The following is a 57,671-nucleotide window of genomic DNA, read 5'->3' on the forward strand; positions in this document are numbered from 1 at the left end:
CTGGCCATGGCGAAAGCGATGCGGAATGCGCCCGGCCAGTAGGTGAAGACCGCAGTCAGGATCAGCATCGGCAGCGACGAACCGAACACCGCGACAATCATCAGCGACAGCACTTTGCCCGGCAGCACCAGCAGCGCATCGTTGACCCGTCCCAGCAGCTCCTCCAGCCAGCGGCCAGCTACCGCCGCCAGCAGCGCCAGCAGCGTACCAATCAGGCTGGCCAGCAGCGCGGCGCTGAGTGCCAGACCGATGGAGAACTTCGCGCCATACAGAATGCGGCTCAGCATGTCGCGCCCGAGGTAGTCGGTGCCCAGCAGGTTATCCGGCGTCAGGCCGCCCATCAGCGGTCCACCGCCGATATCATCAATGTTGTGCGGTGCCAGCTGAGTACCGAATGCCGCCATCAGCAGCCAGAACAGTGACATCAGCAGTCCCAGTCGTCCCGACCAGGAGAGCGACTGAAAAAAACGCACCGGAAGCAGGAGTGTATTCATGCGCTTCTCCATTTTGGGTTAAATGCGATGGTCAGAACATCAGCCGCCAGCAGCAGCACCAGATAACAGGCAGCAAACAGCATGACGCAGAGCTGCACCACCGGCAGATCGCGGTTGCTGACCGCGTCTACCAGCTGACTGGCGAGGCCGGGATAGCTGAAGATGGTTTCGATAATGATTACGCCGCCAAACAGATAGGAGAGACTGAGTGAAATGGCGTTGGCAATTGGCCCGACCGCATTGGGCAGTGCGTGACGGAGCACCGCCCGCAGTGGCGATACGCCCTTCAGCAGCGCCATCTCCAGATAGGGACTGTCGAGCTGATTGATGATTGCCGCCCGCGTCATGCGCGCCATCTGCGCCACCAGCACGCAGCACAAGGTCAGCACCGGCAGTGCGTAAGCTTTGAGGTAGCTCAGCAGATCGCTATCCGGGCTGCCGAACGACATCGCCGACACCCAGTGCAGCTTGACGGCAAAAATCAGTACCGCCACCGTCGCCACCAGAAACTCCGGCACTGCGACCGTCGCCATGGTGCCGATCACCAGCACCCGATCGAGCCGTGAACCACGGTTCATCGCCGCGATGATGCCGATAATCAACGCCAGCGGCACGCAGATCAGGGTGGTGATGGCCGCCAGTTCAAAAGTGGCCGGAATACGCTGCGCCACCAGCTGCGAGACCGGCAGATGGCTGGCAAACGAGGTGCCGAAGTCACCCTGCAGCATCCCAGCCAGCCAGCTGAAGTAGCGCATCAGCAGCGGCTGATCTAAGCCCAGTTGCTGACGTAACGCTGCGACCGTTTCTGGCGTGGCGTTCTGCCCAAGGATCATTTGCGCCGCATCGCCCGGCAGCAGGCTGGTGATAAAAAACACCACCGCCGAGACGATAAGTAAAGTCAGGATGCCGGCCCCCACGCGCCGGGCAATCAGCAGCATCATGTATCGGTTCATCGGCGTACTCCTTATGAAGAGCCTGGCCCACCAGGCGTAATTGTTGCTGGCAGTCCGGACACGGACTGCGCGGAACAACCGGAACGTACACGTAGTACGTGTGGATTGTGAGCACTGCCCAGCTTCAGACTGACAAATAAAATCGCCTGACTGGATAGGCGCTAAGCCAGGATCAGGCGGTCAGCCAGGCAAACTCATGGAAGCGATAACCCATCATCATGCCCGACGGCCAGGCCTCCACACCTTTCACCTTTTTGTTGTAACCGTCAGTCGAGCTGATAAAGGTCGGGATAATGGTGCCGCAATGGTCATAAATCAGCGCCTGCATATCGCCATACATCTGCTTGCGCTTCGCCTGATCGCGCTCGCCACGTGCAGCAATCACCAGCTGATCGAACTGTGCGTTCTTCCAGCCTGATTCGTTATTCGGTGCGCTAGAGAGATAAAACTGTGAGAACAGCATGTCGAGCGTCGGACGCGGGTTTATCGAGCCGTATCCCACCGGATCTTTGGTCCAGTGCGAAGACCAGTAACCATCATACGGCACGCGTCGCACTTTGAAGTTGATACCCGCCCCTCGCGCCACCTGCTGAATCAGCTGGCCGCCTTCGTTGGCGCCTTCAATATTCGGGGTGGTAATGATCTCCACCGTCGAACCGGTCATGCCGGCTTTTTTGATGTGGAATTTCGCCTTTTCGACGTCGAGTGGCCGCGGTTTGAGATCGGCGTTGTAGAGCGGGTGCCACGGCGGAACCGGCGTGTCATTGCTGACGTCGCCGTAGCCCTGCAGCACGGTTTTGACCAGCATTTCACGCGGCTGCAGGTATTTCATTGCCAGCACGAAATCTTCGTTGCTGCCCGGCTTGACGTCGGTGCGCACAATCAGGTTGGTGTACATGCCCGATTTACTCTCCAGCACGCCGAAGTCAGCGGTGGCCTTGATGCGTTTGCAATCGGCTGCCGACAGGGTGGAGACAATATGCAGATCGCCCGACATCAGCGCATTGACCCGCGCCGCATTGTCGGTAACACCAATCAGCTCAACCTCATCCAGATGCGGTAAGCCGGGCTTGTAGTAGTTGGGGTTTTTGCTGCCAATCGAGCGCACGCCCGGCATAAAGGCTTTGCAGATGAACGGGCCGGTACCGATGCCCTTGCTGAAATCTTTGGTGCCATCCTGCACGATCAGAAACGGCGGCGTCGCCAGCATGTAAGGCACATCGAAGTTGGCGCTATTCAGCTCCAGCAGCACCTCATGATCGCCAACTGCGCTGATGGTTTTGAACTGATCGGCCAGCTTGAAAGCGTTGGAGGCGACGGCCGGATCTTTATGGCGGCTGAGCGAGTAGACCACATCTTTGGCGGTAAAGGGTTTGCCGTCGTGGAAGGTAACGCCCTGCCGCAGTTTGATATGCCAGCTGATGCCGTCACTGGACTCCAGCGATTCAGCCAGCGCCGGCTGCGCCATCAGGCTTTTATCCAGCTCGGTCAGGCCGCTGTAAAACATGTACTGGCGGGTGTAGTCGCCGCTGTTGTTACTTTTTGCCGGATCAAGGGTGTCCGTGGCGGAGGCGTTCGACATCGCCGCCCGCAGCTTGCCGCCTTTGACCGGCTTATCATCGGCCAGTGCCGCGCCGGAGAAACCGATCAGGCCGCTGCTCATCACTGCGCCGGCTGAAAGAATTTTCATCAGGCTACGGCGTGACAGCGATCCTTCAGTGATCATTCGCGTCAGTGCCGGATTGACCGCGTCAGGATCTTTATTATCAAATTTGCTCATCTGTACACCCTCAATAAACCATCAAGCGAACGTGAAGTGACTCTTCCGGTGGCCGGAGGTGGCCTGAACCCGGCGGGAATTTATGACAGGCGATCCTTTGCTTTGTAATAGAGCCCGGCGAGGGGCAAAAACCATGGCTTGCCGTGATAACCGGGCAGCGCTGGCCATGACGCGCGCTGCCAGGGATTTTCAGTCTGTTTTTCGGCCAGCAGATCGGCCATCACCCGGCCCATCCACACCGACATCTGGGTGCCGTGGCCGCTGTAACCCAGCGAATAGAACAGGCCATCCTGCTCACCGGCATGCGGCAAACGATCGGCCGTCATATCGACCATGCCGCCCCAGCAGTAGGCCAGTGACGTATTGCTGAGCTGAGGAAACATCTGCGTCATGGCCCGACGCAGGATCTCGCCGCTGCGCGAATCGGAGGTCGGGTTGCTGACCGCAAAACGCGCCCGGCCGCCGAACACCAACCGACGATCGGCGGTGCTGCGAAAATAGTTACCGATGTTGAGTGACGTGACGTAGGTGCGATCGTGAGGCAACACCTGGCGCAGCAAGTCTTCATCCAGCGTCTCGGTCACCACGATAAAGCTGCCGACCGGCACGATGCGGCGCTGAAACCACGGAAAAGGCCCGACGTTGGAGCAGCCTGTTGCCATCAGTACTTTGTCGGCCAGAATCACGCCCTGATCGGTATGCACCCGATGCTGATAACCACTGAGTCGCTCCAGCCGGGTCACCGGATGATGCGGGTAAATTTTTGCTCCGCTTCGGGCGGCGGCGTTGGCCAGTCCGACGCCAAACTTGCCCATGTGCATCTGTCCGCCGCGTTTTTGCAGCAGGCCACCGTGAAAATCATCGCTGCCGATCTCCTGCCGGACGGCCGCTTTGTCGAGCAGCTCAATCTCCGGGTCCACCGTGCGACGCATCAGCTCGGCGGCTTCACGCAGCCCGGCGAGGTGGGTCGCTTTGCTGGCCAGCTTGAGCTTGCCGCACAGGCGAAAATCGCAGTCGATCCGTTCGTCCCGCACCAGCTGTTCGACGTAGCTGACCGCGTCATCAAAAGCCCGATAGAAGCGACTGGCCTGTTCCAGCCCCTGACTCGCCACCAGCGCGGCAAAGTTATGCGCCACCCCGGTATTGCAGTGCCCGCCGTTACGCGACGAGGCCTGACTCATCACCTCGCCACTCTCCAGCAGCACCACGCTGAGGCCGCTGCGCGCCAGGCTGAGCGCCGCCGAGACGCCGGTAAAACCACCTCCAATCACCACCACATCCGCCTGTGATGGCAGCGGGTCGCTGGCGGCCCCGCTAAAGGCCGGCGCGGTGGCTTGCCAGAACGATTCCAGTTTCATGGCGCTATCCTCAGAGTCCAACGACGCCTGGCAGGCCGCCGATGTCTTTAATTTCGGTGTACTGGTAGTACGGATTGGCCGGCTCGTGACCGCGGTTGACCCACACTTTGTTTTTGATGCCGAGATCGTGCGCGGTCATCAGGTCGTAGCGGAAACTGGAAGAGACATGGAGGATCTCATCCGGGCGACAGTCGAGCTTCTCCAGCATGTACTCGAAGCCTTTCATCTGCGGCTTATAAGCCCCCGCCTCTTCTGCGGTGATGGTCATATGGATCGGCGCACCGAGACGCGGCACGTGATGCGGGATCAGGTCGTTCATCGAGTTAGTCAGCAGCACCAGCGGAAACGCCTCCGCTACTTTTGCCAGCCCGGCCGGCACGTCGGGATGCGGTCCCCAGCTGGCACAGTCGGTATAAATAAAGTCGCTGTCGGCTTTGTCCCAGCTGACACCCCACTTTTTACAGGTGCGCTGCAGGGCGTTGCTGACCACGTCGTAATAGGGTTTCCAGGCGCCCAGGACCTCATCCAGCCGATAGCTGGAGAAATCGGTAGTGAACGCGTGCATCTGCTGCGGGGCGATGCGGTCGCTGAAGCGACGCTGCGCGGCACCGGCCATGTCGAACAGAATCAGCGTGCCGTAACAGTCGAACGTGATGTATTTCGGTTTAAACAGTGCCATGTAACAACCTCGTCATTGTCAGTTGCGCTTAGAAATCGATGAGTACGCTTTTCTGGCGCTGGCAGGCCTGAAATGCCTGACGCCCTAAATCTTTCCCGATGCCCGATCCCAGGAAGCCACCGGTTGGAATAATGAAATCGCCGGAGCGGCCATAGCGGTTGATCCAGACGGTGCCGGCGTCGATGGCGCGCATCGCCCGCATCGCACGTGGCAGGCTGAGGGTGTGAACCCCCGCGCACAGGCCGTAAGTGTCGTGTGCCGCCAGCGCCAGACCCTGCTCTTCATCGTCGAACGGCTGGATGGTCAGCACCGGACCAAAAATTTCCTGCTGCACTGCCGGATTGTCCTGGCTGACGTGGCTTAGCAAGGTGGGTTGCCAGAACCAGCCGCCGTCGGTATCCGCGAAGCGTTCACCGCCCACCAGCACCTCGGCACCCTGCGCTTTGGCGGCTTCAATCACTGAACAGACCTTGTTGCCCTGACGTTCATCGATCAGCGGCGCATAGCGACTGCCTTCGTGCCAGGTCACGCCCGGAGTCACTTCACGGCACAGCCGCGCCAGCCGTTCAGTCAGTGCATCGGCAATGCCGCGCTGGACGATTAAGCGGGTGCCCGCCACGCAGGCCTGGCCGCCGTTGGCGGTGAAACCCCGCAGAATGCGCTGCGCCAGGATGTCCGGGTCACCGGCATCATCAAACACCAGCTGTGGACTTTTACCGCCAAGTTCCAGCGTGACCGGTTTCATGCCGAACTGCGCCGCATCGCTCATGATGCGCGCGCCGGTCAGGGTGGAGCCGGTGAAGGAGACTTTGCGCACCAGAGGATGTTTCACCAGCGCACTGCCGGTCACCGCACCACTGCCCTGCACGATGTTGAGGATCCCGGCCGGTAAGCCAGCCTGAATCGCCAGCTCGGCCATTCGCACGGTGGAAAACGGGGTCAGTTCAGAAGGTTTGAGCACCACGGCATTACCGGCTGCCAGCGCCGGTCCGCATTTCCATGACGCCATCGACAGCGGGAAATTCCACGGGGTGATGGCCCCAATCACGCCATAGGGTTCGGCCACCAGCATACCGAGACTGCTGTCGCGGGTCGGAAACAGGTCGCCGCTGTATTTGTCGGCGCATTCGGCATAAAAGCGAATCGCTTCGGCGGTGAACGGAATTTCGTGCAGTACCACATCACTGATTGGCCGGGTCGACCCGAGCGCTTCGAGCTGAGCCAGCAGCGGGTCCTGCTCGATCAGATCGGCCCAGCGCCGTAATACCCGACCGCGCTCACGCGGCGCACAGCCGGACCAGCCGCTGGTTTTCAGCGCCTGATGAGCCACGGTCACGGCATGGTCGACATCCTGTGGCGTGGCGTCATGCAGCGTGGCGTATACCTTGCCGTCGGAGGGACGCTTCACCGCAAAGGGCGCGCCCTGGCTCTGAAGATGCTGGCCGCCAATATAATGACCAACCGGAAGGGAAACTTTTTCAGGGTCGAAACTTAACATGGAAGAATCCTTATTTGTTACACCCGTCATTCGCTGGCTTATTAGCGTTTTAAACGTCACTTAGTTATCGCGTTAATAAGCTAATGCAGAAAGTATGCCAGCCGGGCAAAAAATAAAAATGCGTTTAAAACAGCGCAAAAAAATTTTCTGCCGTATTGGCGGAGGAATTTTTGCGGAATTGCCGAACAATTAAACAGATGATTTACTTCACAAAATTTATGCACTCTGCGGGTGCAACGCGCACGGAAATTGCACCATTACGGGTATCGCTGAGTCAGCGTTGCACCCGACGACAGAATTTCGCCTTCAATTTATCGACACAGTTCACATCATTGATAAATTTCCAGCTTTTTCAGAGTGCAGATAAATCAGAGCGCAGATAAATAAGTCAGCCGGTGAGAAAAGATTCAGCAAAAAAAACGCCAGCCCGAAATGCAGGCTGACGCATTTTTATTCACTGCTTATTCAGAGGCTGCCGATATGAAATGTTTTTTGTTCCAGGTACTCATCAATTCCATATCGCGAACCTTCCCGGCCAATGCCGGATAATTTCACCCCGCCAAACGGTGCCACTTCTAATGAAATTGCCCCGGTATTGAAGCCGACCATGCCGAACTCCAGCGCTTCCGCCACCCGCCACGCCCGGCGGATATTTTCAGTGAAGAAGTAGGCTCCCAGCCCATACGGCGTGTCATTAGCCATCGCAATTGCCTGCTCTTCATCATCAAAAATAAACAGCGGCGCGACCGGGCCGAAGGTTTCTTCATGGGCGATACGCATGCTACTGGTCACGTTACCCAGCACCGTCGGTTCAACAAAGGTACCGTTGTTGCGGCTGATCCCGCCGGTCAGCAGCGTGGCACCCTGACTCAGAGCATCGTCGATGTGTCCGTTCACTTTCTCTACTGCCCGGTTGTTAATCAGCGGGCCAATGGTGGTGCCCGGCGTAAAGCCATCGCCGACTTTCAGGGTGGCGACCGCCTCCAGCAGTCTGGCGCTAAAGCGTGGATAGATGTCGCGCTGCACCAGAATCCGGTTGGCGCAGACGCAGGTCTGGCCGGCATTGCGGAACTTGCTGACCATCACCCCGGCCACCGCTATCTCAATATCGGCATCGTCAAATACGATCAACGGGGCATTGCCGCCCAGCTCAAGGCTCAGGCGTTTGATGCTGTCAGCGCTTTGCTGCATCAGCAGTTGTCCGACCCGGGTAGAGCCGGTAAAGGAGATTTTGCGCACCGTGCGGCTGGCAGTCAGCGCTTCACCGATTTCGGTCGGCAGACCGGTAAGCACCTGCAGCACGCCAGACGGGAAGCCGGCACGCTCCGCCAGTACCGCCAGCGCCAGCGCTGAGAGCGGCGTCAGTTCAGACGGTTTGACTATGATCGGGCAGCCAGCGGCCAGCGCGGGGGCGACTTTGCGGGTGATCATCGCAATCGGGAAATTCCACGGCGTAATGGCGGCTGCCACGCCGACCGGCTGTTTCAGCACCAGAATACGGCGGTCATCGCTGGGGGCCGGAATGGTGTCGCCATAGATGCGGCGCGCCTCTTCAGCGAACCATTTAACAAAGCTGGCACCGTACAGCACCTCACCTTTGGCTTCTGCCAGCGGTTTGCCCTGCTCGGCGGTCATGATAATCGCCAGATCGTCGGCATGATCAATAATCAGCTGGTGCCATTTTTCCAGCAGCGCCGCACGCGTGGCATTGGGCGTCTTTCCCCAGGCAACGCGGACCGATTCGGCATGCGCAATCGCCTGCTCAGTCTCGGTTTTTCCCAGCGCTGGAATAGTGGCGATGGTTTCGCCAGTGGCAGGATCGGTAACCGGCAGTGTGACGCCCTGCTGTGCGCCCTGCCAGCGTCCGGCGAACAACGCCTGCTGGCGCAGTAGATCGCTATCTTTCAGTTGTAGTCGCGACATAACATCCCCTTGTGATCGGCTGATTCCACTTTATCGCGGCGGGTCAGCGCAGGATGTTGTTGTCAGAGAGGAGAAAGTGCCGGAAAGGAATTTTTCGCCGCGAAAAGAAATTTTATGCCGTGCGGCGAAATGCGCACCCCAGCGGATGCGCATCAGCGTTAAATCTGGAAGTCGATTACCGGTTCATCTTCATTACCGTAGGAGAGTGCCTGACGTTTGATCTCTTCCAGTGACAGGTTAGCGTTGCACAATTCAAGGAATTGCCAGACATAGTTACGCTGTAGCTGCCCGCGCTTGAGGCCGAGCCAGACGGTGCTGGCATCGAACAGGTGCGTCGCCTCGACCCGGACCAGGTCATCGTTCTCTTCGGTTTCGCATGCCTGATCGGCCAGTATCCCGACGCCTAAACCGAGTTTAACGTAGGTTTTCACCACGTCGGAGTCCTGTGCGCTGAGCACAATATCGGGTTTCAGTCCGGCCGACTGGAAAGCCCGATCGACGCGTGACCGTCCGGTGATCCCCTGACGATAGGTGATCAGCGGATAGCGGCTGAGGGTGCTGAGCGATACCGGCTGATTCTGCACCAGCTCATGCTCTTTCGGCACCAGTAAAGCGTGGTGCCAGCTGAACCACGGGAACGCCGCCAGGCTGCTGTTATTGACCAGCATTTCACTGGCAATGCCGATATCCGCCTCACCCGCCAGCAGCATGCTGACAATTTCCTGCGGCGAACCCTGATTCAGTTCCAGCCGGACGTTGGGATAGAGCTGACGGAACGCCTTAATGATTTTCGGCAGGCTGTAGCGCGCCTGGGTGTGGGTGGTAGCGATAGTCAGTATGCCGCTGGTTTCATTGGTAAAAACATCGGCCAGCCGACGCACTTTGCCGGCCTCATCGAGAATGCGCTCGGCGATGGTCAGTAATGCTTTTCCTGGCTCCGTCATGCCCAGCAGGCGTTTGCCACGCCGGATAAAAATTTCGACGCCCAGTTCATCTTCAAGGTCACGAATATGCCTGCTCACACCCGACTGGGACGTAAATAGCGTATTGGCGACTTCCGTTAAATTAAATTCACAGCGTGCCGCCTCGCGGATGATTTTAAGTTGTTGGAAATTCACGGTATTTACCTCCCTTTACGTAATCTGATTTGTTGATGGTAAGAACTATTATTGATAACAGGAAATACTAAAAAAGTTACTTATATGACAATAGGGAATAAAGGGGTGGGATTGAGGGGGGCGTGTTCGCTGCGCGAACGGGGCTGCAGAGGGTTTCGTTTGCCGGCTGGCAGCGGGTATGCACTGAGCGGGTTTCGCCCGCCTGGCCCTGGGTTCGCTGCGCGAACGGGCTATGAGCAGGTTTCGTTCGCCGGCTGGCTGCGGCAGTTTCAGTTTCGCCGCTGCCGGCGACCGACAAGGGGGCGCCAGTCGCCGCGCCCCCTTGACCCCGGGCTCCGGCCTGCTTCACCGCCGCTTCGCGGTCCCTTCGCCTCTTCCGGATTTCTCACGGACCGTCGGGACGCGCCATCCCTGGCACGACCCCGACTCTTCGCGACCTCCCTGTCGCTCGTCCTGAAATCCCTCATCGGCTCAGCGCTTCAGATGGCCTCCCTAACCCCTCGCTGTGATTTTTATGTTTCTTTATGGGTGCTTCGTTGCTGTGATGAGTGAACACTATAAGTGTCAATGTTTCTTTCACGTTAAGAGGCGTTAACCGTCAGGAAAAAGAAAGTATCCATACAGCCACCAGATGTAATCCCTGCCACCAGCCACCAGGCAAAACCAGTCCATATACAAGACAGAGAGATTACAGACGGGGATTTACCAGAGGCGTCCGCAGCGCTGAGGAACAACCGGGGGCCAGGAGAGCCGACAGGAGGTCGGCGAAAGGACGGATCGTGCCAGGGATGGCGCGTCCGGCCGGTCCGTCGGCCGCAGGGCGTGACGAAGGAACCGCGCGCAGCGTGGCGCGCAGGCCGCCGGACGCCGGGATTGTTAAGGGGCGGGCGTCCGCCCCTTGACGCGTCCGCCTGCTCAGGCAACCTGAAACTCCCCATCGCCTGGCGGGCGAAACCTCACTCAATGTCAGACCGCAGCAGGTCTAACTAACCCACCAGACACCAGGCAAAACCAGTCCATATACAAGTCAGAGAGATTACAGACGAGGATTTTACCAGAGGCGTCCGCAGCGCTGAGAAGTGAACGGAGGCCAGGAGAGCCGACAGGAGGTCGGCGAAAGGACGGATCGTGCCACGGATGGCGCGTCCGGCCGGTCCGTCGGCCGCAGGGAGTGACGAAGGCACCGCGCGCAGCGTGGCGCGCAGGCCGCCGGACGCCGGGATTGTTAAGGGGCGGGCGTCCGCCCCTTGACGCGACCGCCTGCTCAGGCAATCTGAAACTCCCCATCGCCTGGCGGGCGAAACCTCACTCAATGTCAGACCGCAGCAGGTCTAACTAACCCACCAGACACCAGCCAAAACCAGTCCATATACAAGTCAGAGAGATTACAGACGAGGATTTACCAGAGGCGTCCGCAGCGCTGAGGAACAACCGGAGGCCAGGAGAGCCGACAGGAGGTCGGCGAAAGGACGGATCGTGCCAGGGATGGCGCGTCCGGCCGGTCCGTCGGCCGCAGGGAGTGACGAAGGCACCGCGCGCAGCGGGGCGCGCAGGCCGCCGGACGCCGGGATTGTTAAGGGGCGGGCGTCCGCCCCTTGACGCGACCGCCTGCTCAGGCAACCTGAAACTCCCCATCGCCTGGCGGGCGAAACCTGCTCAGTGTCAGCCTGCTGCAAAGCGAAACCTTATCAATCTTTCCCCGCTTTCAGCGGCCTGAACCCAGCCAGTCAGGGCTAAAAACTCACCGGCAGGATTTTACCAGAGGCGTCCGCAGCGCTGAGAAGTGAACGGAGGCCAGGAGAGCCGACAGGAGGTCGGCGAAAGGACGGATCGTGCCAGGGATGGCGCGTCCGGCCGGTCCGTCGGCCGCAGGGAGTGACGAAGGCACCGCGCGCAGCGTGGCGCGCAGGCCGCCGGACGCCGGGATTGTTAAGGGGCGGGCGTCCGCCCCTTGACGCGTCCGCCTGCTCAGGCAACCTGAAACTCCCCACCGCCCGGCGGGCGAAACCCGCTCAGTGTCAGACCGCAGCAAACGCAACATTACTCAATGTCAGTCCGCACCAAGCGAAACCCGCTCAATATCAGACCGCAGCAAGCGTAACCTGCCCCATTAACTCACCAACATCAACTCACGCTCTTCGCTCATCGGCTTATTCAGCAGCGACAGCAGAATATTTTTTACTGCCTGCGCCGACGGCGACAACGGTAAACGGGCGGAGATATTCAGCGACAGCGGCAGGCTGAGTGACGGACTGTTGATCCGTGCCATCCAGGCATTGGTTGAGCCAACCAGCGAACGTGCGGCGGATTCCGGCAACACCGTGACGCCCATACCGCTGGAGATTGCCGCCGTCAACGTAGAGATCGATTCGATTTCGCCGATGATACGTGCACTCAGGCGACGCAGTGAAAACGCCTCATCGACACGTTTGCGCACTGCACTGTAGTCGCGCGGCAGGAACAGGCTCATCTGTGCCACATCAGCCAGATCGACACTGGCACCCGGACAGTCGGTGGCACCGACCAGATACAGCTCCTCTTTCATCAGCGGCATGCTGTTAATTCCGGCGGTCGGCGCACGATCGTACAACACCGCCATATCCAGCTGACCGTTCATCACTTTCTCATTCAGCGAGCTGCCGCTGTTTTCATGCAGATAAACCAGCACTTCCGGGAACTGATCGCGTACCGTCTGCAACAGCGGCATGGTCAGCGATGACGCCGCCGTACCCGGAGCCAGCCCAATCGAAACCTGACCGCTTAACACCTGGCCAGCATTGATCACCGCGGTTTGTGCCTGCTCACACTGGCGCAGGATGGTCCGTGCATGCGAGTAAAGAATCTTACCGGCTTCGGTCGGTGTGACGCCGCGCTTGGTGCGAATCAACAGTTGTTGATCCAGTTCGTTCTCCAGCGTCGCAACCTGCTGACTCAGCGCAGGCTGGGCGATGTGCAGCACTTCTGCCGCCTGAGTCAGACTGCCGATATCGACGATTTTAACAAAGTACTTCAGTCGTCTTAAATTCATCTTGCCTCCGTCACTAACCCCGAATAGCTAAATTGGTCTGAGCCAACCGCGTTGTTGCTAAGGAAATTGCAAGATGCAGGCCAGGTTTCATCCGGGCAGCCATCAGCCCAACCAGAATTTTCCTAACGCGCCGGAAAATAAGCGTTTCTGATTACCTCATAAGAGTTAATAAGCGGCGGCGATAGGCTGTCCGGCGACGAAACGGCCAGTCACGCACCGCGATAGTGCAGACGCTGCGAGTCAGGCGTGCATAAAAGTGATGACCTGCAGATCCGTTTTAGTGCAGCGGTAAGCGGATAAGGCACGCACAGCCTGGCTTCAGGCGCTGGCGTGGCGGCTCAGCGTGTAAACGTTATCAGTGGGATTTCTTATCGTTGGCGGGAATTCGCCGGGATCGGACTGAACATTGCCCTCTCTGCCAGGCAGCAGAGAGAGCAATGCATGCGCCAGGGTCCGGCGGCGCAGTACCGGTGGCAAATCAGCGTTTTTTACGGTTGCGATGCATATCAATCGAGACCGCAGCGACAATGATGATCCCTTTGATGATGTCCTGAATATAGGCATCGACACCGACAAAGGTGAATCCGCTTTTAATCAGGCCGAGGATCACTGCACCGATCAGCGTACCGGTGATGCGGCCGACGCCGCCCATCAGGCTGCTGCCACCGATTACGGCTGCGGCAATCGCATCCAGCTCATAGGACATCCCCATGCTCGACTGTCCGCTGCTGACACGGGCCGCCAGCACCACACCGGCCAGGCCAGAGAGCGCACCGGCAATGGTATAGACGATGATCAGGTACTTATTAACCTTGATACCCGAGACTTTGGCGGAGGTCATGTTACCGCCGATGGCGTAAACATATTTACCGTAGCGGGTATGCTTCAGGGCGATATGAAACAGCAGCGCCACCACCAGGAAAATCACCACCGGCATCGCGCCCTGGCCGATAGAGGTAAAGCCATCGGAGAGGAAGCTGATCGGGTTACCCTGAGTGTAATACTGTGCCAGACCGCGCGCCGACACCATCATGCCGAGAGTGGCAATAAACGGCGGGATACCGGTGCGGGTGATCAACACGCCATTCACCAGACCACACAGCAAGCCGACTCCGATACCGGCGGCGATCGGGATCACCGCCGGCATATTCACCAGCGACGGATACATCGGCGACAGGCTGTCCGAGGTTTGCGCCAGGCTGGCGGCGACGACGGCCGTCAGGGCGATAACCGACCCGGATGAAAGGTCGATACCGGTGGTAATGATCACCTGGGTCACGCCTACCGCGATAATCCCGATAATCGCCACCTGCAACACAATCAGGATCAGACGGTTGGTGTTGAGCAGGAAAGACTGGTCACGCACGTACCAGCCGAACATTTCAAAAATTAACGCTATCCCCACCATCACCACAAAAATGCCGGTATCTTTCGGCAATTTGTGACGCAGACTGGCGAAAAAGGAGGGTTGCTGCGGAGCTGCCGGGGTGGCAGTGGCTTTCATATTGCTCATAGTTGTCTCGCGCCTCACTCGGATGCCAACGACAGAATGGTTTCCTGATCGGCTTCTTCTTTATCGAGGATGCCGGTTATACGCCCGCCGTGCATCACCATTACCCGGTCGCTCATGCCGAGAATTTCCGGCAATTCAGACGACACCATAATGATGGCTACGCCACGGTTGGCGAGTTCACTGATTAAGCGGTAAATCTCCGCTTTTGCCCCGACGTCGATACCGCGCGTCGGTTCATCCAGAATCAGGATCTTGGGTTGCGCCAGCAGCCAGCGGGCAATCAATACCTTTTGCTGATTGCCGCCGCTGAGGTTGTTGATGATCTGATCCATGGTCGGGGTTTTGATGTTGAGTCGTCGGATTTGATCCATGCAGTCCTGCGCCATCTTCACATGGCTGACAAAACCACTTTTCCCGCTGTACTCCGGCATGTTGACGATGCTCATGTTCTCCATCACCGATAGCACCAGAAACAGCCCGGACTTTTTGCGATCCTCGGTGAGAAACGCCATCCCCTTCTCAATCGCGGTGGACGGCGAGTCGATATTGACCGGCACACCATCAATTAAAATTTCACCGCTATCGAAGCTTTCCATGCCGAACAGGCTTTCCATCACCTCGCTGCGGCCCGCGCCTACCAGACCGGCCACACCGAGGATCTCGCCACGGCGAACGCTGAAGTTGATATCGGTGAAGCGGTCTTTACAGCTCAGATTACGAACCGTCAGCACATCTTCGCCGATATCGTTGTTGAATTTCGGGAACAGCTGGGTCAGTTCACGCCCGACCATCTGGGTGATTAATGACTGGCGGGTGTATTTCGCCGTCTGGTCGCTGCCAATCCAGCTGCCGTCGCGGAAAATACTCACTTCGTCGGTGATGGCGAAAATCTCATCCATCTTGTGACTGATATAAATGATGGCTTTGCCCTGCTCACGCAGGTCACGGATGATGGTGAACAGATGCGCAACTTCCGTTTCAGTTAACGCGGAGGTGGGCTCATCCATAATGACGATGTCGGAATCCCACGAGACTGCTTTGGCAATTTCCACCATCTGCTGCGATGCGATACTCAGATCGCCGACCATACGATCGGCTTTCAGGCGGATGTTCAGTCGGTTCAGCAGCGTCTGCGTCATCTGATTCAGGCGGGCGTGATCGACAAAGCCAAACTTCATCGGTTCACGACCCAGCCAGATATTCTCGGCCACCGTCATGTACGGCACCAGATTCAGTTCCTGGTGGATCATCGAGACACCGGAACGCAAGGCATCCATAGTGTCCTGAAACTGCACCGGCTCCCCTTTAATGCGGATGGTACCCTTATCGGGACGATACATCCCGATAAGGCACTTCATTAAAGTGGATTTGCCCGCGCCATTTTCGCCCATCAAGGCATGTACCGTTCCCGGACGCACCCGCAACGAGACGTTGTCGAGTGCCTTCACCCCGGGGAAGAACTTGCTGATGCCTTCGGCTTCAAGCGCAAAAGCGGTCATACATCACCTCCGTACAGCTGGGTCGGGAACGATTATTTCAGATTACGCTGGGTAAACTGGTCCATATTTTCTTTGGTAATCAACTGGTAAGGGATATTGATAACTTTCTGTACTTTTTCGCCCTTCGCCAGTTTCACCGCAGCCTGAACCGCGCCTTCACCCTGGCCCTGCGCATCCTGGAACACGGTGGCGATCATCTTGCCCTGCTTCAGCATCTGTAACGCATCTGGCGTGCCGTCGACGCCAGCAATCAGGATTTTGTCGGGATTCTTACCCAGCGCCTGTAAGGCACCGATTGCCATTTCATCGTTGTTTGAGGCGATGGCGTTGATGTCGTTGCCAGCGGTCATCCAGTTGCTGACCACATCCACCGCGTCGTTACGCATGAATTTTGCGGTCTGCTTCTGCACGATTTTGATGCCGGGGAATTTTGCGGCGACTTCTTCTACCCCTTTGGTGCGGTCACGGGTCGATTCATTCGCCAGGTCGCCCATCAGAATGGCGACGTTGCCTTTGCCGTTCATCGCTTTGGCGAGTGCTTCCATTTGTAAACGTCCGGCCAGTTCGGAATCGGAACCGACGTAGGCCATTTTGTCGGTCAGCTCAGCCTGTGGACGACGGTTAACGAAGATCAGCGGGATACCGGCTTTACTGGCCTGATCCATAATCGGCTTCACCGCGTTGGTGTCGACCGGGTTGACGATGATGGCGTCAACGCCCTGACCGATGAAGGTCTGAACCTGTTGCAGCTGCTGTGAAACGTCACCTTTGGCATCTTCTACCTGACCTTTAACGCCATCTTTCTGCATCTCTTTCTGCATTGAGGTGCGCAGGATGGTGAGAAAGTTGTCGTCAAACAGTGCCATAGAGACACCAACCGAGAGATCTTTTGCCATGACGGCGGCAGGCAACATGCAGGCTAACAGTGAGGCGACAATCGTTTTTTTAATGTTCATAGGGACCCTTCTTATTTGTTAACTTGCTCAGTGGCTGACACTGCGAATGAAAAATATCTTTTACATTCATCCAACCGGGCTGGCGTCTGTTTCGGTAAATTTGAGGTAAGACTTCCGCTTCTGGCTATTTTTGTGACCGACCACTCCTTTTCACAATCACTTGATTCACAAACAGTTAATTTCAAAATGACGTTTTACTTTTTCAGAAAGGTTGCGTCCGTGATGATAAGCAGTTTATTTATTCCATATAATCACGTTTTGAAATTTTTATCATAAAAGCACTGAAATGATTGTTTTAACATCGCCAAATAACAAAACTTTGACACGCATCTAACATCTGTGGAGAAATGCCTTTAAATTGAGATCCTGTTGGCAGTTTGAAAAGTCACCGAAAACCCTAAAAAAACGCCGATCCGCTGCTTTTACGAGCATCTGAACGCAATTCATCAAAGAGAGCTTTGACAAGCTGAACCCACGCCGCTAATATTCGCCCCGTTCCAGCAATTCCTCTGTAGTTCAGTCGGTAGAACGGCGGACTGTTAATCCGTATGTCACTGGTTCGAGTCCAGTCAGAGGAGCCAATTTCCTGCTTTCATGCATCCTTGCGAATCATTATATGATGTTGGTTCAACAGGTTAGCGTGAAAACTCTTCCCGATGCATTTTGATTTTATCCTCCGCATCGGGAGAATTTGGTGGTCAGATTTGGGGTCAGTTTGGTTCGATTATGGAGTGACCCCCATATGTCTCTCAACGACACGAAAATCCGCAGTCTCAAACCTTCTGAAAAATCCTTCAAAGTCTCCGATTCACACGGTCTATACCTCTTGGTCAATCCAGGCGGCTCACGTCTCTGGTATCTTAAGTATCGAATTAACGGTAAAGAATCCCGCCTTGGCTTAGGCGCTTATCCCGATGTATCCCTTTCCGACGCCCGGCAACAACGAGACGGTATCCGCAAGTTGCTGGCGCAGAACATTAACCCCGCTCAGCAACGTATAGCCGAAAGAGCCGCCCGCTCACCGGAAAAGGTCTTTAAGACAGTGGCGCTGGCGTGGCATAAAAGCAATAAAAAATGGTCGCAGAATACCGCTGACCGTCTGCTTGCCAGCATGCACAATCATATTTTTCCGGTTATCGGACATCTGTCCGTCACGGAACTTAAACCCCGTCATTTCATTGACCTGCTGAAAAGCATTGAGAAAAAAGGTCTGCTGGAAGTCGCGTCCCGCACGCGGCAGCACCTCTGTAACATCATGCGTCATGCGGTTCATCAGGGATTCATTGACAGCAACCCGGCGGCAAACCTTGACGGCGTGACAGCGCCCCCCGTTAAGCGCCACTACCCCGCCCTGCCGCTGGAACGCCTGCCGGAATTGCTGGGGCGCATTGATGGTTATCAGCAGGGACGAGGGTTAACCCGTCAAGCGGTCCTTCTGACCCTTCACCTGTTTATCCGTTCCAGTGAACTGCGTTTCGCCCGATGGAGCGAGTTTGATTTCAGGAACTGTATCTGGACCATCCCCGCTACCCGCGAAGCTCTTCCCGGTGTTCGTTATTCCGGACGCGGAGCCAAAATGCGCACGCCCCACATTGTTCCATTATCCCGGCAAGCCATCGTTATCCTGAAACAAGTAGAGGAAATCTCAGGTCATCTGGAACTAGTGTTCCCCGGTGACCATAACCCTTACAGGCCAATGTGTGAAAATACAGTCAACAAGGCACTGCGACTGATGGGCTATGACACAAAAATGGACATTTGCGGCCATGGCTTTCGGGCAATGGCATGCAGCGCCTTAATGGAATCCGGACTCTGGTCGAAGGATGCTGTTGAACGCCAAATGAGTCATCAGGAACGCAACAGCGTGCGGATAGCTTATATCCACAAAGCTGAACATCTGGAAGCCCGTAAAGCGATGATGCAGTGGTGGTCTGATTATCTTTATACGTGCCGGGAAAACTATGTTCCCCCATATATATATAGTAAAAATATCAGTCATGAAGCTACCTGAGTCAGCAAAAAACTAATCAGGATTACGATAACAACAGCATCTGACAACGCAGATGCTGTTGTTATTTTTCTGTATCTTCTTCATGGTATTTCCCCTTCCATTTATCCTTGTCAGTTGGTATTAAAATCCGCCCTGTAATTTTAGAACAAAACAATGAGGGGTATGATATTCACAGAGGGTTATAACTCATCACGCTTTATACCAGAACTCTTTTTCAGAACAGGTTTATTCCTTCTGACAGCCCCTGGTGTATGATGCATTTCATTTCTCATCGCTCGGGTAAATACCTGCTGACTGGTAAACCCGAGCATAAAGCACACCTCTATGACGGGTATATCCGTATTCTCCAGTAAAAAATAAGCACGTCTTAGTTTTTCAAGCTTTATATATTTCCCTAGACTTATTCCTGCCACCTCCTTGAACATCCGTTGAAAATGCCATTTTGAATAACCAGCTTTTGCAGAAACATCCTCAACCTTCAGCGGCTCCTCCAGATGCTCATCAATCCATTGCATAATTTCATACACCACAAGTCGGTTTATCTTTTCCTTCCGTATTTTTTTTATGTCCATATATAGCCCCCCACAATGAGGCAGACAGGAATAACAGAAAGGCCAAAGCCCTGTTCACATCATCTGATGATTGAGATTCCACATGATCCACAACGACCCGGTAATAATGATAAAGATAATGACAGCGGAAAAGACAATGGTTACGAGGTTCCAGCGCATTTCAGAAGAAGCATTCAGGTGAAGAAAATACACCAGATGTACCAGCACCTGAACAACGGCACACGTCATGACCCCGCCTGCGATGATCCCTGCGGAAACACCACTGTCCATAACCAGCCAGAACGGGATCACCGTCAGAATGACCGACAGGAGAAAGCCGGTTATATAAGACATCGTATTGCCGTAAGCTACGCCCTGTGCGTCTGCAGAATGTCTCATGGCATTGCTCCCATCAGGTAAACAATACTGAACACGCAAATCCAGATGACATCGAGGAAATGCCAGAACAGACTCAGGCATATCAGACGGGGGCGACTGAATCCTGACAGACCTCGTCGGGCAACCTGATACATCAGGATCAGCATCCAGATCAGTCCACATGTCACATGCAGACCATGGGTGCCCACCAGAGTAAACAGCGCTGACAGGAAGCCACTGCGCTGTGGGCCGAAACCCTCAGCAGTCAGGTGACTGAACTCCCAGACTTCCATTCCGATAAAACCCAGACCACACAGAAATGTCAGGGTCAGCCATCCAAGTACACCGCCCTCGCGGTCTTTATCCATGCTGATAACAGCAAAACCATAGGTAATCGAGCTAAACAGAAGCAGCACAGTTTCCGCCAGTACAAACGGAGGTTCGAAAATATCCTTACCCGCCGGACCACCTGCAATGTTATGAACCATGACGCCGTAAGTCGCGAACTGGGTGGCGAAGATAATGCAGTCGCTCATCAGGTAGATCCAGAAGCCGAAGACCTTACTGGTACCTGTACCCTGATGCCCGTGCTCAGCACGGGTGCGGAAGGATGAATCCAGGGCTTCACTTACCATATGTCACACCGGCTTTGTTTATTTCTGCAAAGTGCTGATCCTCGATTTTTTTTATCTCGGCGACGGGTACGTAATAATCCACATCTTCATCGAAGCTTTTAATAACCCAGGTCAGGATAATCCCGAGGAATGACAATCCCGCCAGCCACCAGATATGCCAGATAGCCCCGAAGCCAAACCCGATGCAGAGCAGACCAATAATCAGCCCCGCCCCGCTGTTTTTCGGCATATGGATTTCGGCATAGTTAGCAGGTTGCTTGTATGCCTCCCCTCTTTCCTTCATTTCCCAGAACGCATCACGTTCGTGGACAAAAGGCACTTCAGCAAAGTTATAGAATGGCGGCGGGGAAGAGGTGGACCACTCCAGTGTCCGTCCGCCCCACGGGTCGCCGGTCATATCCCGGTTTTCGTGGCGGTCGCGCACCGACACCCAGAACATAATGACCTGGCACAGTATCCCGCAGGCTATCAGCGCAGCACCGCTGGCTGCCACGACCAGCAGGGGATGGAACTGGGGGTCAATATTCTGACTCAAGCGGCGGGTCATCCCCATGAACCCCAGCACATAGAGCGGCATAAACGCCACATAAAATCCGATGATCCAGAACCAGAACGCCCTCTTGTTCCATTTTTCATTCAGGGTGAACCCCATCGCTTTCGGGAACCAGTAGGACACACCAGCCATACTGCCGAACACCACTCCGCCGATAATGACATTATGGAAGTGGGCAATCAGGAACAGGCTGTTGTGCAGGACAAAGTCAGCTCCCGGCACGGCCAGCAGGACGCCGGTCATACCCCCTATAGAAAAGGTGACAATAAAACCTACCGTCCATAACATAGCGGAGTGCATCTGAATGCGCCCCTGATACATGGTGAACAACCAGTTGAAGATTTTCACACCAGTCGGGATAGCGATAATCATCGTCATGATCCCGAAGAAGGCGTTAACGTTCGCACCGGCTCCCATGGTGAAGAAGTGATGCAGCCATACCAGGAAGGAAAGCAAAGTGATGGCGACCGTTGCCCACACCAGCGAGGTATAACCGAACAGACGTTTCCTGGAAAAGGTTGCCACCACTTCCGAGTAGACCCCGAAGACCGGCAACACCAGTATATACACTTCCGGATGGCCCCACGCCCAAATCAGGTTGACGTACATCATCATGTTGCCGCCCATATCATTGGTGAAGAAATGGAAGCCCAGATAGCGGTCAAGGGTCAGCAATGTCAGCGTGACGGTCAGCACAGGGAAAGAAGCGATAATCAGCACGTTGGTACACAACGACGCCCAGGTGAACACCGGCATCTTAAACATCGTCATACCCGGTGCACGCATTTTCAGTATGGTGACGAAGAAGTTAATCCCGGTCAGTGTGGTCCCGATCCCCGACAGCTGGAGTGTCCATATCCAGTAATCCACCCCGACACCGGGACTGTACGCTAACTCCGAAAGCGGCGGATATGCCAGCCAGCCGGTGGTCGCAAACTCCCCCACTCCCAGGCAGAGATTAACCAGCACCACGCCTACCACCGTTAACCAGAAACTCAGGTTGTTCAGGAAAGGAAAAGCCACATCACGCGCGCCAATCTGCAGGGGCACCACAATATTCATCAGGCCGATAACGAAAGGCATCGCCACGAAAAAAATCATGATTACACCGTGACCCGTAAAAATTTGATCGTAGTGCCAGGGCGGCAGATACCCCGCCCCTTCCACTCCGGATGAGGCCAGTACCTGCTGGCTGCGCATCATGATTGCATCGGAAAAGCCGCGCAGTAACATCACGAACGCGACGATGATGTACATGATCCCGAGCTTTTTATGGTCAACGGAGGTCAGCCATTCGGACCATAAATATTTCCACTTACCGTAATATGTGATGGCGGCAACAATTGCCACACCAAGTATCAGAATAGCAACGATCGTTACCCTGACAATCGGGTCCTCAGGTATGGCATCCAGCGTCAGTTTTCCTGTGAGCATAATTAATTTCCCCGCGCTCTGTGTGAGAGGTGTTGTTCCGGCTCTGACCCAGTCATTCCCGTCTCCTTATCGTGATCGTGTGCTTTAAATTTTTCAGTCACGTATCTGAACAACGTCGGATCGATGACAGAGAAGAATTCAACCGGGTGGTTTTCGTCAGGCTCAGCCAGTTTTTCAAAATCAGCCGGACCGAGCAGCATATCCGGTGATTTCTTCACATCAGCGATCCACTGTTCAAACGCGGTATTATCCGGTACGGCAGTCGCTTTAAATTTCATGCCGGAAAAGCCCCTGCCGCTGTAACTGGACGAGATTCCGTTGAAGGTTCCCGTTTCACCGGCGATCAGATGCAGCCGGGTCTGCATGCCCGGCATCGCATAAATCTGGCTGCCGAGTGCCGGAATAAAAAAGCCATTCATCACGGAATTGGATGTAATACGCAAATTCAAGGGGGTATTTACCGGGAATACAATCTGATTGACGGTGGCAATGCCCTGTTGGGGATAAATAAACAACCATTTCCAGTCCAGGGAGATGACTTCGATATCGATGGGTTTCACCGCAGAGGTCAGTGGCCTGGATGGGTCAAGCGCATGGGTGGACTTCCATGTCAGCACGGCCAGAAACAGAATAATCAGGACGGGCACCGTCCAGACCACCGCCTCCACTTTATTGGAGTGGGACCAGTCAGGCGTATATTTCGCCGTGGTATTCGTGGTCCGGTATTTCCAGGTAAACACAACTGCCATCAGAACCACGGGAATAACGACCACTAACATCAGACAAAAAGCCGTAATGATTAGCGCCCGTTGTTCAATAGCGATTTGCCCTTTGGGATCAAGTAAAACAGCATGACATCCGCTTAGTAATAACGTCCCTGTTATTACCGGCAGGCATTTCACAATGGTCTTATATTTATGATATCGCATGGGACAACCTCATTTCACGGACTTGCAGACCGGCAATAAATAATGAAACCTTTTCACGGGGAGATACTCTGCCCTTCTCATTCCCGCTACCGCCATTCCTGTTATTTAATGGCCCGACATCTTCTGAAGCGGCCCTTTCGGTTTTTTGATTAGCCAGATAATGCCTATGGACCCCAGCATCAGAACGGTGGCCGACTGATAGAAATCGTTCGTTGCCAGCATGATGGCCTGACTGTCGATCATTCTCGAAAACAGAGCCGCTGACGTGTCTGTCGGAATACCGGCCGCGCCCAGCGTGTTGCTGACAATCCCTGGCACGTCAGGATTGATTGCCGTCACCAGCTCCGCTCGGTTAAATTTTGTCATATGTTCCCAGTAGGTCTGGGTCAGGGAAGAGCCTACCGCCATGCACATGACACGCAGGAAGTTCTGCAGCCCGGAACCGGCTGCCACTTTCTCCGGCGGCAGTTCGGACACGCCCAGCGAGGTGAGCGTGATAAGGCAGGCGGGAACTCCGGCCCCCAGAACGAACATGGGAACGGCAACTGACATAAAGTCAGCCTGCGACGTCAGCAGGGCACGCATCACAAAGGAGACCGCCAGTACCCCCATGCCATAGCTCACCAGCAGACGGGGATCGACCTTCGGCAGCAGACGACCAATTATGGGCGAGCTCAGGACGGCCAGGATCCCCATGGGGCCCGTCGCATACCCGGCCCAGGTTGCCGTGTATCCCATCCATTGCTGTAACCAGAGGGGGGTCAGCACGATATTCCCGAAGAAAATACCGAACATCAGACAGAGCGTGACGGTAGATACCACCCAGTTACGTGACTTAAATACGCTCAGATCCAGCACCGGTTGCTCAGCGGTGAGCTCCCAGATAATCAGCGAGATCAGGGCAATAGCGGCCACAATGGCGCAGACAATGATAATATCCGAGGAAAACCAGTCCAGTTCACGTCCTTTATCCAGCATGATCTGAAAGGCTGCCACAAAGATGACGAGCAGACCCAGCCCCACGCTGTCCAGCCGGGAACGGCTGATATGTGTTTCTTTCCCCTTCAGCACCCACCAGGTCCCAAACCCCACAATCAGACCAAAGCCGATATTGATGTAAAATACCCACTGCCAGCTCCAGTTATCCGAGATAAGCCCACCCAGTATCGGACCGAATATAGGCGCTACTACCGTCATCATTCCCCAGAGCGCCACGGCAATGTTGGCCTGTTTCTTCGGGAAGGCTGCAAGCAGCAACGTGGAAGAAAGCGGGATCAGCGGGCCACCGGCAAGCCCCTGCAGCACACGGAAAATGGCCAGGCTCGGTAGTGACCAGGAAAGACCGCAGCAGACAGAAAAAATCACAAATGCAACAACAGAAAAAAGGAATACGCGCACCTGACCGAACTGCATCGCCAGCCAGCCGGTCAGCGGCACCGTGATGGCTTCAGCCACCGCATAGGCGGTGATGATCCAGATTCCTTCTGTTGTCGACACGCCCAGGTAACCGGATATTGTGGGCATCGCGACGTTAGTAATGGTGGTATCGAGTACCACCATAAAATTCCCGAGCGAGAGCACGATTGCCGCAACAACCAGTTTGAATCCGGACAGAGGTGGAAATGCTGAACCAGACATACCTTATTTCTCCGTGTGGTCATCTCTGGCATTCGATGTCAGGTCCACCGTCACTTCCATGGACAGCCCGATGCGCAGAGGATTTTTACGCAGTTCTTCCCGCTCCAGACGAACACGCACCGGCAGTCGCTGCACGACCTTAATCCAGTTACCCGTGGCATTCTGCGCCGGTATCAGTGAAAGCGCGGAACCGGAGCCTCCGTCAAATCCCTGAACCACACCGTGATAAACAACACCGCTGCCGTACAGGTCTGAAGTCAGCTCTACCTTCTGGCCCGGTCTGACGTCGCTGAGCTGACCTTCCTTGAAATTCGCATCAACATAAATATCCTCGATGGGCACAACCCGCATCAGCCGGTTTCCAGCCTGAACATGCTGCCCGATATCCACTGAGCGCTGTGTTACCACTCCATCCACCGGGGCCCGGATAACCATACGCGCCAGGTTTATACGGGCCTGATCGAGACGGGTTCTGGCCGCCACCACAATGGGGTTAGTTTCAACGGTACTGTTCAGAAACAGGGCCTCGTTCGCCTGCCGGGATCCTTTTGCTTCGACACTGCCAGCGCGAGCAGCTTTCAGACTGGCTTCCGCTTCTCCCAGCGCGGCCGTTGCCTCCCGTAATTCTGTCTGCGCATCCGTAAAATCCTGCTCAGATACGGCCCCGGCTTTCACCAGATTCCGGCGACGTCGCTCATCAAGGGTGGCCTTATCAAACCGGGCTCGTGCCCTCGCCACATCATGTTCGGCGCTCTGAATACCTGCTTCACGCGAATCAAGCTGTCCGCTCAGAGCGGTGTCATTGGCCATAATCTGCATCACCTTCCGCCGGGCGCTGCCAAGCTCAGCTTCAGCCTGTGACACCGCAATTCTGGCGTCCGTCTCATCAAGCACGACCAGTACATCACCGGCATGCACAAGCTGCGTGTTGACCACATTTACTTTCTTCACCGGTCCGCCGACAAGCGGCGTGACGTCTGCGACTTCGGCAGCGGTATAGGCGTTATCCGTTGAGACGGATTTACCGGCAAAGAAAATCAGCCAGATGGCATAACCGATGGCGATAAGAATCAGGACGCCACCAAACAAAGCGAATAATTTACGGCGATGCTTTTTTTTATCACCGCTATCCGGTTTTGCATTCGTGTTATCCAGAGCCCTGTCCATATCCTGTGGGCCGTTTTTATCTTTATCTTCAGTCATTACGGTTTCACCTGCGCATCAAATGTTGAACTGGATTCAAATCCGCCCCCAAGGGCCTTGACGAGTGACATATCCAAGACATAACCCCGGGAATGCATGGCTGTATTCGCCAGCTCAGCCTGGAGTAACGCATCTTCAGAAATGAGAACTTCCTGATAATCGGCCAGCCCCCCCTGATACCGGGCTTTTGCCAGATGATAAGCTTCCTCGCTGTGGGACAAAGCAGATGCGGTTGCTTCTGACCTGCCCACCAGAGCAGCAAGGCTCCGTGTAACATCAGCAGTTTCACGTAATGCCTGTGTCAGCGCCTCGTTATACGACGCCACCGCATATTCATATTCCGCTCTCGCACCTTTATAGTTGGCGCGTAAACGCCCGCCTTCAAAAAGGGGTAAGCTGATGGCAGGTCCGACGCTCCCGATATCAGAGCCCGAGCTGAACAGGTTATTCAGCCCCAGTGACTGGTATCCGACGAAGGCCATCAGGTTCACGTTCGGGTAAAACTGCGCTCTGGCAACACCGATATTGCTGGCGGCGGCTTCAACCCGCCACCGTGCGGCCACCACTTCCGGATTGCGTCCGAGCAGGTTTGCGTTCAGCGCATCAGGTAACCCGACAGGGCGGCGCATCTGCAACCGGGGTCTGAGGATATCCAGCCCTCTGTCCGGCCCCCGGCCCAGTAAAGCCGCGATGCCGTTTTGGGTTAATTTGATTTGCTCATCGGCTTCAGCCAGCGCCGCTCTGGCGACATCCAGCCGGGCACCGCTTTCTTCCACGGAGACTCTGGAATCAAGTCCCTGAGCATGGCGTAACTGCACCAGCCTGACGGTATCCGTCCGGTTACGCAGTTGTCGGGCCGCAATGTCACGACTGTCATACTGGTACTGCAGACGGATATAAGCGTCCGCGAGCATCGTCGTCAGCATCAGTTTCGCGGCGGCGGCATCTGCCTCAGCAGCGCTGGCTTCGGATGTCGCGGCACGCAGCGCATCCCGGTTTTTACCCCAGAAATCCAGTTCCCAGCTAAAGTTGAGGCTGGCCTGCCCCATATCATTCCATCCGTGCGGCACGGCTGTTTTAGGGTAGATGTAGTTGTAGCTGAGCTTCTCTTTATCAATGGACGCGCTGGCGTCCATTGACGGGTATAACCGGGAACGGGCGACACCGGTTCTGGCCGTGGCTTCACGCACCCGGGCTTCTGCCTGTGCCAGAGAAGGTGAATGCGCGGTGGCTTCACTCATCAGCTGGTTAAGCTGCGTATCGCCGAAGGCCATCCACCATTTTTCCTGCGGCCAGTCAGCATGCGGAGCGGAAAAACTGCGTTGTGAAATCAGCGCCGCAGCCTGCTCCGGCTGAGGAGCAGTTCCCAGATCGGGGATCGCAGCACATGACCCCAAAGCAAGACTGAGCACGGAGATAACACATCCTTTCAGATAATGCGGACGGTACCTTACTGACTTCGTCCCATGTGCAAATCTGTAACCTGACACACACCTCATTCTTGATCGCCCTGTTTATTCTAGTTTACGGCGAACAAAGTAAACCGATCGGTTCGGTACAGTCAAGACCAAATTTCACTCAACTACGTCGCAAAAATACGTGAGTAGCACTCAGGCCTGAACGATATGATTTCGAGTTTCATCTTATGGTAAGATCAAGCTTTATTCCGGATAAGGAAGTGCAGATGTCGGTATCAACAAAGACCTCAATTGACACTAGAAGAAAAAATAAAATACTTTCTAATGATATAGTTAGTAACTTACCTGAAAAAGCACAACGCGTGCTTGAAGGAGCAAAAGCTATTTTTCTGGAAAGAGGCTATGCAGCAGCATCAACAGATATGATCCAACAGGCTGCTGGAGTCTCAAAATCAACCGTATATGCATATTATCCAAATAAAGAAGCATTATTTACAGCAGTGATTGAAATAGAATGTGAGCGTTTTCTTCAAAAAGTACATAAAATTAAAATTTCGGGAAAAGATATTTATGATAAATTATTTAAAATAGCCCGAACGTATCTGGATATTGTGCTTTCGGAAAATGGCCTCGCTCTCTACCGTGTTGTAGCTTCTGAAACACCGCGTTTTCCTGAATTAGGTAGACGTTTCTATTTAGCAGGTCCAGAAAAGATAAATAACATTGTTGAAGAAATACTACAACAAGCTGAATCTAAAGGAGAAATCTCGTTAGGTGGTATTGGGCGAAATGCAGTTGCTTCCTTATTCGTGAATATGGTACGCGGTGAGCCTCAAATACAGTGCTTAATGCATCCAAAATCTTCCACTTCTGCTGCACAGCGTGATCAATGGGCAAAGGATGCGGTCAATGCCTTTTTATTAGCCTTTCGTAAAGGATAATTATAATCTCCAGTTTTAAAGAAATTAGAAGATGCTCAGGAGTTTATAATATTATCAATTTGTTCCATATTATTATATGGAACACTACCATCAAGTGGATTACATTTTCCGAATCGTTCTTCTCTATAACTCCAGGCGACTAAATTTAGTTAGCGCCCTAACTTGCCTCTTGACAGAAATTTTGTCTATCCTGATCAAATCGAACCGTACCGTTCGTTTTAGTCAGGAGACGTTAGCATGATCGGAGTAGTAAGGTTTTCAGAACTAATGGAGCACTGGGAGGCAATTTCTCTACCAGCACCAGGAAGCATCTATGAGCCAAAGCAGCGCTCAAGCAACTGCCTCAAACATAACCCTTGCAACATAAAAGATTGGATTACTATTGAATTCTCTCAACAGGGATCCTACAAACGAAAATATGAAAATTTTCGCCATAAAGATCTTGTACTACTACTCTTTATTATTTCGGCTCGATATTTTATTCATAGAGTTTTATCTTCGTTAGTCTTAATATTATTCAGTTCATCCTTCATTATGCTCTCAGGAAATTGTCTCCTCATCCATAGTTACGAGAGAAAATTTCATAGCGAACTAAAAACTAGTTTAACAATTTTATTTTTAAACTCTTTACTTTATAAAATAGGGTTCATTTGTACATTATCGATAATATTCATGAATAATGAAACAGTGAATCGTAATTTAAGTTTTGCATAGAAAAATATGTAAAAGGAGTTTTTCATGTTGAAAAGCAGCGAGATCATAAACGGTTCGCTTCCGAAACCTGACTGGGTAACCATACAAGAAGCCGTTAACATAATTAATACAGAGAGCAACGAAAGAATCAAAGAGAGTGATATTTACCGTTATGCATTATATAATAAAATTAATCTCGCCATATACTTTCAATCTCCAATTATTCTGAGAAAAATAAAATATGCATTTCAAAAAGTAAAAATGCATCCAGCTAGAGGGACATTGATTCATCGTTTATGTCTGCTAGAAAAAAATAGCTTTATTAATGGATGGGACTCAATTTTCAGTACTGAGGGCAGATACGTCCACTCCACACAAAATATTATTGATACATCACTTATTGGGTTTGAATGTATTTTAATAAAGCAATTTCTCGCATGCTCATTGAATATACCATTACCAATTATTGGGAAAAACACGGTAAATTATGGCATCACTGTTACTATGTCCAATGAAGTTTTTCAGCTGTTTGAAAAAACAACCTGGAAGTGTAGAATTGAACATCAAATAAAAAACCTACCAACAGATCTGGCGTTTGATATTATGGAGAGAATTTCTTCAGAGGGAACGATAAATCAAAATACAAAGCAAGAATATTTCCCCCTCTATAATTTGCCTCAGGATTCCTGCTTTGTTATTCGTTACTCAGAGATTGAGAAACTAATTAGCACCCAGGTTACAGAGAAATCCCTCCCCTCTTCAACTAGAATATCCACACCCTTGTCAAGGTTATTTTGGCTCGCTTGTAGGCACAATGATGTTATCAGTCCATTAATAAAACAACCCTATAAATTATTGACAATTTTTGAAGAATGGGCGGCAGCTGATGGTATCACTGACCGTCTAAGCGGTGATACTTTAAAAACAGCACTAGAGCGTGGCTCCCCTCCGTCCTCATCCTTATTAAATTGATATTGTGTTTATCTGTCAACAATATGATCCCGTATTTAGTTTATTAAACCCCGTAATACGGGGTTTACCACTACCACTTCTCCTTCCGTTATGCTTTTTTATTATCTCCAGGCATACCAATGTTTGTTTTGCTACAGGAGACAATCATGACATCACATCAGTTATTACGCTTAAAAAAGGTTGAAGAAAAAACCGGCTTGAAACGTTCACAAATCTATCTGTATATGAAAGAGGGTACATTTCCTCGTTCAATAAAAATCGGACCAGCCAGTGTGGCCTGGCTGGAATCAGAAATTGACGAATGGATCAATATTAAATTGTCCCGGCGCTAAACGCGGTCAAGGGAAGGCGAATTAAAGCAACTGATTCAACTAAATACCCTCCAACAGGCTATATACCCAGATATTTCTGCATCTATCTTGCCTGTTGAACAAAATATACGGAATACATATTATGATCCCTTCACTAAATTACGCCGTACTCACCAATGCCCTGCAGGCGCTTAATGAAGGCAATATTCGTCACTGTGAAGATCTCGGTTTCACATTTGACGAAATGAATGCCCTCAGCCAGCTCTCGCCAGATGCACTCTTTACGCTGAGCCGAGCAGCCGCGCCTTTTATCGCAGTCTCGCTACGCCACGATGTTCTGCACCAGTTGCTGGCCCATTCTGGTCAGGAAGAACAGCGCCGACAACTAATTGACCGGGCCATACGACTGGGCGGCTCCATCGCACTGATGAACCACTATTTTGGTCTCACCTCCAATGAAGTCTGCCTTCGCCGTCGGTTGCTGGGTGTCAGCGTGCCGTATGGCCGAACGCCTGAACCGGATGAAAAGACAGATGTGGCTATCTGGTTGCAATGGCAGCAGCGCAGGGTAGAAAACCTTGAATCGCCCGATGCACTGATCACCATGATGCAGGTGACGGAAATCCTGCAGCCAGAGGCCGAAGCGCTGTCACTCACCACGGTCTGGAAACGTATCGCACTGTGCGAACAGGAAGCCGCTACTGGCAGGAGGACTCTCCATGCCGGATGAGATCGACCGCGATCAGGAATTTAATGAACAGCGACTGGAGGAGATGATTGAGCAGAACCGTTTTAAGCCGGGTTCAACACCATCATTATTTCACTGTCGTATATGTGGTAAACCTATTCCTGAAAAACGACGGCAGACTCTGCCGGGCATAACCACCTGTACAGAATGTCAGGAACAACTTGAGCATCGCAGACGCTAATAATAGCGATAAAGACGTTCGGGGATATTATTTCTCTGCACGTCTTTCTGTTTCCATTAAAATAGAATGCCTTCTTTATTATCTGTTCTGCATCCTTCTCCCTCTTTCCGCATCTGATAATCCTCGCCAGTTTATCTCTCTTATTTTTGTTTTGAATTTATCGTTTATATCCCGCACTGAATATCTGATTCTGAAAATGCCATAACAACATGGTTGCCCTGATGGACGTTCATTCGTCCAGGCCGGGGATTGTTCTTTAACAAATTGGATCGGGCTGTCACGTAACCACAATTCAGGGTGCCGCTGAATGTTCTCGCTGACCCGTTAAAACCGGAATGCAGAACCGGGATGTGACCTTTTTATTGCTTTCACGGCTATTTTATTAAAGGAAATACCATGAGAAAACCCAATTATCACGTCTTTATCACTCAGGAAAGTCAGCCCGATGCACAGGGCGAGAAAAACACGTACTGGACCAGGGTTGGTGTGGCCTTCGCACATAACGGTAAGCCTGGCCTGAATATCGTGCTGATCCCCGGTATTGCGGTTTCAGGCAGGCTGGTACTGCTTGAACCGAGAGAAGAGAGTGACATTTCACAGGATGCCGCAGCCGTTTAACCCGCTTTTGTCCTTCTCCCCGGTAACGTGTTTTTGTATACGCTGCCGGACCCACGGTTACGAGGCCACTATGCTTTCCACCACAGCCTTTCTGGCGCTGGCGACGCAGTGCGCCACCAGTGTTCACCCGTCCACGGCACTTGATGTGGCACGGGTCGAATCCGGTTTTCACCCTTACGCCATTGCTGAAATCGTGCCGGGCGGCAAAGGTGTGATTTCACATTTTCCCGCAAGCCATGATGAGGCGATGAGCCTCACCGGACGGCTGGCGGCGCAAGGCCGACGCTATTCGGTCGGCCTGATGCAAATCACCAGCACCAATTTCCGCCATTACGGCGTCACGGCCAGCGACTTACTTAACCCTTGCATCAATCTGTCGGTATTTGAGCGCATTCTCGCCGACTGTTACCGGCGCGGTAGCACTCTGAAACGAGCGCTCAGTTGTTACTACTCCGGCAACTTTGAAACCGGTCAGCGACCGGAATCCGCCTTTAACCAGACCAGCTACGTACAGCGCATTGGCTATGTCGTCCCGTCCACCCGGGAAGACCGGCAGCGAGCCCCTGACCCGAGCACACAACCGTCTGCCCGTTATCCCGCCGTTGTGCTGCGCGGCGAGCCTGCCGGTGCCACTGCGCCGATCCTGACTTCCCTGCATTATCCCGATTCCGTCATTCGCGGCGCTATCCCTGTTATCCCTGATGAGGAGAAATGATCATGCGTAAACGCCGTTACTCCGCTGTTGTTTCCGTGCTGCTGTCTGCCCCGGTGCTGGCGGCGAACAGTGGTTTTAACAAGGCCAATGAAACACTGAGCAATACCTCGACCGGCCTGCTGGGACTGGCCGCCGTCACCATCACACTGGCGACTATGTGGGTGGGCTACAAGGTGCTGTTCGACGGCAAGAGCCTGCATGACATGCGTAACATCATCATCGGCGCGATCCTGATCGTCGGCGCGTCCGGCTTCGGTGCCTACTGGGCGTCATAAGGGAGGCAACGATGGCTACGCTGAATAAAGCACTCACGCGGCCTGCCGCCATTATGGGTATTCCTCTGGTGCCGTTCGTTCTCGTCAGCGGGGCCATCGTCCTGCTGGCAGTCTATGTCAGCTATTACCTGGCGATTATGCTCATTCCTGCATGGGCGGAAATGAAAAATAAAACCCGAAAGGACATTCATTATTTCAGTCTGCTCTGGCTGGCGTTTAAAACCCGTGGGCGGCTTTTCACCAATACCCATTTTGGCGCGAATGCCCTGCTGGCAAACCAGTACGATAACGTTGATGTCTCGGAGTTTATTCAGAAAATGAAATTAAACGAGCGTATTACGCTGGATAAATATATTCCGTACTCCTCCCATATTCACCCTTACGTCATCAGAAACCGTCACCGTGATTTGGTTGCCACCTGGGAGCTGGACGGCACAGTCTTTGAATGTGAAGACGAACATCACCTGACCCTGATGGCCACGCACCTGAATAACGTTATTCGTTCGTATGAGGGTCTGCCGGTAACATTCTATATTCACCGGCTCCGTGAAAAATACCATGATGTTTTTGAAGCCTGTTCGGGTATTCCCTTTTCCGATGAGGTAACACGTCGGTATTACCAGCCGGTAAAAGACAAACCGTTATGGCGGCACCGGCTGTTTTTCACCGTCTGCTACGCGCCGTTCTCTCAGATTGAGAAGAAAACCATGAAAGCGCAGTCGCACAGTAAACGCCAGGCAGCACTGGATGACGCGCTCAAAATCATGCTGGAATACCGCGAAGCACTGGAATCTTCATTATCCCGCTATATGGCAACGCCGCTGGGGATATATGAAGAAAACGGGCGGGTGTATTCCTCACAACTGGCGTTCTTCCATCGTCTGCTTACCGGTCAGTGGCAGAAGGTGGCCGTAACGCGCTCACCATTTTATGAAACGCTCAGTACGCCAGACGTCTTTTTCACCACCGACACCGGTGAATGCCAGACGGTCAGCGGTTCCCGTTTCTTCCGCAGCCTGGAGATTAAGGATTATTCCCCGGAAACCCATACCGGTATGCTGGATGCGCTGCTGTACGCCGAAAGCGAGTATGTTCTGACGCAGTCCTTTACCTGCATGGCACGGGATGAGGCGCAGAATCATATCCGTCTGGCGGAAAAACGGCTTAACTCCACGGACGACGACGCGACTTCCCAGCGCGAAGAGCTGATTGTCCTGCGCGACCTGCTCCAGTCCGGACATGTGTCGTGCGGTAAATTCCACTTTTCCCTGCTGATCTCCTCAGACAGTGCCGGACAGGTGGTGAAGGACACTAACGTTCTGGCCCAGCCCTTCGCCGATCTTGGTATTATGACAACGCTCTCCACCCTGTCACTGCCCGCCGCGTATCTGGCGCAACTGCCGGGCGTGTATACGCTGCGACCCCGACTGGTGGCCGTCAGCAGCCAGAATTTTGCCGATATAGCCTGCCTGCATAACTTCCATCCCCACAAACGCAGCGGTAATCCGTGGGGGGAAGCCATCGCCATCCTCACATCTCCCGGCGGTGGCGGGTATTACCTGAACCTGCACGACAGCCAGGCCGGGCGGGATGACACCGGTGAGAAAACGCCGGGGAATACGGCGATTATCGGGAAAACCGGATCCGGCAAAACCCTGCTGATGACCATTATGCAACAACTGATGCAGAAGTACCGTAACCCGGCGTCGTTTGCGCCTTCTGCCACCATCAAACGGCTGACCACGGTGTATTTCGATAAGGACCGGGCGGCGGAGATGGCGATCCGCCAGGCGGGCGGGCGTTATTTCCGCATCCATACCGGCGAGCCCACCGGCTTCAACCCGTTTGCGCTGGAGCCAACCCGCCGGAACATCAGTTTCATCAAACGGCTGGTGCGCATGCTGTGCCGCCGCAACGGTAAGCCGCTCGATCCGCGCGATGAGGAGCGGATCAGTGCCGCCGTGGACACCATCATGCTGGACTATCCGCCGGAGTACCGCCGGTACGGGATCACCCGGCTGCTGGAAGTGCTGCCGGAGCCGCCGACCACAGACGCCCGCACCAACGGGCTGCGTATTCGCCTGAAACAGTGGGCGCAGAGGGGCGAGTTCGGCTGGGTGTTTGATAACGAGGCCGATACTTTCACCATCAGCGATGTCGATAACTTTGGTATCGACGGCACCGAATTTCTGGATGATGACGATATTCGCGGCCCCGTGACCTTTTACCTTCTGTACCGTGTGACCAGTCTTCTGGATGGTCGCCGCCTGGTGATGTTTATGGATGAGTTCTGGCGCTGGCTGGCCGATGTCGAATTTTCCCGCTTCTCCCTCAATATGCTGAAAGTCATCCGAAAGCTGAACGGTATCTTCGTTCCGGCAACACAGTCACCGGATGAAATCGTCAGACACCCCATCGCCCCGGCGATTATTGAGCAGTGCGGTACCCAGATTTTCCTCGCCAACCCGAAAGCCAGCCATGCGGATTACGTGGAGAAAATGAAAGTGCCGGAAAGTGTTTATGACACGGTCAGGAACCTGGATCCGGGCGAGCATTATATGGTCATCCTGAAAACACCGCTGCGGGCCGGGGAAACCCGCCCGTTTGTGGCGATGGCGAAAATGGATCTGTCCGGGATGGGTAAATTCACCCGGCTTCTCAGCGGCAGTGAGGACAACCTGAAAATATTCGATGCCATTTATCAGGATGGTATGCGACCTGATGAATGGAAAGATACTTTTTTTGACCGGGCAATCTGAAAGCCAACCTGAGGTACTATCAATGCGTTCCAGGAATCACCGTCTGGCATTATTGTTATTTTTCTCGGCGCAGGCGTTCAGCGCCGGAATACCGGTTTTCGACGCCGTGCAGAATACCGAATCCATTAACCAGTGGATGCAGAAACTACAGCAATGGGAGGGTACGGTTACCCATTATAAAAGCGAACTTAATGCGTATAAGAAACAACTGGCTACCGCAACCGGCGTGCGGGATATTCAGGGTTTTCTCAGTGATGCCCGAAGCCTGAAAACCGATATTGATAATCTCCGTAAGAACGGTATTTCACTGGATGATCTGCTGACCACGCAGAACAGTTCATATTCTTATGAACTGCAACACCTTTACAGTAAATACAAATCGTTCAGCGTATGCAGCGAGGAACAGGAAGGAATAAAATATCAGGCCCTGGCCGACAGTTGCAAACAGATAATCCTCAATCAAGCAATGGCGATTGAGAATACCACTGACGTTGAAAACAGGATTAACAGCACACTCAGCGATATATCAGACTTATCTGACCGTATATCGAATGCGCAGGACTCGAAAGAGTCTCAGGATCTGGCTAACGCCATCGCGGCGAAAAGCGTACAGTTAAATGCGCTGACGAATCAGTGGGAGATGTCTGTCAGGCAGGCTGAACAGCGAACGACATTGCTGGAACAGCAAAGACAGAAAGCCTTTGAACAGCAGCAGCTAACGGCACCTGTTGCTGACCTTAATAATTTATAAGGAGGTTATCCGTGCTCAGATCCTTATTCACCTTATGCACACTCTCAGGCGTGATATTACTGTCCGGCTGCAAGGAAACCAAATCCGAAGCCTGGTATAAGCAACATCCTGACGAAACTTATGCGGTTTATACGCAATGCCTGAAGGATGGCGAGGCAAGCGATAACTGCGAATTTGCCCACCGGGCAGCACTTATGTTTGCACAGGAAGGCCAGCCCGGGGTTAAGGAAAAATTCGAGGCGATATTTCAGCAGGAAGCTGCAAAACGAAATGCAGTGACATAGTAATAATATTTCCTCCAACAAAACAGGGAATTCTCCCTGTTTTTTTATTTCCTTTCTTTAAATATCAGGTGAGGCACCATGTCCGGTGGTATTTTTGTTGGTATGGACAAAAACATCATGGATGGACTGAATGCTGTACTGGAAGGTCAGTCTTCCACTTACGGCACGATGATCAGCGTCATCATTGTCAGCTCTTTTACCTTATTTATACTGTATCGCGGTTATCAGACACTGGCTGGCAAACTCCGGACCCCGGTTGAAGATGTCGTCTGGGATGTGGGGCGAATGTTGCTGATCACCACCTTTGTGTTAAACCGGGATGGCTGGCTTGATATGGCGGTAGCGGCTATCCAGGGACTCAAAGACGGTGTCAGCGGCGATGATAATATCTGGGCGCTGCTCGATACTGTCTGGGGAAAGGCACAGGCGCTGGGGCAAAAGTTATTTAATATGGACACATCAACTTACGTCAAACTGAATGGCGGCCTTGCCGAAGTGCTGGTATGGGGCGGCTCTATTGTCCTGCTGATGGCAGCCACCTTTGTCAACCTGCTCGCCGAAATCACCATCCTGTTAATGACCACCACCGCGCCGCTCTTTATTTTCTGCCTGCTGTACGGTTTTCTTAAACCGATGTTTGATAACTGGCTGAAAACGATTTTTGCGGCAATATTAACGATCATGTTTTCCGCCTTATCCATCCGTATCGCCATTAATTACCTGAATAAGATACTGGATGCTGCAACAAAAACATCCGCTGAAACCAATATGGTCACGCTGGCGGCGCAGTGCCTGCTGGCCGGGATAGCGGCAGGTGTGATGGTCTGGTTCTCCGCGAAGCTCGCCAGCGCACTCAGCGGGGCCGCCGTACAGGCGGTGCTGCAGGGGGCAGCCATGAGTGGCCTGAGCGGACTGGCGAACAAATCCGCCGACCTCGCCGGAGCGGGGGTAAAGGGCGGTGCCCGCCTGACTGCGAAAGGCGGCATGGCCGTCGCAGCGGCGACCGGCAGACTCACCGGCGCAGGCGCGGGTAAAACCGTGAGCGCCTGGCAGAAACGCGCCGCAGCCATCGAAAGCATGAAACGCCTGAACCGGCAGCGTCACCGTTAATCCTCCCGATCCTTAATTTCCTTTCCCCGTCACGCCGTGGCCTGCGCCACCGGTGCGGCATTCCTGCATCCATACGATAAGGGGCTTCCATGAAATTCAGCATCATCCTTCTGATGCTGTGCGCGCTCACGGGCTGCGCACGGCATCAGGGCGACCTCCCACCGGTATCCGGCGAACCCGAGCCAGTGAATTCCCCCGCCATCATTCAGGAGCTGACTCACCATGTCTGATATTCAGAACATTGTTAATGTTTCCCGCTCTTTTGAATCCATACTGCTGGAAAAGGAAGAACGTTCCCGAAAAACCGCCTGGCGGGTGGCCGCTGCCGGACTGGTTCTGGCCGCAATGGCGATTGCGGCCATTATTATTCTGCTGCCGCTGAAAACCTCCGACACTGAATTATGGTCAGTGGATAAACAGACCGGGCGCTATGAATATATGACCCGCGTGAAGGAGCGGGATATTGCTGCTGAAAAAGCGCTGGCACATTCACTGGCAGCACACTATGTCAGACTTCGCGAGGGATATAATTATTTCTCCCTCCAGCGTGATTATGACGACGTGCAGTTATTTAACAGCGACAGCGTGAACCGGGACTATCTGGACGGGTTTAACGGCGACCAGGCACCGGACGTGATTTTTAATAAGGCGGAATATGTCGTTTATATCGCCATTATTTCCAATGTGCATGCGCCTGCCACCGGGCCGGATAATCTGGCAACACTGCGTATTAAGCGCACAATCCGTCGTGTTGCTGATAATTCCGTGAAAACGGATGTGTGGAATATCCGCCTCACTTACCGCTACGTCCCGCACCGGCAACTGACCGACAGCCAGCGCGAAGTGAACCCGCTGGGCTTTATCGTCACCAGCTACCAGCGCGATAAAGAGCTGGGGGGGGAATGATGCTGAAACATCCCCTGCTCCTCTCTGGCTTAATGGTGTCATGCCTGGCATGGGGCGCAGCGACACCGCGCGGCAGCGCGTATGACAGCCGGATGCAGAACGTCACGTACAACAGCCAGAACGCCACGGTCGTCAGTACCCGCCCCGGCTACGTCACCATGCTGGTGTTTGATGACGGTGAAACCGTTATCGATGCGCAGGCGGGTTTCCCCAAAGGCTGGACCGTGACGAAAAGCGACAACCGGGTGGGCGTCAGCCCGAACCCGATTACCCAGCCGGTCACGGACGCCAGCGGCAACAACGTCAGCCAGGTGTTTCTGCCGACGGCAAAAGACTGGAAAACCAATCTGTTCGTGGTGACCTCGAAGCGCGATTACAGCCTGGAACTGAACGTGCTGGATAAAGACTCGCCCGCCCAGGCCTTTGTTATCCGCTACCGCTATCCCGACGAACTGCGAAAAAAGTCTGCCGCCGCCAGCGCCGCCCGTCAGCAACATCAGCAGGAAGCACTGGACCGGCAGCGGATAGCGGCGGCATTCGGGCAGGCCACCACGCCGCGCAACTGGCGCTATACAAAACGGGTGGCAGCTGGCTCAGCCTCCATCGCCCCGGACTTTACCTGGGATGACGGTCGTTTTGCGTATATCGGTTTTTCTCCTGCGAAAACCCTGCCATCCGTTTTCCGGGTGGTGAACGGCCTGGAGCAGGCGGTCACGCCCCGAACCATTAAACAGGGCAACTACACCGTGATGGCGGTTCCGGCATCGCCGCAACTGGTTCTGCGTTACGGCACCTCGGTGGTGGGGATCGAAAACGACGGATCCGGGCGTATCCCGCTGACCAACAGTGACACCGTTTCGCCGTCCGTTACGCTGGAGGCAAAATGACCGACAAATCTTTCCCGGACGAACCGGAAAAAACCACCGCAGAACGGGAAGCGGAAGCCCGTGAACGCGCCCACGCGGCAATGGCATATCAGGAGCCGGAGCAGAAAACGCCGCCCGGTCAGCCGGAAGTGACCCGTTTCCGTAAAGCTTCAGGTCGCCGCATGCTGATCGTCAGCCTGCTGAGTCTGGTCCTGGTCATCGCGCTGGCATCCGGTGGCGATCGTCTTCTCAGCGCCCTGAAAACGGGTGATGAGAAAGAATCTGGCACCGCGCCGCCCTCCTCCGGTACGGTGCAGCATGAGCGTAAGAATCTGGGTCTGGACAGTAACCCGTTTGGCCTGTTCGGGCCTGGGAGGCAGGAAAGCACAGACCCTGCCAGTCAGAGCGCCCCGGCCACTCCAGCTCTGCCGCCCGGGCCGCCCGCCCTGAACAAGGCGGCAGCACTGGCAGACGGGCTGAACAGCGACAGTACAGGGTCAGGCGACGATACACGCACGTCCCGAAGCGGATCGCGCAACAACGCGGGAACGTCGGGCAGCCCGTCAGCCTCCACGGCGTACACATCCTGTCAGTCTGTACTGGTCAGTGGCGAAGATGGACGTCTGCGCTGCCCGGATACGACAGCACCGGCAGGCAGCAATAACAACGACAATCCGGGCGTTGCCAGTGTCACTGGTGTCAGGCGGCTGGGCCTCGATCCCGATCTCTATATCCCGGTGGATCGTTATATTCCGTGTTCGATGATGCGGCGCTTCGTATCCGATGTTGGCGGTCATATCTCCTGCCTGATTGGGGAGGATGTCTGGAGCGCCAGCAACCATGTGAAGCTGATCCCGGCCGGAACAGTCGCCCGTGGCGTCTACCGCACCGGCGCACTGCAACACGGGCGCAGCCGGATGTTTGTGCTGTGGACGGAGCTGCGCACGCCGGAGCCCGGCAGCCTGCAAATCCCGCTCACCGATACGCAGGCCACCGGCCCGCTCGGCGAGGCAGGGATCGCGGGCTGGATCGACAGCCATTTCTGGGCGCGTTTCGGCAACGCCCTGATGCTCAGTACCGTGCAGGACGTGGCGGCAGCGGCATCAGATGCCGCGCCGGGTAAAGACCGCAATACCGACTATACCGAAAACACCCGCGCCGCCACGGCGGAAATGGCGAAAACGACGCTGGAAAACAGCATCAATATCCCGCCCACGATGTACCTGAACCAGGGCGATGTGATCGGCATCATGACCGGTACGGATATTGATTTTTCCTCTGTTTATCAACTACGGCTGAAAAAGAAATGGTATGAACGCTGAAAACCTGTCACTGGATTTTATGAAAAACCGGCTGTTTGGCGACTTTCTTGCTCAGGATGGCCTGACAGAAATTGCTGTTAACCGGCCGGGTGAGCTGCATACAAAAATTCGGGGAAAATGGCAAAAACAGGCATCCCCCATCACGTTGCGTCAGTGCCATGCTTTTGCCAGAGCGCTGGCGTCCTGGCATGACGATAATATTGACGATACATCACCCATCCTTTCTGCAACATTAGGATCTGGCGAACGTATTCAGGCGATTATTCCTCCGGCCTGTGAACGTAATACGGTGTCCATTACGCTGCGCAAACCCTCGTTTGAGCAGAAAACACATCAGTCATGGATTGATGCGGGATTTTATCAGCGCGTGGCCGGTCAGGAAAAAACGGAAAGTCAGGATAATGCACTAATCCGGTTATATCACAGCGGGGATATTCCCCACTTTATGGAAAAGGCGGTGGAATACGGCAAAACGATTTTTATTGTGGGTGAAACCGGCTCCGGCAAAACCACCTATATGAAAACGCTGCTGCATTATATTCCGCTGCATCTCCGTCTGGTAACGATTGAGGATAATCCCGAAATCCGTTTTTATCACCACAGCAATTATGTTCATCTTTTTTACCCGGCGGATGCCGGGGATAATGCTATTGTCACGCCCGGCAGGCTGATCCGTGCTAATTATCGTATGAACCCTGACCGGATATTACTGGCGGAAATTCGTGGGCGGGAAGCGTGGGACGCGCTGAAAATTGTCGGCTCCGGGCATGAGGGGTTAATCACCTCCCTGCATGCGGGCTGTCCGGCAGAATGTATTGAAGGGATCATTGACCGCTGCTATGAAAACCCCGACTGCCGGAACATTCCTTTTGATGTGTTGTTACGCAAGGTACTTAAAAGCATTGATGTCATCGTCAGCATTGATATACACGGCGATGTGCGCCGGATGAGTGATATTTACTTTAAGCCAGTTCATTTAAACAGCACGAAAGAGACATTCAGAAAATAACCCCGACAAATAACATTAGCCAAAAAACGCAACCTTTAATTAATCATAATGGTAACTGAAATGAAAAAAGCAATATCCTCCGTATTATTGTTCTGCGTTATTGCATCATGTTCAACATCTGTACTGGCTGCTGATGCCTGCGAGGTGGTGTTATGTATGTACGGTAAAGCAACCGGAAATGGCGGCGGCAGTGAATGTCATTCCGCTGAACGTGCATTCTTTAATATCGTGATAAAGAATAAACACGGCTTTCTTCCTGACCATACGGCCGATGCCAGACAATCATTTTTAAGTGAATGTGATTTGGCAGACCCTGCGGCTATCAGTCAGATCATCAGTAAATATGGCCGCATTCGTGGTTAATACTGGCGAGACGGGCACAGAGCATGACGGTTTTCAGGTTTTTACGGCTTCTATTTTTCGCGGATTAAGAAGCGAAGAAACAGGGGCCGTAAAAATGAGGCTGCGGACAGAAATATTTTCGCGGGTTAAGGAGCGAAAATAATTCAGGCACCGCACCTCACCTGCAAACAGCCGCGCCCACGCGGATTTTGCAGGCCGGGGGGAGCCGGATAAATTTCGCCGCCCCAGCGAGCGAAAAGCTGTCGCCCACGACAGCGGTTTACCCGGGGGGCGCAGCCCCGCACACCGTCGCAGCTAAGTCTCCGGCCCAAAGCCGGTAGCGTGGCGCGACCACCCTCTTTAAAGGTCAGCTTCCCTTTTATTCCCGCTGCGAGGAACGAGCAAAGGGAAGAAAAAGGCGAAAGCGACCGTCTTAAAGAGGGTGGTCGCGCGTAGCGGACGACGGTGTGCCGCCTTTGACCCTGGGGGTTTTGGCGTGGCGTCCAGCCGCGACATTACCCCCATGCACCGAGCAATAAGGGCGTCCAGCCCGCATGTACCGGCGCACGCCGTTTCGTGCAGGGAAGCATGCTTTCCTGCACATGGCCGCACAGCGGCCACCTTCTTTACCCCATACGCTCGCCCCGTCTTTTCGCCCGACACCGTGGGGCGAACTGATGGGGCGATGTCATGGGGCGAACTGCTGACGAAGGAGGCATCGTGATTTTGAATAAGCTGGCCGTTTCACTGTCGCCGATAGTGAATGGGATGCTGGCGGTGCTGGCTTTTGTGCAACAGCATCAGCTGATGCTGGCGCTGTTATCGGGGCTGACGATGCCGTTTTTCGCCTCGTTGAAAAGCGATGAACGGCAAAAAGCCCCGCTGTGGCAAAAGATGATTATTGCTTTTTCAATGCTGTGTTTTCTCTCCGGCACACTGGCCCCGATAGTTATCGGATCCTTCCAGTGGCTGTATAAGACCAGACTCACCAGTGATAATACGGTACTAGCCTGGTCAGCACGGATTGCTTTCACTGTGACCGGGATTATTTTTCATATTATACTTCGCCGGGTATTCACGCCGGAACTGGATAAAATAAAGAAACGCCTTGTTAAAAAAACCACCCTTGAACGGGAATTGCGCACCGATGTCCGCACCGTAAAGTCCCTGCTGCCGGAAACACTGCATTATGATCCGCTGGATTATATCGACCTGAATAAAGGCATTTTTACTGGCATGGACAGGGAGAACGAACCAATGTATCTCCCGTTAAATGACTGGCAGAAACAGCACGCGGATATTATCGGCACCACCGGAGCCGGTAAAGGGGTAGCTGCCGGGATATTGCTATATCAAAGTATTATTGCCGGTGAAGGAGTGTTTGTTATGGACCCCAAAGACGATGAATGGGCACCACACCTTTACCGGAAAGCCTGCGAGGATGCAGGAAAACCCTTTGCCTTAATTGACCTGCGAAAACAGCACTACCAGTTAAATCTGATTGAAGATATCACGCCCGATGAACTGGAAGAATTGTTCGTAGCAGGTTTCAGCCTGGCGGAAAAAGGGCAGGAATCGGATTTTTATCGCATTGATGACCGAAAAGCCGCGCGTATCGCCGCACAATTTGTCAGTGATAATCCATCGGCAACAATCCGTGATGTCTATAACGGTGATTACGTTCAGGGAGTTGCCGAAAAAATCAAAGCATTTTTCGGCAAGATTGAGGAACTGGCAATACTCAATGCCATTAACTCACCAGAAGGCTTTTCGCTTAAGCACATATTTGATGAGGGCGGCTGCTGTTATGTTGTCGGCTCCATGCGAAACAGCAAAATTATTACCGCCCAGCGCATGCTGCTGGTTCGCCTTTACCAACTGGCAGAAAAGCGCGATCGAGTAACAGACGTACCCCGCCCCATTGCTATTTATCTTTCCGAGCTGAAATACCATTTATCCAGACCAGCGCTGGAAGGTTTAGGTGCGGCGCGGGATAAAGGCGTACACATTATTATGGACCACCAGTCCATCGCCGATTTAAACGACTGCCCGGCAGATTTGAAAGGTGACGCCGTTGTCGGTGCGGTTGTTGAAAATGCAAAATTCAAGCTGGTATACCGGGTTATGGACCCGGATACAGCGGAATGGGTGGCGAGAATGTCAGGCACGATTCTGGTGGATGATGAACTCCGTAAAGCGAAAACGGATAATATGCTGACGGAAACGATCGACAGTGAGCGCACAATCCGCCAGGCCGAACGTTTCTTTATTGACAGCAATATGATCCTGAACCTGCCCGATTTTGTCAGCTTTATCTTTACGACAAAAACGCTACCTTCTGCTTCACTGATTTCACCGATAAAGGTCAGAAAGCGTCAGCTAAAAATCTTCTCGGTTTCCCCTGATATTGCCGCATCGGCGGCACCGGTGAAAATCGCACTGGATTTTGACGAGGATGATAAACCATCCATACAGGATGTAATGACAACGTACCCGGATCTTTTCTTCAACGGAAGCGAAGTCAAACCGGCAGAGCCCCAACCTGATGAGGGAGAACACCTGTCCCCGCTGGATTTTTAAGGAGCGGTTATGCTGATTTCGACATATCACGAGCGCCAGACACGCAACAGAGAAAAAATAAAACAACTGCTGAACTTCCTGAAAGAAGAAACCTACAGCGATTTCAAAACGCTGATGCTGCTATTTGGTTTCCGGGATCATAAATCGCTTTATTCGCTGCTGGCAAAAACTGAGAAAATGGGGTTAATCCAGAAGCATGTGCTTGAATCACGGACAATGAAGATTTCATTATGGGGGATCACCAGCGACGGGCTGGCGGTGGTGTTAACCCCGGATGATAAAATCTTTCCCGCGAGGTTTGAACCGTTCAGAATTACCGGCTGGACGCTGGAGCATCATCTTGATAATCAGGCCGCCAGACTTATTCTGGAGAAAAAAGGTGCTTCGGGATGGATTAACGGCGACCGGACCACTTTTATCAGCCAGTATCAGGTGAAACATCGCCCGGACGGGTTACTGACCCTGCCTGACGGTAACGTTATTGCCATTGAAACCGAGCGCCGCCTGAAAACCCGAGCTCGTTATCAGTCGATCATGGCAAGCCACCTGCTGGCCCGTACCCGCAAGCAGTGGATTTACGTTTTTTATGTTGTACCCGATCCACAGAAGAAGCGTGCACTTGAACTGCTGTTTGACAGCATCAGGCATGTCATCATCAACCATCAGCACGTCCCGCTGGAAGAACGCCACCGCCGGGTGTTTCGCATTTATACCCTTGATGAACTGAAACGCCTGTCATTAGACAGCTATACGTAAGCTTTTACACAGGCCAACATGGTGGCCTCACCGGCCTGGCGGCGATACCGCCAGGCCAGAAATTATTTATTCCACTGCGAGGCGCAGACTGTTCGGTACTCGCTGTGCTGCGTTCCGCCTCAGCCTGCGCCTTGCAGCGTTGCCGGTTAAAAACCATGTAACCGCATTCCCTTGCGGTTGTCCGGCTCCGGCCTCAGAGTTTATCCATCAGATAACGATGCGCTTTAGAGGCGGCGCTGGCCGCTTTGAAAATATAGCGCCTGTCGTTTTTCAGAGCTTTCAGCCAGGAAGCAATGTAGCTTTCATGTTGTACCTCTCCCTCAATCCCCAGGTCCGCCATCAGAAAAGCACTTCCCAGCTCCGCCACCAGTTCTTCCTCTGCATAATCCGCACTGCCAAACTTCCCTTTCATTTCACGGTTCAGGCGTTTTTTACCCCCACTCCAGTGGACAAGCTCATGCAGGCCGGTAGCATAGAAGTTAGCCGCATCAGCGAATAGATGGCGCTCCGGTAACCAGACTTCATCAGTTGATGGGCTGAAAAAGGCGTTTTGTCCTTTCTCAATGATGTTTGCGCCGCTCTTCCTGAACAGATTTTCAGCCTGCGGCAACGGGGCAAATGTCGCTTCCGGACTGACAGTTACCTTTGTCAGAGGCAAGCCGTCGATTTGCTGAACGTTAAACACGGTGAAAGTTTTCAGCATCGGGATATGGTCGATTTCTCCGGCGTCGTTTTCCTTCTCCAGCGTGGTGTAGAAAATGGCTGTAGTGCCACGTTCACGCGTGCGAACCTGTCCACCTACCGACTGGGCCTGTTTATAGGTCAACCAGCGTGAATCGCTGAACCCCTGTTTTGATGCACTGCTCCACAGCAACATGATATTCATGCCACTGTAGGCCACGCCGGTGGCGTAATTAGATGGCAATCCAGACATGCCGGATACACGCTGCCACGGGCAGGACCAGGGTTTAACACCGGCTTCCAGCGCTGCAATGATGTTGTCGGTAACGGTCTGATAAATATCCTTTCTGGTTTTAGAAAATTTCGTTTTTGAGGAGCCTGACGGGTCCAGCGGGGATACGCTGGTCGCCGCTGCGGTGTTAGGGGCGCTTGTCCGGGGGTAATGCAGGGAAATTGTCATGGTTTTTTCTCCGTCAGTGTGTGATTTTCGTCTTCGTATCGCCTGACGGTTCGCTTTCCCGGCATCGTTCTGTCCTGCAAGGGCGCAGCATGCGTGCCATTTACCCTTGCGGGACGGGTTGTGTTGGGAAACGATTAACCTGAAGTAGATACGGAGAACGAAAAGTGCACAGGAGAAAAAACTTGCCCCTGCATAGCGGGTGTAGCGCCCCTTAGTTCGCTGCGGTGAAATGTTGTTGGGAAAGGCAGTGTTTTGCATTAAAAATACGGTTCATGTTTTGCTTTCAGACTAGATGTTCACATGCCCTCTATTGATTATCGCACAGTGCTATATCTGCATATCTCTTAAGATCCGAGATACACGCTACCAGCTAAAGCTGAAGCAAAAAGAAGAAAATTAGTCCCAAAAAGTTCTCGATGACAGCTCGTAAAAGTGGTGCAATTATGTGCAGTAACGGTAAGATAATTCCTATCTACACACTAAAATTAAACTTAAGGAAGCGTTTACTGTGGCAATGCAACGAGCATACTACGGTCAGGATCGGGATCGAGAGTATTTTGAGCGTGTTTTTCAGTCAGCAAACATCAACTTTCTTATCGGCTCCGGAGCGTCACTACCAGCTATCCGCATACTAGGAGATATCGAAGCGCAACTAGAAGAGCACGTGCGTTCAGGAGATGACTTAGCCTATTTTCAGCAAGCAGGCGATTTTCTAACCTCAGTTTGGGAAGCTAATGACGTTCTACTCGATAGAACTCAGCAAGGTATACCGCATAGTCAACCCACGTTAGATAACGTAACTGTCACTCGCACCTATTACTCCAGTTTCCTACACTCTCTTGAAAAGATTCTTACCCAAAGAAGAACTGGCCTATTACCTAGGAGAATAAATCTCTTTACCACAAATTATGATCTGTTTATCGAAGATGCTGCCGTCAAAAGCTATAACGTTATCTTAAATGATGGGTTTAGTCGGCGAGGAAATTTGTATGGTGCACATTTATTTGATCCAGCCAGCTTCTACCATACGACTCATGCTACTGGAAACCTTTATAACTATAGCGTTGAGCTACCGACAATAAACCTGATTAAGCTTCATGGTTCTTTATCATGGCTTAAATATAAAAATGATTTTTACTACCAAGTACCCCCATTGAGACCTGTAGCTTTTGCTACCCATGAAGAACTAAGAAATTGGGTGCTATCACATGCACTCATTCTTCCCAGAAAGGATAAATTTCGCGAAACTCTTCTTGAAAATATCTATTACGATCTTCTTAGAAGTTATTCTAATGAATTAGACAAGGAAGGAGCATTGCTTATAGTTTTTGGTTTCTCATTTGCAGATGAACACATAGAGACGTTAACAAAAAAAGCGCTAAGAAACATGTCTCTTAAAGTTATAATATTTTCCTATAATGAAATTTCTCGAATCGCATTTATGGAAAAATTCAGAGACTACTCTAATGTGGAAATAGTTTACACTCCAGGTAAAGAATTAGATTTCACTAAGGTAAACGAAATTATAAATTGTTTTCTGAGGAGATAACTGTGGAACAAGAATTTATTCATGAAGAGGCAGTTCTCCGTGTCGGTGAAGTATGTGAGGTGTCAGGAAGAACAATAAGCATATTGGTCGATAAAAATAAAAACCTTAGCGATCTTTTTTTCCGTGGAAAAGTACTTAAGAACGTATCCGTTGGCGGATTTATCGAAATCAAGAAAGGATTCATGAGCCTAATCGGTAAAATAGAGGCAGAAAAGATACTTGAGGAGAAAAATCCATTAGGAAGCGGTGCTGAGTCCATACGTTTTCGCCGCTACCTGACTGTCTCTTTGTCGGGTTACGTTGATCGGAACGGTCATTTTACTGTCGGTACAAGGGAACTTCCCTTAATTGGAAACGAAGCATTTATAGTGACCGAAGAGATAATTCAGCTCATTCATCAGATAGTGAGAGCACAAACTTGTGCTATCACATTCGCCCGTACTGATCTTGAAGATATCGATATTACCCTACCTGTTAGCGGTTTATTAAATTCTCACATTGCTATTTTCGGTAATACCGGTAGTGGAAAGTCAAACACTCTGGCATCTCTGTACAAACACGGTTATGCCGCATTGTCTGAAATGCTAAAAGAGAGCTTTCAAAGCAAGTGTAAGTTTATATTGTTTGATTTCAATGGTGAATATGGTGCCGATGAATGCATAACCTCGGAGAAAATTGTCTATAACCTTAGCACTTATAATGATCAAGGGGATAAAATCCCTATGCCGGAAGGTGTATTACTTGAACATGAGATCCTTTCTGTCCTTACTGATGCAACAGACAAAACCCAGAAACCATTTTTAAGGCGAGTACTTGAACTCAAATCGGCAGTTCATCGCTCTGATGCCCCTATTGATTTTTTTAGAAATATACTCAAGAAAAAGATCAGGGAAACTTTGTGTGGTAGCGATAAGACACGTTGTGATGCCCTTCTTGATCTTTTTCGACCAATTTTTAACGATCATGAGCATATGACATCCGATCTAGAGTTTCATTTCGGTAGAAAAGTTTGGTTTAACAACACAGGTCGCTTTTTTGACTCTCCTGAAGATACGGAGCATTCAAACCTGTTCAGACTCGCAGAATCCTATGAATTTCCAAATGATGTTATAGAATCCTTGCTTGGATTCATGTATTTGCAGCTAATCCTCGAATTCTTATCCGGTCGCTCAAATCCTGAACACATAGCACCAGTAGTAAATAGAATGAGTGCAAACAGAAAAGATATTAGAAAAGTCTTTGATACCAATGGGAATAGAGATTTTTGGGGCAACAGTAATTTTGTAGTCATCAACCTGAATATGGTCAATCTGACCATGAAAAAAACACTTCCATTATTACTCGCTAAATGGGCCTATGCTGATAAAAAAGCAGGTGACCCCTACTCAACTCTCAGTCTCATCATTGATGAAGCACATAACATCCTGTCTAATACATCTTTTCGTGAAACCGAGAGCTGGAAAGATTATCGACTTGAAACTTTTGAAGAAATCATCAAGGAAGGGAGAAAATTCGGTGTATTTGTAACCCTATCGAGTCAAAGACCGAATGATATTTCCTCCACTATTATTTCTCAGGCGCATAATTATTTCATCCATAGGTTGATAAACCAGAATGATTTATACGCTATTGAGAAGTCAGTTTCTTATATTGACCGTCTCACCGAGGAATCAATTCCCACCCTTTCTACTGGCACCTGCATATTCAGCGGTGTGGTATGTCCAATGCCGCTGAAACTTCGCATCAATGAATTGGAGATACATCATAGCCCCCACAGCAGTACCATTACTTTTGAAGAAATTTCACTACTATGATCATGATTCAATATCAGAACAGTGCAAGATTAGAGATCTGCGTCTCTACTAGGGATAGCCCTATGATGTGCTCATTAATATTTTATTTGAATAAGATGAATAGCAACGACTATTAGGAAAAATAATGATTCTAACTGACAACGAAACAAAAATCGATCTGCTAAACAATGAGGCCATTGCCTCCACCATTATTGGATTGCTTCGAGAGCAGCTCAATCACCCAGTAACAATTGGTGTTCATGGTGATTGGGGTGCAGGTAAGTCGAGCGTACTCGAAATGATTGAGTCGGGCTTCTCCGACAAAGATGATGTTTTATGCTTAAAGTTCAATGGTTGGCGTTTCCAAGGATTTGAAGATGCAAAGATAGCCTTAATTGAAGGCATCGTCTCAGGTCTGGTAGAGAAACGTCCTGCATTGAAAAAAGTTGAAGGAGCTATTAAAGACGTATTCCGTAGTATCGACTGGCTAAAGGTTGCCAAGCGAGCCGGCGGTCTGGCATTAACCGCATTTACCGGTGTTCCGACACCTGAGCAAATTGGCTCCATCATCAACTCCCTGCAAGGTTTGGCTGAAGATCCCGTCAAACTTATGACGAAAGAAAATATCTCTAATACTATCAATGAAATAAAGGCGGTGACGAAAGAGGGAGAAACAAAAAATGTACCGATGGAAGTGGAAACATTTCGCAAAGCATTTGATCAACTACTGAAAGATGCTGGTATCAAGCAACTTGTGGTATTGGTTGATGATCTTGATCGTTGTCTACCTGATACGGCCATTGAAACTCTTGAAGCGATTCGTCTATTTGTATTTACCTCGCGGACAGCATTTGTTGTTGCTGCTGACGAGGCTATGATTGAGTACTCAGTGCGTAAGCACTTCCCTGACCTGCCTGACAGCACTGGGCCACGAGACTATGCCCGTAATTATCTTGAAAAACTCATTCAGGTCCCGTTCCGGATCCCTGCTTTAGGCGAAACAGAGACGAGAATTTATGTCACATTACTTCTTGCTGGTGCTGAAATAGGTGAGAATGACCCAGACTATGAAAAGTTAATCATCGTTGCGCGGGAAAAGTTGAAACGCCCGTGGACAAGTGGTGGATTGGACGCTGCCACGGTAAAAATAACTCTCGGCTCGCAAGCCGATAAAGCAAATAATGCACTAATTCTGAGTGATCAGATCGGACCAATTTTGGCTAGCGGAACAAAAGGTAATCCTCGCCAAATCAAGCGTTTTCTTAATACCCTCTTGCTACGTGACCGCACCGCAACAGCGCGAGGTTTTGGCGATGATATCAAACTGCCAGTACTAGCAAAACTCATGCTTGCTGAGCGATTTATTCCAAGATTGTTCGAACAGATCGCGTTTGTTGCGGCGATACATTCAGATGGACACTGCAAAGATCTTGAAGCATTAGAGACGTTTCTTACGATTTCCAATAAAAACGATGATAAACCAAAAGAAAAAAAAGCCGCAGAAGTATTATTGCCACCTGATAGTACGGTTTTGACTGAATGGAAATCTTCAGAAACGATAAGTGACTGGGCTCGGCTCCCACCGAAGTTATCAGGTCTCGACTTACGTCCCTACTTGTTTGTAACAAAAGATAAAAAAGATTATTTTGGTCCGGTATCAGTTTTGGGCCACTTAGCCGAGGTGGTCGAGAAATTGTTCGGCGGCAAAATGGCGGTTCAAAGTTACGAATCAGAGTTGAAGCAACTTGTGCAACCTGAAGCCGAAAAGGTCTTCGAGGCAGTTCGTAGCAAAATAATGAGCACAGCTACTTTTGATATCAAACCGGCAGGAATTGATGGTTTGAGCGTTCTTGTAAAGGCACAACCAAAATTACAGAGCCAGCTAATGGATTTTCTGGAGGCATTGCCAAATGATAAGTGTGGTCCTTGGGCTGTAAGTGGTTGGCAGAGTGCTATAAAGGATACCGAATGTTTAGCGCGTTTGACTGTACTATTGGGGAATTGGAGCAAACTAACTACTAATACCAGCCTCAAAGTCGCAGCCGAAGCAGCGCTTAAAAATCACAAAGGAATACATTAATGGGAACATCAACAGCTTATGGAGGGCCTGGCGGCGGGACTCCACTTATTCCATCATGGTTGGATAACGCCCCCCCGGCATCCCCGCAAGGCAATGGCCCAGGACAAGACGACCAGCAGCCAATAGATCGTCCTGAACCCCTGACTCCACCAAATCGCCCACCAATACCAGGTACAGCTGATCCGCAACGTTTCTCAAACGCGCGCAATAACTTCACACGATTTGCAGGGTCTGGTGGTTCAGATCGAGCAAGCCTCGGGCGGGCCATATCGAAGTATGTTTCAACGTCATCAGGTGGTGCTAGGCAGGCAGCACAACGTATGGGAGCTTCCAGAGGGGCGGGGGCACGGCTCCTCGGTTTCCTAGCGGAGGTACAAACAAGGGGTGTCAACGAAGCGCTACGCTCACTGAATTTAGAATCGCTAGCAGGCCGTCCAATCACTGAAATTTTCATTGGGCTAGCTGATTTCATCTGCCCAGGAGCAGGTACTGTTGATGAGGGCATTGCCCGTGAAGCATACATCGAGACTATCGTAGAACTTGCTAACGAAGGTCTCACTGATTTGAATACATTTACACCAGATCAAATGCAAACCGTTTTCGAACTATATGCTACTCACGCGATCGAAGCACGCATTTGTAATGACATTGGAACCAAAGCGGTGACGATGCCAATAAATGCGCATACAGCACATCTTGTTGAGCAGCAGGTGCGAGATTTCATCCGGGGTGGAGTAAGCGATGCACTCGCACGCGCTCAAATTGGGACAAATCATCTTACTCCAGAGCAAATTCAAGGATTCGTGGATACGATCTATGAGTCTGCGTTTAGAATTTTACAGGCTCTTGGCGATGCAGAGGCTAATAAACAATGATGCGACAACTCCTAGTTGGTCATTTCGGTTATGACGATTCATTTGACCCTGTAGCAGGCTTAGATGAACAGATAACTTCCCTACAGCTCGTCGCCAGCAAACAAACGTTGGATTATGGAATTGGTCATGCACTGTCCAGCCTTAACAATATCGGCATATTCCCAACAGAAATGGGCATTGACCTGTTGGTTTTAGCAGCCCATGTCCATGCTGCTGACACACGAATCTCGCGTGTTGAGCAATCGCAGGATTCGTGGACACGCGAGATAAGATTGATAGTACCTGTGAGTAATCCCTCTCGTTGGTATTCAGCAGCGCCAACCCTCAAAAATTCTCTTGATTTTTTAACCGGCGATCGCTGGACGGTCGATTTTAGGCCACGCCCCGAGCGATTTAATACTGTCGTCAAAGAAGCACCACCAACCCTGATTGCTCACCCATTTGATTCAGTCAGTTTATTCTCAGGTGGACTTGATAGTTTAATTGGAGCTATCGACTCGTTAGAGAGTGGAACTACACCGCTTCTGGTTAGTCATTTCGGAGAGGGGGCAACAAGTGATGCACAAACTAAGCTGTTTGCCGGTTTAAAAAAACATTACGTCAAATCATCTTTAGGGAGATTGCGAGTTGGTATGTCCTTTGAGGAAGGACTTGTGGAAGGCGTAAGTTCAGAGAATAGTACTCGAGGCAGATCTTTCTTGTTTTTTGCTCTCGGTGTTTTCGCAGGAACCGGACTAGGAAACCATTTCGTTTTGCGCGTCCCTGAAAATGGATTGATTGCTCTAAATGTACCGTTGGATCCACTACGATTGGGATCAAACAGTACTCGCACGACGCACCCATATTATATGGCGAGATGGAATGAACTACTTTCCATACTTGGCATCAATGGCGAAATTCAAAATCCGTATTGGAACAAAACTAAAGGGGAGATGGCTTCGTCTTGCCAAAATCCTTCTCTTTTAAAAAGCCTGATATCAGATTCACTATCGTGCTCATCACCGGCCAAGGCCCGTTGGTTGGGGCATGGCATTGAACAGTGTGGCTATTGTTTGCCATGCCTGATCCGCCGAGCAGCATTAATGGCAGCATGGGGACCTGATAGTGATCCAACGGTGTATACAGTGGCAGATCTTCATGCTCACCCCTTGGACACGCGCCAAGCAACTGGAGTACAGGTCAGATCATTTCAATATGCAATTGCTCGTCTGAAAGATAATCCGCAACTAGCAAGTATCTTGATTCACAAGCCTGGCTCGCTTGCGGATGAAGCAATGCATTTAGACCAGCTAGCTGGTGTATATCAGCGCGGACTTGCTGAAGTTGCGCGACTTATCGACGGTGTTTCGACAAGACCAGCTTGAAAAGGATATTTACATGAATGCAACTAAAGGGCTTGTCGATTTTCACTGTCACCTTGATCTCTACCCTGATCATTATTCAGCAGTCAGAGATGCAGAGAAAGCTGGAATATTTACATTGGCAGTTACGACAACACCGCGCGCATGGCCTCGCAATCACGAGATTGCAAAGCGTACGAAGTATGTCCGAGCAGCATTAGGGTTACATCCCCAATTGGTAGCCAACCATGAAAATGAACTAGAACTATGGGATCATTACCTATCGGAGACACGCTATGTTGGTGAAGTTGGACTGGATGCTGGTCCTCGCTTTTTCAAGTCACTCGATGCGCAAAAGCGAGTATTTCAACATATATTGCAACGTTGCGCTCAGGCTGGCGATAAGATCATTACAGTCCATAGCGTCAGAGCGGTCAAAATTGTACTAGACTTCATTGAAGCATATTTACCCTTAGGGCGTGGGAAAATTGTTCTCCACTGGTTCACTGGAACAAAGAACGAGGCGAAGCGAGCATTAGAGTTAGGATGCTATTTTTCTATTAATATGGAAATGATTAGCAATGCCAGACATATTCCTATGATACAGTCTATTCCAATTGAGCGAGTGCTAACAGAAACCGATGGTCCATTCACACGTATTGATAATAGGCCTTCACAACCAGCTGATATAGAAAATACTGTAGAAGAACTAGCCCATTTATATGGGCTATCCACGAGTGATATGGTCTACGTCATTCGGAATAATTTGCGGACCCTAATCAGTTATTGAAGGCAACCTTACTATGATTAAATGAAAAAGAGATTGGTGTTCATCTTGGTGGTCTTGACAGAGAAGTGACTCAAGTTTCGCTTATATATTAGCTTGTAACTGAATAAGGCAATCCCAATTACAGAGCCAAATTTGAACAGCCTGATTACTAGCAGGCTTTTTGCTTTTGTGCACCAATGGAAAAGAGTTCAGTCTCGGAACTGGGGGGCCTGTTAACGATTGTTGCAACCAGCTCTTCAGACGGAGATAAGACACACTATGTTACTTAAAAAAATAGATATCAGCAAATTAAGTCATATAAATAGATAGATGAAGGTTATTGAGAGATAATCATCAATTTAGAATTCGGATTGCTTTCTTATAATGATGGTACAGCAAGATCAACACTGTGTAGCTCATGCAACTCCACTATGGTGCCGCTATAGTTGTTTCTGCGTGCCATCCAGCTTGCGATGAATAAGCGAAACCAACGTAAGGATGTCCAGCGCATCCAGTTCAGACATGGGCCAATTCTTCTTAGGCGCATGGGCTAGTGGATTGCGCACAGCACCGAATAGACCAATCAGTAGATTCGCAAAACCTTTCTGTTCGCTCTTTTCTGAGTCGGTGGTGAGCGATCCCAAAGTCAGAACAGGTTGTTGTCCGGTAAATGCCTTGTTCACCAAGTCAGCACCATCACCGCTCAACCCGGACAACTGACGAATACGTTCCGCAACCCCCTTCGTCGCCTCGAAGACGGCATGAAAATAGTTTTCGTCCAGAAGTTCGGCACGGCAATAGTTCAAAACTTCCGCATGCACAGCACGGCTTTCGAGTGCAGCCTTAAGTCGCCCGGCGCGGGCTCGAGCAGAATCCAGAGTCGTTACTTTAGCAGCGCTCGCGACCTTACCATCCTCACGGATATAAAAACCGGAAAAAGCCAGGACAACATTGAGTTCATCACGTCGCCAGGCAAACACCGATGGATCACGGGCGTAATTAACCGGGTTCATCGCACGGTTAATGAACATAATAAGATGGTTGCCGACCTGATACTGGTTCTGCGCACCTGCGAGCGCATTAAACAGACGTTTCCACTTTGTCATTCCTGGCGATGTGTCCGCAACTTTAATTTCTTGTAGCAGTCGCTCGATCTGCGACCCACTCAAGCCACGTTCGGTATCAGCAAGGACGCGACAGGCGGCCTCAAGGTGCTGAGAGTTGAATGATGGAATACGTATCATGAATTATCTTTCTATCACCTCTCAGACCCACTCGAGCGCCGTGATGATCGATTGCCCTTCGGTGCCGACCTCCACAAACAGAGCGTGCTCGTAACCAAGCTGCTGCTTATAACCTCGAAGTTTTAGTAGATCGATCTCTCTATCGACGCGACTCGTTGATTTTTTGAACTCCAAGACCAAATGATTCTGTCGTGTACCTCGGCGATGCACGATCACATCTGGAAATACTGTCTTTGCCTCAACGTCTTCGCTGTCTGGATAAAGTTCCAAATGTCTGAGCCGTTTAGGTTCAATGCTGTCCCGGTTGTATTCGCAATCTACAGTCCAACCGGGGAAACATTGCTGGAGGTACATCGCAAAGCGAAAGGTAATCGACCGTTCGTTAGCATCGATACCGAGAAGATCATGATCAATGAATAGTAGCTCGGACAATGCATGTGACACAGCTTCGCCTGGTGCATATTGGTTGAGGTAGTGAATTTGTTCCGGGGTCAGTGCCATCATCACATTCGCATACTTAAGAAATTATATTGGGCTTTCAAGAAGAATGAGTACGCTGTAGGTTCCATTTTTCATTGCCTAACTAAGGCTCACACTGAAGGAAGTATACACTGATTGAAACGTCGTGAGGATTCTCTGTCTCGCGTCGTCTAGCTCGTCAGCCACGCGTTGCGTGAGCGTAAACGTGGGGCAATCGGGCTGACCACATCCACAAGGTCTGATTTCCCCTTCCTTAAGCCGAGTTACGAAGATGCGCCGCAGTTGGTCGACCTGACGAACCACTTTTCCCATCACTGTCTGGATGCGTTGATTTTTGAGATGGTGGATCGAAGGAATGCGCCTGATCTCGACGCCCTCACGCGTTCTCCACAAACCTGTATTTAGTGCGCCAATGGTATCTTCGATTGCCTTCTGAAAAGCAGGGAGAGAACTTTCTTGTTGAAACGGTGTGCGAAATGCTGGCCGGTCAAATACGGAAGCCATCAGTTGCAGAACATCGGCGTCGGAAAGGTCGGGAAAATCATCCGTGAATTTTTGAATATCAGCTTCAACATCAGGAAACTCGACGCCCTGGACAAAACGGTGCAGCAGATATTCAGCACGAAGACGCAAGTTTTCTTCGAACTCTACGCCCGACCATATCGTTACATGCCTGACGCCTAGGGAAGCTGCTGCTTGCTCGATGCGCGTT

General features: G+C 51.8%; 51 protein-coding genes and 1 tRNA gene (2 of these 52 running past the window's edge). 28 read left to right on the forward strand and 24 right to left on the reverse strand.

The features are described from left to right. The 12 genes from FHW04_RS11365 to FHW04_RS11420 form a co-directional block, all read right to left on the reverse strand. A protein-coding gene (locus FHW04_RS11365; protein ID WP_031377057.1) for an ABC transporter permease crosses the window boundary here: on the reverse strand, positions 1-494 show its 5' portion. It extends 358 nt beyond the left edge of the window; only the first 494 of its 852 coding nucleotides appear in the window; the start codon lies at positions 492-494; its stop codon lies beyond the left edge, outside the window. Beyond that, positions 491-1,447 (reverse strand): ABC transporter permease, encoded by a 957-nt coding sequence (locus FHW04_RS11370; protein WP_031377056.1) that lies wholly within the window; start codon positions 1,445-1,447, stop codon positions 491-493. The genes FHW04_RS11365 and FHW04_RS11370 overlap by 4 nt, the downstream gene beginning before the upstream one ends. 172 nt (positions 1,448-1,619) lie before the next feature. Continuing rightward, positions 1,620-3,227, reverse strand: coding sequence for an ABC transporter substrate-binding protein (locus FHW04_RS11375; protein WP_089561997.1), 1,608 nt, complete (start codon positions 3,225-3,227; stop codon positions 1,620-1,622). 80 nt (positions 3,228-3,307) lie between these two features. Beyond that, the gene (locus FHW04_RS11380; RefSeq protein WP_089561996.1) at positions 3,308-4,585 is read right to left on the reverse strand and encodes an NAD(P)/FAD-dependent oxidoreductase; all 1,278 of its coding nucleotides are present in this window, start codon (positions 4,583-4,585) and stop codon (positions 3,308-3,310) included. 10 nt (positions 4,586-4,595) lie between these two features. Further along, complete coding sequence (locus FHW04_RS11385) at positions 4,596-5,264, reverse strand: haloacid dehalogenase type II (protein ID WP_031377053.1); 669 nt, start codon at positions 5,262-5,264, stop codon at positions 4,596-4,598. 28 nt (positions 5,265-5,292) lie between these two features. Further along, positions 5,293-6,762, reverse strand: coding sequence for an aldehyde dehydrogenase family protein (locus FHW04_RS11390; RefSeq protein WP_069729734.1), 1,470 nt, complete (start codon positions 6,760-6,762; stop codon positions 5,293-5,295). A gap of 465 nt (positions 6,763-7,227) precedes the next feature. After that, the gene (locus FHW04_RS11395; RefSeq protein ID WP_069729733.1) at positions 7,228-8,685 is read right to left on the reverse strand and encodes an NAD-dependent succinate-semialdehyde dehydrogenase; all 1,458 of its coding nucleotides are present in this window, start codon (positions 8,683-8,685) and stop codon (positions 7,228-7,230) included. Positions 8,686-8,843: 158 nt separating this feature from the next. Beyond that, positions 8,844-9,803 carry an HTH-type transcriptional regulator Cbl gene (gene cbl / locus FHW04_RS11400; protein WP_031377051.1) on the reverse strand — a complete coding sequence of 320 codons (960 nt, stop codon included), beginning with the start codon at positions 9,801-9,803 and terminating at the stop codon, positions 8,844-8,846. A 2,110-nt stretch (positions 9,804-11,913) separates the two neighbouring features. Beyond that, complete coding sequence (nac, locus tag FHW04_RS11405) at positions 11,914-12,831, reverse strand: nitrogen assimilation transcriptional regulator NAC (RefSeq protein WP_031376306.1); 918 nt, start codon at positions 12,829-12,831, stop codon at positions 11,914-11,916. 478 nt (positions 12,832-13,309) lie between these two features. After that, positions 13,310-14,335, reverse strand: a complete 1,026-nt coding sequence (locus tag FHW04_RS11410; protein WP_176035913.1) for an ABC transporter permease — start codon at positions 14,333-14,335, stop codon at positions 13,310-13,312. A gap of 23 nt (positions 14,336-14,358) precedes the next feature. Then, complete coding sequence (locus FHW04_RS11415) at positions 14,359-15,843, reverse strand: sugar ABC transporter ATP-binding protein (protein ID WP_031376308.1); 1,485 nt, start codon at positions 15,841-15,843, stop codon at positions 14,359-14,361. Positions 15,844-15,875: 32 nt separating this feature from the next. After that, on the reverse strand, positions 15,876-16,799 hold the full coding sequence (locus FHW04_RS11420) for a sugar ABC transporter substrate-binding protein (RefSeq protein WP_069729732.1): 924 nt from the start codon (positions 16,797-16,799) through the stop codon (positions 15,876-15,878). 505 nt (positions 16,800-17,304) lie between these two features. On the opposite strand from FHW04_RS11420, the gene FHW04_RS11425 reads away from it, so the two are divergent. Together FHW04_RS11425 and FHW04_RS11430 are read left to right on the forward strand one after the other, a co-directional pair. Continuing rightward, positions 17,305-17,380 (forward strand) — tRNA-Asn (locus tag FHW04_RS11425). A 161-nt stretch (positions 17,381-17,541) separates the two neighbouring features. Continuing rightward, positions 17,542-18,810, forward strand: coding sequence for a tyrosine-type recombinase/integrase (locus FHW04_RS11430; RefSeq protein WP_003030858.1), 1,269 nt, complete (start codon positions 17,542-17,544; stop codon positions 18,808-18,810). Positions 18,811-18,989: 179 nt separating this feature from the next. Here FHW04_RS11430 and FHW04_RS11435 read toward each other — a convergent pair whose 3' ends face one another. From FHW04_RS11435 to FHW04_RS11470, 8 genes are all read right to left on the reverse strand, one after another. Then, positions 18,990-19,382, reverse strand: a complete 393-nt coding sequence (locus FHW04_RS11435; RefSeq protein ID WP_003030860.1) for a helix-turn-helix domain-containing protein — start codon at positions 19,380-19,382, stop codon at positions 18,990-18,992. Between the two features lie 54 nt (positions 19,383-19,436). Beyond that, positions 19,437-19,760 (reverse strand): cytochrome o ubiquinol oxidase subunit IV, encoded by a 324-nt coding sequence (gene cyoD, locus FHW04_RS11440; protein ID WP_023137324.1) that lies wholly within the window; start codon positions 19,758-19,760, stop codon positions 19,437-19,439. Beyond that, complete coding sequence (gene cyoC, locus FHW04_RS11445; protein WP_023137325.1) at positions 19,757-20,374, reverse strand: cytochrome o ubiquinol oxidase subunit III; 618 nt, start codon at positions 20,372-20,374, stop codon at positions 19,757-19,759. Before cyoC ends, cyoD begins: the two co-directional genes overlap by 4 nt. Beyond that, on the reverse strand, positions 20,364-22,361 hold the full coding sequence (gene cyoB, locus FHW04_RS11450; RefSeq protein WP_023137326.1) for a cytochrome o ubiquinol oxidase subunit I: 1,998 nt from the start codon (positions 22,359-22,361) through the stop codon (positions 20,364-20,366). The genes cyoC and cyoB overlap by 11 nt, the downstream gene beginning before the upstream one ends. Before the next feature lie 2 nt (positions 22,362-22,363). Beyond that, on the reverse strand, positions 22,364-23,290 hold the full coding sequence (gene cyoA / locus FHW04_RS11455) for a ubiquinol oxidase subunit II (RefSeq protein ID WP_023137327.1): 927 nt from the start codon (positions 23,288-23,290) through the stop codon (positions 22,364-22,366). A gap of 105 nt (positions 23,291-23,395) precedes the next feature. After that, a complete protein-coding gene (locus tag FHW04_RS11460; RefSeq protein ID WP_023137328.1) occupies positions 23,396-24,928 on the reverse strand; it encodes a DHA2 family efflux MFS transporter permease subunit in 1,533 nt (510 codons plus the stop codon). Positions 24,929-24,931: 3 nt separating this feature from the next. Further along, entirely contained in the window at positions 24,932-26,131 is a 1,200-nt protein-coding gene (locus FHW04_RS11465) for an HlyD family efflux transporter periplasmic adaptor subunit (RefSeq protein ID WP_003036413.1), read from the reverse strand. Beyond that, positions 26,131-27,630 carry an efflux transporter outer membrane subunit gene (locus FHW04_RS11470; protein WP_135708294.1) on the reverse strand — a complete coding sequence of 500 codons (1,500 nt, stop codon included), beginning with the start codon at positions 27,628-27,630 and terminating at the stop codon, positions 26,131-26,133. The genes FHW04_RS11465 and FHW04_RS11470 overlap by 1 nt, the downstream gene beginning before the upstream one ends. Positions 27,631-27,815: 185 nt before the next feature. Here FHW04_RS11470 and FHW04_RS11475 point away from each other — a divergent pair, with 185 nt between their 5' ends. The 20 genes from FHW04_RS11475 to mobC all read left to right on the forward strand — a co-directional run bounded on the left by FHW04_RS11475 (position 27,816) and on the right by mobC (position 45,688). After that, complete coding sequence (locus FHW04_RS11475) at positions 27,816-28,490, forward strand: TetR/AcrR family transcriptional regulator (RefSeq protein WP_003036407.1); 675 nt, start codon at positions 27,816-27,818, stop codon at positions 28,488-28,490. Between the two features lie 738 nt (positions 28,491-29,228). Then, the gene (locus tag FHW04_RS11480) at positions 29,229-30,155 is read left to right on the forward strand and encodes a hypothetical protein (protein WP_003036404.1); all 927 of its coding nucleotides are present in this window, start codon (positions 29,229-29,231) and stop codon (positions 30,153-30,155) included. Between the two features lie 146 nt (positions 30,156-30,301). Then, positions 30,302-30,487 carry an AlpA family transcriptional regulator gene (locus FHW04_RS11485; RefSeq protein WP_003036401.1) on the forward strand — a complete coding sequence of 62 codons (186 nt, stop codon included), beginning with the start codon at positions 30,302-30,304 and terminating at the stop codon, positions 30,485-30,487. Between the two features lie 121 nt (positions 30,488-30,608). After that, positions 30,609-31,196, forward strand: coding sequence for a DUF2857 domain-containing protein (locus FHW04_RS11490; protein WP_003036399.1), 588 nt, complete (start codon positions 30,609-30,611; stop codon positions 31,194-31,196). After that, a complete protein-coding gene (locus tag FHW04_RS11495; protein ID WP_003036397.1) occupies positions 31,186-31,395 on the forward strand; it encodes a TraR/DksA family transcriptional regulator in 210 nt (69 codons plus the stop codon). Before FHW04_RS11490 ends, FHW04_RS11495 begins: the two co-directional genes overlap by 11 nt. Before the next feature lie 396 nt (positions 31,396-31,791). Continuing rightward, a complete protein-coding gene (locus tag FHW04_RS11500) occupies positions 31,792-32,013 on the forward strand; it encodes a hypothetical protein (RefSeq protein WP_003036394.1) in 222 nt (73 codons plus the stop codon). Positions 32,014-32,083: 70 nt separating this feature from the next. Continuing rightward, entirely contained in the window at positions 32,084-32,728 is a 645-nt protein-coding gene (locus tag FHW04_RS11505; RefSeq protein WP_003036391.1) for a lytic transglycosylase domain-containing protein, read from the forward strand. Next, the gene (locus tag FHW04_RS11510; RefSeq protein ID WP_003036389.1) at positions 32,725-33,003 is read left to right on the forward strand and encodes a TrbC/VirB2 family protein; all 279 of its coding nucleotides are present in this window, start codon (positions 32,725-32,727) and stop codon (positions 33,001-33,003) included. Before FHW04_RS11505 ends, FHW04_RS11510 begins: the two co-directional genes overlap by 4 nt. 11 nt (positions 33,004-33,014) lie before the next feature. Then, positions 33,015-35,762 carry a VirB3 family type IV secretion system protein gene (locus FHW04_RS11515; protein WP_003036386.1) on the forward strand — a complete coding sequence of 916 codons (2,748 nt, stop codon included), beginning with the start codon at positions 33,015-33,017 and terminating at the stop codon, positions 35,760-35,762. A gap of 22 nt (positions 35,763-35,784) precedes the next feature. Beyond that, positions 35,785-36,513: a type IV secretion system protein gene (locus FHW04_RS11520; protein WP_003036383.1), complete on the forward strand. Its 729-nt coding sequence runs from the start codon at positions 35,785-35,787 to the stop codon at positions 36,511-36,513. Positions 36,514-36,524: 11 nt separating this feature from the next. Next, complete coding sequence (locus FHW04_RS11525; RefSeq protein WP_003036380.1) at positions 36,525-36,797, forward strand: EexN family lipoprotein; 273 nt, start codon at positions 36,525-36,527, stop codon at positions 36,795-36,797. A gap of 78 nt (positions 36,798-36,875) precedes the next feature. Continuing rightward, entirely contained in the window at positions 36,876-37,907 is a 1,032-nt protein-coding gene (locus FHW04_RS11530; RefSeq protein ID WP_003036377.1) for a type IV secretion system protein, read from the forward strand. An 89-nt stretch (positions 37,908-37,996) separates the two neighbouring features. Continuing rightward, positions 37,997-38,137, forward strand: a complete 141-nt coding sequence (locus FHW04_RS11535) for a hypothetical protein (RefSeq protein WP_020078407.1) — start codon at positions 37,997-37,999, stop codon at positions 38,135-38,137. Beyond that, positions 38,130-38,813, forward strand: a complete 684-nt coding sequence (locus FHW04_RS11540) for a virB8 family protein (RefSeq protein ID WP_003036371.1) — start codon at positions 38,130-38,132, stop codon at positions 38,811-38,813. The genes FHW04_RS11535 and FHW04_RS11540 overlap by 8 nt, the downstream gene beginning before the upstream one ends. Then, positions 38,810-39,700 carry a P-type conjugative transfer protein VirB9 gene (gene virB9 / locus FHW04_RS11545; protein WP_003036368.1) on the forward strand — a complete coding sequence of 297 codons (891 nt, stop codon included), beginning with the start codon at positions 38,810-38,812 and terminating at the stop codon, positions 39,698-39,700. The genes FHW04_RS11540 and virB9 overlap by 4 nt, the downstream gene beginning before the upstream one ends. Further along, positions 39,697-41,001 carry a VirB10/TraB/TrbI family type IV secretion system protein gene (gene virB10, locus FHW04_RS11550; RefSeq protein ID WP_003036367.1) on the forward strand — a complete coding sequence of 435 codons (1,305 nt, stop codon included), beginning with the start codon at positions 39,697-39,699 and terminating at the stop codon, positions 40,999-41,001. Before virB9 ends, virB10 begins: the two co-directional genes overlap by 4 nt. Further along, positions 40,991-42,010, forward strand: a complete 1,020-nt coding sequence (gene virB11 / locus FHW04_RS11555; protein WP_003036362.1) for a P-type DNA transfer ATPase VirB11 — start codon at positions 40,991-40,993, stop codon at positions 42,008-42,010. The genes virB10 and virB11 overlap by 11 nt, the downstream gene beginning before the upstream one ends. Before the next feature lie 60 nt (positions 42,011-42,070). Continuing rightward, a complete protein-coding gene (locus FHW04_RS11560; protein WP_003036360.1) occupies positions 42,071-42,373 on the forward strand; it encodes a TrbM/KikA/MpfK family conjugal transfer protein in 303 nt (100 codons plus the stop codon). Between the two features lie 699 nt (positions 42,374-43,072). Then, positions 43,073-44,932 (forward strand): type IV secretory system conjugative DNA transfer family protein, encoded by a 1,860-nt coding sequence (locus FHW04_RS11565; protein WP_023337491.1) that lies wholly within the window; start codon positions 43,073-43,075, stop codon positions 44,930-44,932. 9 nt (positions 44,933-44,941) lie between these two features. Next, positions 44,942-45,688: a MobC family replication-relaxation protein gene (gene mobC, locus FHW04_RS11570; protein ID WP_003036354.1), complete on the forward strand. Its 747-nt coding sequence runs from the start codon at positions 44,942-44,944 to the stop codon at positions 45,686-45,688. A gap of 193 nt (positions 45,689-45,881) precedes the next feature. On the opposite strand, the gene FHW04_RS11575 is transcribed toward mobC, so the two are convergent. Continuing rightward, positions 45,882-46,829, reverse strand: coding sequence for an ArdC family protein (locus FHW04_RS11575; protein WP_003036351.1), 948 nt, complete (start codon positions 46,827-46,829; stop codon positions 45,882-45,884). Between the two features lie 514 nt (positions 46,830-47,343). Here FHW04_RS11575 and FHW04_RS11580 point away from each other — a divergent pair. The 6 genes from FHW04_RS11580 to qatD all read left to right on the forward strand — a co-directional run bounded on the left by FHW04_RS11580 (position 47,344) and on the right by qatD (position 55,256). Beyond that, positions 47,344-48,378, forward strand: coding sequence for an SIR2 family protein (locus FHW04_RS11580; protein WP_003036348.1), 1,035 nt, complete (start codon positions 47,344-47,346; stop codon positions 48,376-48,378). 2 nt (positions 48,379-48,380) lie between these two features. Next, positions 48,381-50,192, forward strand: coding sequence for an ATP-binding protein (locus FHW04_RS11585; RefSeq protein WP_003036345.1), 1,812 nt, complete (start codon positions 48,381-48,383; stop codon positions 50,190-50,192). A gap of 124 nt (positions 50,193-50,316) precedes the next feature. Then, positions 50,317-52,251 carry a Qat anti-phage system ATPase QatA gene (gene qatA, locus FHW04_RS11590; RefSeq protein ID WP_003036342.1) on the forward strand — a complete coding sequence of 645 codons (1,935 nt, stop codon included), beginning with the start codon at positions 50,317-50,319 and terminating at the stop codon, positions 52,249-52,251. Next, positions 52,251-53,126 carry a Qat anti-phage system associated protein QatB gene (gene qatB, locus FHW04_RS11595; RefSeq protein ID WP_023337495.1) on the forward strand — a complete coding sequence of 292 codons (876 nt, stop codon included), beginning with the start codon at positions 52,251-52,253 and terminating at the stop codon, positions 53,124-53,126. Before qatA ends, qatB begins: the two co-directional genes overlap by 1 nt. Next, complete coding sequence (qatC, locus tag FHW04_RS11600; RefSeq protein WP_003036334.1) at positions 53,123-54,490, forward strand: Qat anti-phage system QueC-like protein QatC; 1,368 nt, start codon at positions 53,123-53,125, stop codon at positions 54,488-54,490. Before qatB ends, qatC begins: the two co-directional genes overlap by 4 nt. Before the next feature lie 13 nt (positions 54,491-54,503). Continuing rightward, positions 54,504-55,256, forward strand: coding sequence for a Qat anti-phage system TatD family nuclease QatD (gene qatD, locus FHW04_RS11605; protein WP_003036330.1), 753 nt, complete (start codon positions 54,504-54,506; stop codon positions 55,254-55,256). Positions 55,257-55,675: 419 nt separating this feature from the next. Here the strand turns inward: qatD and FHW04_RS11610 are convergent, their stop codons facing one another. The 3 genes from FHW04_RS11610 to FHW04_RS11620 all read right to left on the reverse strand — a co-directional run. Further along, positions 55,676-56,479 (reverse strand): TIGR02391 family protein, encoded by an 804-nt coding sequence (locus tag FHW04_RS11610; RefSeq protein WP_003036327.1) that lies wholly within the window; start codon positions 56,477-56,479, stop codon positions 55,676-55,678. A 21-nt stretch (positions 56,480-56,500) separates the two neighbouring features. Further along, positions 56,501-56,980, reverse strand: a complete 480-nt coding sequence (locus tag FHW04_RS11615; RefSeq protein ID WP_031617716.1) for a hypothetical protein — start codon at positions 56,978-56,980, stop codon at positions 56,501-56,503. 78 nt (positions 56,981-57,058) lie between these two features. Next, on the reverse strand, positions 57,059-57,671 hold the 3' portion of the coding sequence (locus tag FHW04_RS11620; RefSeq protein ID WP_003036321.1) for a hypothetical protein. 326 nt of this gene lie beyond the right edge of the window; the window shows 613 of its 939 coding nt (coding positions 327-939); the start codon falls outside the window, past its right edge — the gene reads right to left on this strand; it ends in the stop codon at positions 57,059-57,061.

This window comes from Pantoea sp. AN62 (assembly GCF_050432985.1).
GTDB lineage: Bacteria > Pseudomonadota > Gammaproteobacteria > Enterobacterales > Enterobacteriaceae > Pantoea > Pantoea brenneri.

Coding starts and splice junctions, on each gene's coding strand:
- FHW04_RS11370 (WP_031377056.1), bottom strand. CDS start 1,447: ATGAACCGATACATGATGCTGCTGATTGCCCGGCGCGTGGGGGCCGGC.
- FHW04_RS11375 (WP_089561997.1), bottom strand. CDS start 3,227: ATGAGCAAATTTGATAATAAAGATCCTGACGCGGTCAATCCGGCACTG.
- FHW04_RS11380 (WP_089561996.1), bottom strand. CDS start 4,585: ATGAAACTGGAATCGTTCTGGCAAGCCACCGCGCCGGCCTTTAGCGGG.
- FHW04_RS11385 (WP_031377053.1), bottom strand. CDS start 5,264: ATGGCACTGTTTAAACCGAAATACATCACGTTCGACTGTTACGGCACG.
- FHW04_RS11390 (WP_069729734.1), bottom strand. CDS start 6,762: ATGTTAAGTTTCGACCCTGAAAAAGTTTCCCTTCCGGTTGGTCATTAT.
- FHW04_RS11395 (WP_069729733.1), bottom strand. CDS start 8,685: ATGTCGCGACTACAACTGAAAGATAGCGATCTACTGCGCCAGCAGGCG.
- nac (WP_031376306.1), bottom strand. CDS start 12,831: ATGAATTTAAGACGACTGAAGTACTTTGTTAAAATCGTCGATATCGGC.
- FHW04_RS11410 (WP_176035913.1), bottom strand. CDS start 14,335: ATGAAAGCCACTGCCACCCCGGCAGCTCCGCAGCAACCCTCCTTTTTC.
- FHW04_RS11415 (WP_031376308.1), bottom strand. CDS start 15,843: ATGACCGCTTTTGCGCTTGAAGCCGAAGGCATCAGCAAGTTCTTCCCC.
- FHW04_RS11420 (WP_069729732.1), bottom strand. CDS start 16,799: ATGAACATTAAAAAAACGATTGTCGCCTCACTGTTAGCCTGCATGTTG.
- FHW04_RS11430 (WP_003030858.1), top strand. CDS start 17,542: ATGTCTCTCAACGACACGAAAATCCGCAGTCTCAAACCTTCTGAAAAA.
- FHW04_RS11435 (WP_003030860.1), bottom strand. CDS start 19,382: ATGGACATAAAAAAAATACGGAAGGAAAAGATAAACCGACTTGTGGTG.
- cyoD (WP_023137324.1), bottom strand. CDS start 19,760: ATGAGACATTCTGCAGACGCACAGGGCGTAGCTTACGGCAATACGATG.
- cyoC (WP_023137325.1), bottom strand. CDS start 20,374: ATGGTAAGTGAAGCCCTGGATTCATCCTTCCGCACCCGTGCTGAGCAC.
- cyoB (WP_023137326.1), bottom strand. CDS start 22,361: ATGCTCACAGGAAAACTGACGCTGGATGCCATACCTGAGGACCCGATT.
- cyoA (WP_023137327.1), bottom strand. CDS start 23,290: ATGCGATATCATAAATATAAGACCATTGTGAAATGCCTGCCGGTAATA.
- FHW04_RS11460 (WP_023137328.1), bottom strand. CDS start 24,928: ATGTCTGGTTCAGCATTTCCACCTCTGTCCGGATTCAAACTGGTTGTT.
- FHW04_RS11465 (WP_003036413.1), bottom strand. CDS start 26,131: ATGACTGAAGATAAAGATAAAAACGGCCCACAGGATATGGACAGGGCT.
- FHW04_RS11470 (WP_135708294.1), bottom strand. CDS start 27,630: ATGAGGTGTGTGTCAGGTTACAGATTTGCACATGGGACGAAGTCAGTA.
- FHW04_RS11475 (WP_003036407.1), top strand. CDS start 27,816: ATGTCGGTATCAACAAAGACCTCAATTGACACTAGAAGAAAAAATAAA.
- FHW04_RS11480 (WP_003036404.1), top strand. CDS start 29,229: ATGTTGAAAAGCAGCGAGATCATAAACGGTTCGCTTCCGAAACCTGAC.
- FHW04_RS11485 (WP_003036401.1), top strand. CDS start 30,302: ATGACATCACATCAGTTATTACGCTTAAAAAAGGTTGAAGAAAAAACC.
- FHW04_RS11490 (WP_003036399.1), top strand. CDS start 30,609: ATGATCCCTTCACTAAATTACGCCGTACTCACCAATGCCCTGCAGGCG.
- FHW04_RS11495 (WP_003036397.1), top strand. CDS start 31,186: ATGCCGGATGAGATCGACCGCGATCAGGAATTTAATGAACAGCGACTG.
- FHW04_RS11500 (WP_003036394.1), top strand. CDS start 31,792: ATGAGAAAACCCAATTATCACGTCTTTATCACTCAGGAAAGTCAGCCC.
- FHW04_RS11505 (WP_003036391.1), top strand. CDS start 32,084: ATGCTTTCCACCACAGCCTTTCTGGCGCTGGCGACGCAGTGCGCCACC.
- FHW04_RS11510 (WP_003036389.1), top strand. CDS start 32,725: ATGATCATGCGTAAACGCCGTTACTCCGCTGTTGTTTCCGTGCTGCTG.
- FHW04_RS11515 (WP_003036386.1), top strand. CDS start 33,015: ATGGCTACGCTGAATAAAGCACTCACGCGGCCTGCCGCCATTATGGGT.
- FHW04_RS11520 (WP_003036383.1), top strand. CDS start 35,785: ATGCGTTCCAGGAATCACCGTCTGGCATTATTGTTATTTTTCTCGGCG.
- FHW04_RS11530 (WP_003036377.1), top strand. CDS start 36,876: ATGTCCGGTGGTATTTTTGTTGGTATGGACAAAAACATCATGGATGGA.
- FHW04_RS11535 (WP_020078407.1), top strand. CDS start 37,997: ATGAAATTCAGCATCATCCTTCTGATGCTGTGCGCGCTCACGGGCTGC.
- FHW04_RS11540 (WP_003036371.1), top strand. CDS start 38,130: ATGTCTGATATTCAGAACATTGTTAATGTTTCCCGCTCTTTTGAATCC.
- virB9 (WP_003036368.1), top strand. CDS start 38,810: ATGATGCTGAAACATCCCCTGCTCCTCTCTGGCTTAATGGTGTCATGC.
- virB10 (WP_003036367.1), top strand. CDS start 39,697: ATGACCGACAAATCTTTCCCGGACGAACCGGAAAAAACCACCGCAGAA.
- virB11 (WP_003036362.1), top strand. CDS start 40,991: ATGAACGCTGAAAACCTGTCACTGGATTTTATGAAAAACCGGCTGTTT.
- FHW04_RS11560 (WP_003036360.1), top strand. CDS start 42,071: ATGAAAAAAGCAATATCCTCCGTATTATTGTTCTGCGTTATTGCATCA.
- mobC (WP_003036354.1), top strand. CDS start 44,942: ATGCTGATTTCGACATATCACGAGCGCCAGACACGCAACAGAGAAAAA.
- FHW04_RS11575 (WP_003036351.1), bottom strand. CDS start 46,829: ATGACAATTTCCCTGCATTACCCCCGGACAAGCGCCCCTAACACCGCA.
- FHW04_RS11580 (WP_003036348.1), top strand. CDS start 47,344: ATGCAACGAGCATACTACGGTCAGGATCGGGATCGAGAGTATTTTGAG.
- qatA (WP_003036342.1), top strand. CDS start 50,317: ATGATTCTAACTGACAACGAAACAAAAATCGATCTGCTAAACAATGAG.
- qatB (WP_023337495.1), top strand. CDS start 52,251: ATGGGAACATCAACAGCTTATGGAGGGCCTGGCGGCGGGACTCCACTT.
- qatC (WP_003036334.1), top strand. CDS start 53,123: ATGATGCGACAACTCCTAGTTGGTCATTTCGGTTATGACGATTCATTT.
- qatD (WP_003036330.1), top strand. CDS start 54,504: ATGAATGCAACTAAAGGGCTTGTCGATTTTCACTGTCACCTTGATCTC.
- FHW04_RS11610 (WP_003036327.1), bottom strand. CDS start 56,479: ATGATACGTATTCCATCATTCAACTCTCAGCACCTTGAGGCCGCCTGT.
- FHW04_RS11615 (WP_031617716.1), bottom strand. CDS start 56,980: ATGGCACTGACCCCGGAACAAATTCACTACCTCAACCAATATGCACCA.